This window comes from Pedobacter ginsengiterrae, from assembly GCF_039537385.1.
Lineage (GTDB): Bacteria > Bacteroidota > Bacteroidia > Sphingobacteriales > Sphingobacteriaceae > Pedobacter > Pedobacter ginsengiterrae.
This window is the reverse complement of sequence record NZ_BAABAK010000019.1, coordinates 1-57671: the sequence shown is the minus strand read 5'-3', so window position 1 is coordinate 57671 and position 57671 is coordinate 1. Positions and strand designations below refer to the sequence as shown.

Annotated in this window: 50 protein-coding genes and 1 tRNA gene (1 of these 51 running past the window's edge); 22 read left to right on the top strand and 29 right to left on the bottom strand. The window is 35.5% G+C overall.

Translation table 11 applies throughout. The annotated features are described in order from the left end of the window. Positions 1 to 416, top strand: partial view of a DUF5723 family protein gene (locus ABD692_RS17770; RefSeq protein ID WP_344769125.1) — the 3' portion only. 988 nt of this gene lie to the left of the window's left edge; the window shows 416 of its 1404 coding nt (coding positions 989-1404); the start codon falls outside the window, past its left edge; it ends in the stop codon at positions 414 to 416. 1 nt (position 417) lies between these two features. Here the strand turns inward: ABD692_RS17770 and tsaB are convergent, their stop codons facing one another. The 7 genes from tsaB to ABD692_RS17735 all read right to left on the bottom strand — a co-directional run bounded on the left by tsaB (position 418) and on the right by ABD692_RS17735 (position 4958). Then, complete coding sequence (tsaB, locus tag ABD692_RS17765) at positions 418 to 1104, bottom strand: tRNA (adenosine(37)-N6)-threonylcarbamoyltransferase complex dimerization subunit type 1 TsaB (protein ID WP_344769123.1); 687 nt, start codon at positions 1102 to 1104, stop codon at positions 418 to 420. Between the two features lie 72 nt (positions 1105 to 1176). Continuing rightward, a complete protein-coding gene (yidD, locus tag ABD692_RS17760; RefSeq protein WP_344769121.1) occupies positions 1177 to 1407 on the bottom strand; it encodes a membrane protein insertion efficiency factor YidD in 231 nt (76 codons plus the stop codon). Further along, positions 1391 to 1789: a ribonuclease P protein component gene (locus ABD692_RS17755; RefSeq protein WP_344769119.1), complete on the bottom strand. Its 399-nt coding sequence runs from the start codon at positions 1787 to 1789 to the stop codon at positions 1391 to 1393. The genes yidD and ABD692_RS17755 overlap by 17 nt, the downstream gene beginning before the upstream one ends. 66 nt (positions 1790 to 1855) lie before the next feature. After that, positions 1856 to 2014 (bottom strand): 50S ribosomal protein L34, encoded by a 159-nt coding sequence (gene rpmH / locus ABD692_RS17750; RefSeq protein WP_010601723.1) that lies wholly within the window; start codon positions 2012 to 2014, stop codon positions 1856 to 1858. A 231-nt stretch (positions 2015 to 2245) separates the two neighbouring features. Beyond that, entirely contained in the window at positions 2246 to 2980 is a 735-nt protein-coding gene (locus tag ABD692_RS17745) for a LytR/AlgR family response regulator transcription factor (protein WP_344769116.1), read from the bottom strand. Beyond that, the gene (locus ABD692_RS17740) at positions 2958 to 3905 is read right to left on the bottom strand and encodes a sensor histidine kinase (protein ID WP_316761287.1); all 948 of its coding nucleotides are present in this window, start codon (positions 3903 to 3905) and stop codon (positions 2958 to 2960) included. Before ABD692_RS17740 ends, ABD692_RS17745 begins: the two co-directional genes overlap by 23 nt. A 285-nt stretch (positions 3906 to 4190) precedes the next feature. Beyond that, the gene (locus ABD692_RS17735) at positions 4191 to 4958 is read right to left on the bottom strand and encodes a LiaF transmembrane domain-containing protein (RefSeq protein WP_316761285.1); all 768 of its coding nucleotides are present in this window, start codon (positions 4956 to 4958) and stop codon (positions 4191 to 4193) included. Positions 4959 to 5088: 130 nt separating this feature from the next. On the opposite strand from ABD692_RS17735, the gene ABD692_RS17730 reads away from it, so the two are divergent. Then, complete coding sequence (locus tag ABD692_RS17730; RefSeq protein ID WP_344769113.1) at positions 5089 to 5961, top strand: ChaN family lipoprotein; 873 nt, start codon at positions 5089 to 5091, stop codon at positions 5959 to 5961. 44 nt (positions 5962 to 6005) lie between these two features. On the opposite strand, the gene mscL is transcribed toward ABD692_RS17730, so the two are convergent. Further along, on the bottom strand, positions 6006 to 6395 hold the full coding sequence (gene mscL, locus ABD692_RS17725; protein ID WP_316761279.1) for a large-conductance mechanosensitive channel protein MscL: 390 nt from the start codon (positions 6393 to 6395) through the stop codon (positions 6006 to 6008). 155 nt (positions 6396 to 6550) lie between these two features. On the opposite strand from mscL, the gene rpoN reads away from it, so the two are divergent. Beyond that, positions 6551 to 8023 carry an RNA polymerase factor sigma-54 gene (rpoN, locus tag ABD692_RS17720; RefSeq protein WP_316761277.1) on the top strand — a complete coding sequence of 491 codons (1473 nt, stop codon included), beginning with the start codon at positions 6551 to 6553 and terminating at the stop codon, positions 8021 to 8023. Positions 8024 to 8090: 67 nt separating this feature from the next. Here the strand turns inward: rpoN and ABD692_RS17715 are convergent, their stop codons facing one another. Both ABD692_RS17715 and ABD692_RS17710 read right to left on the bottom strand, forming a co-directional pair. Continuing rightward, the gene (locus tag ABD692_RS17715; protein ID WP_344769110.1) at positions 8091 to 9104 is read right to left on the bottom strand and encodes a PorP/SprF family type IX secretion system membrane protein; all 1014 of its coding nucleotides are present in this window, start codon (positions 9102 to 9104) and stop codon (positions 8091 to 8093) included. A 4-nt stretch (positions 9105 to 9108) separates the two neighbouring features. Continuing rightward, entirely contained in the window at positions 9109 to 12651 is a 3543-nt protein-coding gene (locus ABD692_RS17710; protein WP_344769108.1) for a PKD domain-containing protein, read from the bottom strand. A 329-nt stretch (positions 12652 to 12980) separates the two neighbouring features. On the opposite strand from ABD692_RS17710, the gene ABD692_RS17705 reads away from it, so the two are divergent. Continuing rightward, positions 12981 to 13379: a hypothetical protein gene (locus ABD692_RS17705; RefSeq protein WP_316761268.1), complete on the top strand. Its 399-nt coding sequence runs from the start codon at positions 12981 to 12983 to the stop codon at positions 13377 to 13379. Here the strand turns inward: ABD692_RS17705 and ABD692_RS17700 are convergent. The 3 genes from ABD692_RS17700 to ABD692_RS17690 are packed head-to-tail and all read right to left on the bottom strand — an operon-like array spanning position 13376 to position 14670. Beyond that, the gene (locus ABD692_RS17700) at positions 13376 to 13564 is read right to left on the bottom strand and encodes a hypothetical protein (RefSeq protein WP_316761265.1); all 189 of its coding nucleotides are present in this window, start codon (positions 13562 to 13564) and stop codon (positions 13376 to 13378) included. The two genes, ABD692_RS17705 and ABD692_RS17700, sit on opposite strands and share 4 nt — an antisense overlap. Positions 13565 to 13614: 50 nt before the next feature. Beyond that, the gene (locus tag ABD692_RS17695; protein WP_316761262.1) at positions 13615 to 13755 is read right to left on the bottom strand and encodes a Sec-independent protein translocase subunit TatA/TatB; all 141 of its coding nucleotides are present in this window, start codon (positions 13753 to 13755) and stop codon (positions 13615 to 13617) included. A gap of 60 nt (positions 13756 to 13815) precedes the next feature. Next, positions 13816 to 14670 carry an HD domain-containing protein gene (locus ABD692_RS17690; RefSeq protein WP_344769105.1) on the bottom strand — a complete coding sequence of 285 codons (855 nt, stop codon included), beginning with the start codon at positions 14668 to 14670 and terminating at the stop codon, positions 13816 to 13818. Between the two features lie 222 nt (positions 14671 to 14892). Here ABD692_RS17690 and ABD692_RS17685 point away from each other — a divergent pair, with 222 nt between their 5' ends. Both ABD692_RS17685 and ABD692_RS17680 read left to right on the top strand, forming a co-directional pair. After that, a complete protein-coding gene (locus tag ABD692_RS17685; RefSeq protein ID WP_344769103.1) occupies positions 14893 to 15546 on the top strand; it encodes a TetR family transcriptional regulator C-terminal domain-containing protein in 654 nt (217 codons plus the stop codon). A gap of 6 nt (positions 15547 to 15552) precedes the next feature. Further along, positions 15553 to 16851 (top strand): ABC1 kinase family protein, encoded by a 1299-nt coding sequence (locus ABD692_RS17680; protein ID WP_344769101.1) that lies wholly within the window; start codon positions 15553 to 15555, stop codon positions 16849 to 16851. Here ABD692_RS17680 and ABD692_RS17675 read toward each other — a convergent pair whose 3' ends face one another. Continuing rightward, positions 16852 to 17211, bottom strand: coding sequence for a response regulator (locus ABD692_RS17675; protein ID WP_344769099.1), 360 nt, complete (start codon positions 17209 to 17211; stop codon positions 16852 to 16854). A gap of 246 nt (positions 17212 to 17457) precedes the next feature. Here ABD692_RS17675 and ABD692_RS17670 point away from each other — a divergent pair, with 246 nt between their 5' ends. Both ABD692_RS17670 and ABD692_RS17665 read left to right on the top strand, forming a co-directional pair. Then, positions 17458 to 18057, top strand: a complete 600-nt coding sequence (locus tag ABD692_RS17670; RefSeq protein ID WP_344769097.1) for a GIN domain-containing protein — start codon at positions 17458 to 17460, stop codon at positions 18055 to 18057. A 127-nt stretch (positions 18058 to 18184) separates the two neighbouring features. Beyond that, a complete protein-coding gene (locus ABD692_RS17665) occupies positions 18185 to 20137 on the top strand; it encodes an LTA synthase family protein (RefSeq protein ID WP_344769096.1) in 1953 nt (650 codons plus the stop codon). A gap of 43 nt (positions 20138 to 20180) precedes the next feature. On the opposite strand, the gene ABD692_RS17660 is transcribed toward ABD692_RS17665, so the two are convergent. The 5 genes from ABD692_RS17660 to ABD692_RS17640 all read right to left on the bottom strand — a co-directional run bounded on the left by ABD692_RS17660 (position 20181) and on the right by ABD692_RS17640 (position 30707). Continuing rightward, on the bottom strand, positions 20181 to 22574 hold the full coding sequence (locus ABD692_RS17660) for a GAF domain-containing protein (protein WP_344769094.1): 2394 nt from the start codon (positions 22572 to 22574) through the stop codon (positions 20181 to 20183). Positions 22575 to 22766: 192 nt separating this feature from the next. Then, positions 22767 to 26372, bottom strand: coding sequence for a BamA/TamA family outer membrane protein (locus ABD692_RS17655; protein ID WP_344769093.1), 3606 nt, complete (start codon positions 26370 to 26372; stop codon positions 22767 to 22769). A 141-nt stretch (positions 26373 to 26513) separates the two neighbouring features. After that, positions 26514 to 27425 (bottom strand): SdiA-regulated domain-containing protein, encoded by a 912-nt coding sequence (locus ABD692_RS17650; protein ID WP_344769091.1) that lies wholly within the window; start codon positions 27423 to 27425, stop codon positions 26514 to 26516. A gap of 10 nt (positions 27426 to 27435) precedes the next feature. Beyond that, the gene (gene ppk1, locus ABD692_RS17645) at positions 27436 to 29478 is read right to left on the bottom strand and encodes a polyphosphate kinase 1 (protein WP_344769089.1); all 2043 of its coding nucleotides are present in this window, start codon (positions 29476 to 29478) and stop codon (positions 27436 to 27438) included. Then, entirely contained in the window at positions 29478 to 30707 is a 1230-nt protein-coding gene (locus ABD692_RS17640; protein ID WP_344769087.1) for a Pycsar system effector family protein, read from the bottom strand. The genes ppk1 and ABD692_RS17640 overlap by 1 nt, the downstream gene beginning before the upstream one ends. Before the next feature lie 308 nt (positions 30708 to 31015). On the opposite strand from ABD692_RS17640, the gene ABD692_RS17635 reads away from it, so the two are divergent. Further along, positions 31016 to 31089 (top strand) — tRNA-Ile (locus tag ABD692_RS17635). Between the two features lie 447 nt (positions 31090 to 31536). On the opposite strand, the gene ABD692_RS17630 is transcribed toward ABD692_RS17635, so the two are convergent. The 4 genes from ABD692_RS17630 to ABD692_RS17615 form a co-directional block, all read right to left on the bottom strand. After that, a complete protein-coding gene (locus tag ABD692_RS17630; RefSeq protein ID WP_344769085.1) occupies positions 31537 to 31989 on the bottom strand; it encodes a QcrA and Rieske domain-containing protein in 453 nt (150 codons plus the stop codon). Positions 31990 to 32000: 11 nt separating this feature from the next. Further along, entirely contained in the window at positions 32001 to 32939 is a 939-nt protein-coding gene (locus ABD692_RS17625; RefSeq protein WP_344769083.1) for a DUF5777 family beta-barrel protein, read from the bottom strand. Between the two features lie 4 nt (positions 32940 to 32943). Continuing rightward, positions 32944 to 33504 carry a YceI family protein gene (locus ABD692_RS17620; RefSeq protein ID WP_344769081.1) on the bottom strand — a complete coding sequence of 187 codons (561 nt, stop codon included), beginning with the start codon at positions 33502 to 33504 and terminating at the stop codon, positions 32944 to 32946. A gap of 142 nt (positions 33505 to 33646) precedes the next feature. After that, positions 33647 to 34495: a hypothetical protein gene (locus tag ABD692_RS17615; RefSeq protein WP_344769079.1), complete on the bottom strand. Its 849-nt coding sequence runs from the start codon at positions 34493 to 34495 to the stop codon at positions 33647 to 33649. Between the two features lie 144 nt (positions 34496 to 34639). Between ABD692_RS17615 and ABD692_RS17610 the strand changes: the two genes are divergently transcribed. From ABD692_RS17610 to ABD692_RS17575, 8 genes are all read left to right on the top strand, one after another. Beyond that, the gene (locus tag ABD692_RS17610; RefSeq protein ID WP_344769077.1) at positions 34640 to 35278 is read left to right on the top strand and encodes an RNA polymerase sigma factor; all 639 of its coding nucleotides are present in this window, start codon (positions 34640 to 34642) and stop codon (positions 35276 to 35278) included. Further along, entirely contained in the window at positions 35278 to 36474 is a 1197-nt protein-coding gene (locus ABD692_RS17605) for a hypothetical protein (protein WP_344769075.1), read from the top strand. The genes ABD692_RS17610 and ABD692_RS17605 overlap by 1 nt, the downstream gene beginning before the upstream one ends. A gap of 258 nt (positions 36475 to 36732) precedes the next feature. Beyond that, positions 36733 to 38640 (top strand): ABC-F family ATP-binding cassette domain-containing protein, encoded by a 1908-nt coding sequence (locus ABD692_RS17600; RefSeq protein WP_344769391.1) that lies wholly within the window; start codon positions 36733 to 36735, stop codon positions 38638 to 38640. A 276-nt stretch (positions 38641 to 38916) separates the two neighbouring features. Then, positions 38917 to 40194 (top strand): type IX secretion system plug protein, encoded by a 1278-nt coding sequence (locus ABD692_RS17595; RefSeq protein WP_344769073.1) that lies wholly within the window; start codon positions 38917 to 38919, stop codon positions 40192 to 40194. A 117-nt stretch (positions 40195 to 40311) separates the two neighbouring features. Further along, positions 40312 to 41271: a formylglycine-generating enzyme family protein gene (locus ABD692_RS17590; RefSeq protein ID WP_344769071.1), complete on the top strand. Its 960-nt coding sequence runs from the start codon at positions 40312 to 40314 to the stop codon at positions 41269 to 41271. Positions 41272 to 41293: 22 nt separating this feature from the next. After that, on the top strand, positions 41294 to 42616 hold the full coding sequence (locus ABD692_RS17585) for a Gfo/Idh/MocA family protein (RefSeq protein WP_344769069.1): 1323 nt from the start codon (positions 41294 to 41296) through the stop codon (positions 42614 to 42616). Further along, positions 42616 to 43647 (top strand): FAD:protein FMN transferase, encoded by a 1032-nt coding sequence (locus tag ABD692_RS17580; RefSeq protein WP_344769067.1) that lies wholly within the window; start codon positions 42616 to 42618, stop codon positions 43645 to 43647. The genes ABD692_RS17585 and ABD692_RS17580 overlap by 1 nt, the downstream gene beginning before the upstream one ends. Beyond that, on the top strand, positions 43634 to 44563 hold the full coding sequence (locus ABD692_RS17575; protein ID WP_316761198.1) for a hydroxypyruvate isomerase family protein: 930 nt from the start codon (positions 43634 to 43636) through the stop codon (positions 44561 to 44563). Before ABD692_RS17580 ends, ABD692_RS17575 begins: the two co-directional genes overlap by 14 nt. A 145-nt stretch (positions 44564 to 44708) precedes the next feature. Here the strand turns inward: ABD692_RS17575 and ABD692_RS17570 are convergent, their stop codons facing one another. Further along, the gene (locus ABD692_RS17570; RefSeq protein WP_344769064.1) at positions 44709 to 46199 is read right to left on the bottom strand and encodes an alpha-amylase; all 1491 of its coding nucleotides are present in this window, start codon (positions 46197 to 46199) and stop codon (positions 44709 to 44711) included. A 270-nt stretch (positions 46200 to 46469) separates the two neighbouring features. Here ABD692_RS17570 and ABD692_RS17565 point away from each other — a divergent pair, with 270 nt between their 5' ends. Both ABD692_RS17565 and ABD692_RS17560 read left to right on the top strand, forming a co-directional pair. After that, a complete protein-coding gene (locus ABD692_RS17565; protein ID WP_316761193.1) occupies positions 46470 to 46991 on the top strand; it encodes an acyl-CoA thioesterase in 522 nt (173 codons plus the stop codon). Between the two features lie 69 nt (positions 46992 to 47060). Continuing rightward, complete coding sequence (locus ABD692_RS17560) at positions 47061 to 48251, top strand: cation:proton antiporter (RefSeq protein ID WP_344769062.1); 1191 nt, start codon at positions 47061 to 47063, stop codon at positions 48249 to 48251. 38 nt (positions 48252 to 48289) lie between these two features. On the opposite strand, the gene ABD692_RS17555 is transcribed toward ABD692_RS17560, so the two are convergent. The 3 genes from ABD692_RS17555 to ABD692_RS17545 form a co-directional block, all read right to left on the bottom strand. Then, the gene (locus ABD692_RS17555; RefSeq protein WP_344769060.1) at positions 48290 to 48703 is read right to left on the bottom strand and encodes an EVE domain-containing protein; all 414 of its coding nucleotides are present in this window, start codon (positions 48701 to 48703) and stop codon (positions 48290 to 48292) included. A gap of 399 nt (positions 48704 to 49102) precedes the next feature. Further along, positions 49103 to 50434, bottom strand: a complete 1332-nt coding sequence (locus tag ABD692_RS17550) for a DUF389 domain-containing protein (RefSeq protein WP_344769058.1) — start codon at positions 50432 to 50434, stop codon at positions 49103 to 49105. 4 nt (positions 50435 to 50438) lie between these two features. Continuing rightward, positions 50439 to 50693 (bottom strand): Na+/H+ antiporter NhaA, encoded by a 255-nt coding sequence (locus ABD692_RS17545; protein WP_344769056.1) that lies wholly within the window; start codon positions 50691 to 50693, stop codon positions 50439 to 50441. A 419-nt stretch (positions 50694 to 51112) separates the two neighbouring features. Here ABD692_RS17545 and ABD692_RS17540 point away from each other — a divergent pair, with 419 nt between their 5' ends. After that, complete coding sequence (locus tag ABD692_RS17540; RefSeq protein ID WP_344769054.1) at positions 51113 to 51640, top strand: DinB family protein; 528 nt, start codon at positions 51113 to 51115, stop codon at positions 51638 to 51640. Positions 51641 to 51696: 56 nt separating this feature from the next. Here the strand turns inward: ABD692_RS17540 and ABD692_RS17535 are convergent, their stop codons facing one another. After that, the gene (locus tag ABD692_RS17535; protein ID WP_344769052.1) at positions 51697 to 53439 is read right to left on the bottom strand and encodes an ABC transporter ATP-binding protein; all 1743 of its coding nucleotides are present in this window, start codon (positions 53437 to 53439) and stop codon (positions 51697 to 51699) included. 420 nt (positions 53440 to 53859) lie between these two features. On the opposite strand from ABD692_RS17535, the gene ABD692_RS17530 reads away from it, so the two are divergent. After that, on the top strand, positions 53860 to 54717 hold the full coding sequence (locus ABD692_RS17530; protein WP_344769050.1) for an AraC family transcriptional regulator: 858 nt from the start codon (positions 53860 to 53862) through the stop codon (positions 54715 to 54717). Between the two features lie 73 nt (positions 54718 to 54790). Continuing rightward, entirely contained in the window at positions 54791 to 55966 is a 1176-nt protein-coding gene (locus ABD692_RS17525; RefSeq protein WP_344769048.1) for an FAD-dependent oxidoreductase, read from the top strand. Between the two features lie 473 nt (positions 55967 to 56439). Here ABD692_RS17525 and ABD692_RS17520 read toward each other — a convergent pair whose 3' ends face one another. Further along, positions 56440 to 57516 carry a cellulase family glycosylhydrolase gene (locus ABD692_RS17520; protein ID WP_344769046.1) on the bottom strand — a complete coding sequence of 359 codons (1077 nt, stop codon included), beginning with the start codon at positions 57514 to 57516 and terminating at the stop codon, positions 56440 to 56442. Between the last annotated feature and the right edge of the window lie 155 nt (positions 57517 to 57671).

The window sequence follows — 57671 nt, the reverse complement described above, 5'->3', positions numbered from 1 at the left end:
AAACCTACGGCTTCTACCAACCAGCTTTGGCTGTTTCAAAAAATCTATTCTATAGAGGTGGCGATATTGCCTTTATCAACACATTCAAATACAATAATTTAGCTGGAAGTGTTACGCCCTTATACAATCTGAACAACGTATTTATGGTTGGCTTACAGGGTAAATATCAAACCCCTAACTTCGAACTTTTTATGGGTACCGATAACTTAATTTCATCAGCAAGCACTGCAAAATCAGTAATAAAAAATGATGCAACCTTAAATGGTTCTATTGGTGCATCTTTTTACATGGGGGTGGGCATTAAATTTGGAAACATTGTAAATCACCCTCAGTTTAGCGATGTAATGCCAGGTATCAACGACAATGAAGGAGGAAGTTTCTTTAAAAACTTATTTTCTATCTTTAAAAAGAAATAGTTTAAACCTTCTTTTTAGGCTGAGTTAAAACAAAATCCTTCAAGTAAAAAGGCTCAAAGTATGCCACATCTTCAAAATTAGCGTGCGTAAAGGCATTTAATGCTAGTGAAGACATATTGCCTGCAGAATTAAAATTCGAATCACTAAATAAAGCATTAGGATGGTTTAATACATCAGCACATTTAGCTGCTCCATCACCTAAAAAGGTAATTTTATAATTAGATAATAATTCTGAAAAACTTTGTTCGTCTATTATTTTTGCTGATGTTTCTTCCAGTACGTTCAGATTTCCATCTAAAACAGTTGTGTATACTTCCATCCTTCTCGCATCAATCATCGGGCATATTAAACCTTCATAATCTGGTTTTTCGAGAACAAATCCAGCAGCCATCATTTTTAAAGTTTCGATAGCAACTAATGGCTTATCTAAAGCGTAACATAAGCCTTTTGCAGTAGAAACGCCGATGCGCAAGCCTGTGTAAGAGCCAGGACCTTTACTAATTGCAATTGCATCTAAATCGCTCAGATTAAGTTCTGAATTCTGCATTACACTTTCAATAAACAAGGTTAAATTGCTTGCATGAAGATTCTGACCGCTCTCTTCTTTTATAGAAACAGTTCTACCATCAATCGATAAAGCAACTGAACAAACAGCCGTAGCAGTTTCTATTTGAAGTATTTTAGCCATAATGCAAAGATATTAAAGAAATGGAAAATGGTTAATGGAGATATGAAAGAATAAATCTAATTTGAAAATAATTTAAGGCACAGGATCATGGCCATGAGCACCCCATGGATGGCAACGACCAATTCTTTTTAAAGCCATCCACCCGCCCTTAAACGGGCCGTGTTTTCTTATTGCTTCTATTCCATATTGCGAACACGTTGGCGTAAATCTACAATTAGCGCCAAGCATTGGCGAAATAGCGTATTGATAAACTCTTATCAACCCTAAAAAAAACCAACCAAAAATTTTATTGATTAGCTTCATCAGGTTGAATTAAAGTTTGAAAACGCTTAAAAGTAGCAATCAGTTTTTTCTGAATAAACACAAACTCGTACTTATCTTTACCAACAAATTGTATAGAAAACAAAAGCAAACCTCTGTCAGTTGGTAATGGAGTATAGAAATTTTCTTCTTTATTCAGCCTGTAAGCCTCTCGAATTCTGCGTTTAAGCAAATTGCGATCGACCGCCCTTTTGTATCTCTTCTTTGGGACATTGATAACCACCTGAGCCTGAACCTCGGCTGGTTCATCAATAAAGAGATAAGAAACCCGAAATGGGTATAATAAAAAAGAAGAACCGTTTTTAAACAACAGGTCTAAATATTTCCTGCTGCATAACCGTTCTTCTTTTCTGAATGTGTACATATACTTTTGATTGATAATTGCAGATTTGATCTGCCAATTCCGAATTAACGGAAAAGCAATCAAAAATTATGCTTTATGCTTGCGTTCGTCAGAAACTGTTAATCTTTTTCTTCCTTTAGCACGACGTGATGCTAATACTCGTCTGCCGTTAGCTGTTGCCATTCTTTCGCGGAAGCCGTGTTTGTTTCTTCTCTTTCTTTGCGAAGGTTGGTATGTTCTTTTCATGACTGTATATTATCTTATTATAATTTCAAAATTAAGAGGTGCAAATATAAAGCGATTTCTCTACAATTGCAAGTCTGTTTAATTATTATTTTTCTATTCGAAAATCAAATGTAGTAATTCTTTTTAAAATGTAGCCCCGCCTACGCTTCAAGCCCGAAAAAATCGGGGCTTTCTCGCTAAAGTCGGGTTTAATAAAAACTGTTCCTGCTACTATTTAAAGTTGCATATTGCCTATAAACCCAAAGCGGCTTTTAATTTCACATAGCCCGTTTTACTCACAGGCAGCCAAATATCCGATTTAAGCAGCACGACATAACTATCTTTTTCTTTCAATTCTATTTTAGTTACCTGGGCTAAATTTATTATGTAAGAACGATGTATGCGTATAAACTGGCTAGCATCTAGCGTTTGTTCGAAATAAGCCATGGTTTTATTTTTATAAAACGCCCCATCAGTAGTACTTAATTTCACGTAGTCATCATCAGCTTCTAAATAATTAATATCGGCAACAGGGATAATCTTAATAACTCCATCTTTTTTAACTACTACCCTATTATTTTGTGCCGGACTTTTCGCCGCCGCATCCAAAACAGCTTCAGTATTTTCGCTTTGATTTAATCTCGCAGGTAATTTCTGAATAGCCAGATCGAAACGGGTTTTATCAATAGGTTTCAACAAATAATCAACAGCGTTTACCTCAAAGGCCTTTATTGCAAACTCATCAAAAGCAGTAGTAAAAATTACAGCTGGCTTGTCCTCAACCAATTCAAGCATTTCAAAACCACTTATTTTAGGCATTTGAATATCAAGAAAAATTAAATCTGGCTTATACTGTGTAATTGCTTTTAGGCCTTCAAAACCATCGCAGCACTCTGCAACAATTTCTATTTCTTTATGTTCAGAAAGATAATATTTTACAATATCTCTTGCTAAAGGCTCATCATCAATTAATATAGTCCTGATCATTTTTTTGAGGAATTTTTAGGGTTGTAATATATAAATTATTTGCCTCAATTTCTGTCTGCAATAAATGTGGATTTGCAAACAACAGATATAATCTTCGTTTAATAGCAGTTAAACCAAATCCAGTTCCACCCGTAGCTTTCATCTCTGGGTCGAAGGGGTTTTGCACTCGTAGGTTTAAAATATCTTGTTCAACCGTAACATCAATTTTAATGGTTATACCAGCCGATGTATTATAAAGGCCGAATTTTATTGCATTTTCTACAATTGGCTGCAGTAATGTACCAGGTAAACAAAGGTTTAAAGTTTCATCATCTACATTAACTTCAATTTTTAATCTATGGCTAAAACGTACTTTTTCAATATCTAAATAGAGTTGAATGTATTCCATTTCTTCCTCCACAGAAACCCATAATTCGTCATCACGTTTTAGTGTACCACGTAAAAAGGATGCTAATTTAGTAATCATTACGCCTGCTTCTTTTGGATTCACCATAGTTAAAGCAAAAACAGAATTTAAACTATTAAATAAGAAGTGTGGCTGTAGTTGATGTCTTAATTTATTCAGTTCAGCTTCTTTAGCCAAGCTTTGTGCAGTTAAAAGTCGGGTTTGAGTTTCAGATTGTTCTTCTAAGCGGTACCATAAAATGTTTGCCAAAGCACACCAACCCAAACACATGAAAGAGATTAGGCCCCGAAAGGCAAATGAGAAATTATAAAAATCCAGATAATTCTTGAAATCTGTAAACACATAACCCAAACTATACTTTGCTGCATAAATTATTACGAAGGTTAAAGCAAGTGTAACAACCAAAACATAAAGAATTCGTTCATTTTTAGGCTGATAGTAGCCCAGCATATTGCTGATACTCACACAGGCAATTGCCAGTAAAGCATTATTAATAACGCTATCTGTAAAAGATATCATCCACGAAAAATTTACCACATAATGAAGTCCTACTCCACATAGTATAGTCCACGCTATGGCAAATCCGAGGGATGTTTTTTGAATTTGCGGGACTGATAACGGTCTTGTTGTCAAAACTTATGAGTTTAGTTTAGGTAAAGTTTCTATTCGGTATTCTAAATTTTCAGATAAGCTTCAATCGATTTCATTTCCAAATCTTCGAACTTATCTCTAACCCATCTTCAGTTTCACATATTTGGCAATTACTTGTTGTACTACCTGAATTGCAGTTGACTCCAATTATTGCTAAAAGCTTTTAATTTCTATGCCTCCGAACATTACTGTTCCATCAATTATTAAAGTTTTCTGAACTTCTCCAGTCGGAATTAAATGACCTCTTTTATCTTCGATACTTCCAAATATCGGAGTTACATTCGCTTTGATAATCCAGTTTTGTGGAACTACTAATTTCACGCCTCCAAACACTGCAGTAACATCGAATGTGGCGCTATCATTAAAATCTGCCTGCGTTAAATTAACGTCAGCACCTCCAAAAACAACTGTTATATCTCCGCCCTTTAAATTTTTAGAATATATTATTTGGTTACTTCCGCCAAAAACGGCAGTTGCTTCAACAAAATCCTGGCTATTTGCGTTTTTATCTTGAACTGGATTTGTGCTTTCCGTACCAGAGCCAAAATTATCAGCAAGTCGATTTCTTCTTCTAAATCTTAAATCACCTTTTGGTTTAAAGATTAAATAGCCACCTAAAATTACCAAGCCTATTCCTAAGGCATATTTCGAAGCATCAAAATCTAACCCTGTTATATCGTCGATGGTAAAATAACTTCCAATTAAAACCATAATTAACCAACCAGCACCTTTAAAATTACGTCTGGCTCCAACAAAAAGGCCAATTACAATTAAAAGTGTGTGCCAGCTAAACACCCAATGCGGAACATCGAAGCCAACATTATCTAAAAGAAATGCGAGACCGATGAAAACAATTACCAAACCACTGATCATTCTGCCAGAACGGTTATTGGTTACATTATTATTATTTGAATTTTCCATTTGTGCAATTATTAATAACCAAAAATATCCATAATGTAGTACTACATATATATGTATACTCTAAAAAACAGCTAAAAGGCGGTGAGTTGCTAAATTTCATCGGTGAAAAATATTTTAGTATTTTGACAGCATGAAATTTTTAGCATTACTACTTTTCTCATTTATCTCTGCCAACCTGTATGCTCAGGATATCAAGAGCAATTATAAAATTTACGATGTAAAAAAACAGAAGCTTATTGCTGTCGATGATATAATCGCGGATATGGATAAAGCTGATGTTCTATTTTTTGGCGAAGAACATAATGACTCGATTGGACATTATTTAGAAGTAGAAATTTTCAAGAAATTAAGCGAAAAATATCCTCAAAAAACAGCCTTAACATTGGAAATGTTTCATACCGATATCCAACCTGTTGTTGTTGAATACCTGGCTGGTTTGATCTCAGAAAAGAATTTTATAAAAGAAGGAAGAGCCTGGCCAAACTATAAAGATTACAGACCTTTAGTTGAATATGCAAAAGAGCATAAAATTGATGTAATTGGAGCTAATGCCGCCACAAGATATAGTAATGCCGTTACTAAAAATGGCTTGGAAGCTTTGAAAAACTTTCCAAAAACCGCTCTATCATTTCTACCTCCTTTACCAATCGATACTGCTACTGGCAGATATAATGAGAAATTTACCGATTTATTGGGCGGACACAGTATGGGCGCCATGAAGGTTTATCAAACGCAAAACTTTTGGGATGCAACAATGGCCTGGTCTATAAATAAGTTTAGCAAGCTTCACAAAGGCTTTAAAATTCTCCAGTTAAACGGGCGCTTTCATAGCGATGAAAAACTTGGCACACTGGCTAAACTTCAAAAATACTCCCCTAAACTGCAAATTCTAAACATTTCATCCTTCTCTGATGAAAATTTTGATAATCCTGAATGGGATAAATTTAAAAATTTAGGCGATTACATTATCATCACCAATCCAAAAATTAAAAGAAGTTTTTAGCAAAAAAAAATCCGCTGGCAACAATAACCAGCGGATTTTTTATTTTATGCTTTAGTTTTAAGCAAATCTCTTATTTCTGTTAAAAGAATTTCTTCTTTTGTTGGTACTGGCGGAGCAGTAGGTGCAGCCGCTTCTTTCTTCTTCAAGTTGTTTGCAGCCTTAATAATTAAAAAAAGCACCAAAGCAACAATAATAAATGAGATTACCTGTGATAAAAAGTTTCCATACTTAATTGCTGTTCCAGCAATAGTAAGCTTACTTAAATCTTCCAAACCAGCAGCTTTTAATGCAGGGCCAAGTACAGCAGGCGTAATAATATCTTCAACTAAAGAGCTAACAATTTTACCAAATGCAGCTCCGATAATTACACCGACAGCTAAATCAAGTACATTTCCTTTAACTGCAAAATCTTTAAATTCTTTTATAAATCCCATGTTGTTTAATGTTTATTTGTAACGAAATTAATAAACAAAAGTCTAAAAACAAACCCAATTCGCATTATTTAAACCAAATTCTATGTTGCTTTGATATTAATTCTAAGAAATATCTGAGATGATTTGTTTATTTTTGCTCCAATTCTTTATATAATATGCTAAAGCAACACCTACAACAAAAATTATTACAAAAATTATCTCCTCAGCAAATACAATTTATAAAGTTGTTGCAGGTGCCAACCGTTGCTTTAGATACCCGAGTAAAAGAAGAACTTGAAGAAAATCCAGCGCTTGAAGATCCAAGCTTAATGACCGCAGAAGAGCCTAAGGGTGAATATGATGATTTAAACGATGGACCTGATGATTACGAAAAATCATCAGATGATAATAGCACAGATGAGTTTAATGTAGATGATTATCTGCAAGACGACAATACCAACGATTATAGTACAAATTATAATAATGGTGATGATGATGAGGAGAAAAAAGAAACTCCAATAGCTATTGAAAGTACTTTTTTCGAAAGCCTTCAGGAACAACTTGATTTAATTCCATTATCTGATCAAGATTTTATCGTTGGTAAACAAATTATTGGAAGTTTGGATGATGATGGTTATTTACGTCGTCCTTTAAGCTCTATGATTGATGATTTGGCATTTTCTCAAAATGTTATGGTTGAGGAGGAAGATGTTTTGGAAATGTTGAGGCTAATTCAAAGTTTTGATCCTCCAGGTATTGGCGCCAGAGATTTAAAAGAATGTTTATTAATTCAATTAAAAAGGAAAGATGCCAGCAACCCGATTATAGTTAAAGCTATGAACGTGGTTGAAAACTACCTTGATGAATTTACCCGCAAACACTACGATAAATTAGAGAAAAGCTTAGGGTTAGATAGCGAAGAGCTTAAAGAAGTTGTAAACGAAATTCTTCGCCTCAACCCAAAACCAGGCGATGCAAATCAGGTTACAACTAAACAAATGCAAATTATTCCTGATTTCCATATCAGCAATAACGATGGTATATTGATTTTGACACTAAACTCTAAAAATGCACCAGAGCTTAAGGTAAGTCGTTCTTACCAGGAAATGTTCGAACATTACGATAAAGCTTCGGCAAAAGATAAAAAACTTAAAGAAGCCGTTCAGTTTGTTAAGCAAAAGCTAGATTCTGCGAAATGGTTTATCGACGCCATTAAACAAAGACAACAAACTTTGCTTAAAACCATGAATGCAATTATGCATTATCAGTACGAATATTTTTTAACTGCTGATGAACGTAAAATGCGCCCAATGATTTTAAAAGACATTGCAGATAAAATCGATATGGATATTTCTACCGTATCAAGGGTAGCAAACTCTAAATATGTTCAAACTGAATTTGGTACGTTTTTATTAAAATCTTTCTTTTCTGAGGCGATTCAAACCGAGAATGGTGAAGAAGTTTCGAATAAAGAGGTTAAAAAAATCCTGGAAGATTGTATTGGAAATGAAGATAAGCGTAAGCCCCTTGCCGATGAAAAGCTTACAGAGATTTTAAAAGAACGCGGTTATAACATTGCCAGAAGAACGGTTGCAAAATATCGCGAGCAAATGAATATTCCAGTAGCAAGATTGAGAAAAGAGCTTTAACTAGTTTTTTGGTTTATAGTTGTTTAGCTTTCAATAAAACTAACGAACCGAGCATTGCCCAACCCAATTACCACATTTTAATATAAGAAGGTACTTTGTAGATATTGTTTAGCAATAAGCCTAATACAATTTCGTGGCTGCCGTTACTAACTGTATTCAAATCTGAAGTTGTAAAATCGTAAGAATATGTTAGGTTAACCATTTTGCCAATGTTAAAACCTGCCATTGCAGAAAAAGAATCATCTTTGCGGTAGCTTCCACCTAACCATATTTTATCTTTGAAGGCTATTTTCATGTTTAAATCTACCGATACTGGTGATGGCTGTACGTATTTTACCATAATTGAAGGAATTGCAGCAATCTGATCATCCAAAAAGAATTTATAACCAGCTGTAGCAAAGTAATGAGGAACCTCTTTTCCTGTATTATAAGCATCAGAATTGGTAAAACTTAATTTTTGCGATAAAACTTGCTGTGCCGATAAGCCTGCAAAAACCCTTGCCCCGTATAACCAAATTCCAACACTTAAATCTGGCCTTAACTGGTTTACTATAGTATTTGAAATTACAGGATCGACTTGTGTATCAGGAAAAGTGAGTGAATTTACATCGAGCTTAATACTCGAAATCCCTGCAGCTGCACCAACTGATAAATTAAAATCGTTACTTAGCTGCAAGTGGTAAGCGTATGTAACATTTGCATCAATTCTGGATAACGGACCAGCCTTATCCTGAACAACCGTTACACCCATGCCATGATGTGCAGGAGATGAAGTATAATTCTGCGTATAATTTCTATCCATTGGGTTTCCTGTTTGTTCTGGAAACGAGGTTAGTGCATTACTCCATAACTGGTTATCGCCTAAAGCCCAATGCGCAGAAACAAAAGACGTTTGAGGAGCATCATTTATTCCAGCCCATTGCTTTCTAAAGCCAGCTTTAAAATCAATATAGTTTTCGATACCAGATAAAGCAGGATTTAACAAATACTGATTAAAAATATACTGTGTATACTGTGGCTTTTGCTGCGAAAAAGCATTAAATGAGATAAATAGCGCAATTACTAAGATGTATCTTTTCAATTTTTTATCTGATTATGGTTAGCGGGCCAGTTACAGTTTTTCTACCGTTTCTTGGATTGATAATATAGTAATAAACTCCAACAGGTAATGGTTCATTTTTAAAATTCCCATCAAAAGGAACCTTATATCCGTTACTAAAGAATACCCTTGTACCATTGCGGTTAAAAACTTCAATTGTTGCATTTGGGTAACTCTCCAGGTATTTTACAGTCCAGAAGTCGTTAAACCCATCTCCGTTAGGTGTAAATGAATTTGGAGGCACCAATGCTTGCAAAACTTTTACTGTAATTAATGTTGTTACCGTACATCCTTCAGCCGTTGTTACGAGCAGCGAATAATCGGTATCCTTTTCTGGAAAAGCCACTGGATTTAGGATATTATCATGATCCAATCCCACTGAAGGACTCCATTTGTAAGTTAAGCCAGCGCCTTCTGCAACCGCAGGAATTGTCACCTGACCACCAGATAGAATATATAGCGATTGACCAGCATCAGCAGTAGGCGATTTATAAACATTAATAGTTTTACTTATTGATGTAGAGCAACCATTGGAAGCCAAAAAAGTATATGTGATTATATGCATACCAACATTTACGTTTTTAGGATTAAAATTACCTTCTGCATCAACTCCATCTCCAGCGTAAATACCACTTCCTAAAATTCCTGTTGTTTCTTTTGCCTGATTTATAACCACCGAACCATCATTCTGGCACGCAGATGGAATATCTGTAAATTCTAATATTGGTACTGGTTTAAGTGTTATATCTTTCTTAGTTTCTTCAAAACATGATTCTCCGGAATACGCCAATAACCGAATGGTATAATTTTTAGTTAAGTTTCCTCCGAAAACGGGATAGGTCAAAGGAATATCATCAGCAGTTGGGTACGTTATAGTTTCAAATACTTCTGGTGCATTTACATAATCTTTGTAAATAACAATCTTCGTAATTTTACCAAAAAATGCAACCGATGAATTATTTATTATAACATCCTGACTGCTGCACAGATTATCTATGTTTTGAATAGAAAAATCTGCCTTTTGAACAGCACCATTTACGACAAATTTCTGCGTTTTAGTTGTAACGCACCCATTAGCGTTTGTTATTTTTAAAGTAACGATATAATCGCCAAATTTTATGTACTTGTGCTTTCCATCTTTATCCGTAGAGGTATTCGGATTAATTGCCGTAGAACTTGCAGCATCTCCAAAATCCCATTCGTAAGTAAAAGCGCCCGAACCACCTGTTGCATCTATAGATTTATTAACAAATACTGCAAATACATCTGTTAAACAAACATCAGGCATAGAGAAATCGGCCACTGGCAAAATGGTAACGGTTACATTTTTTGTAAAAGCGGTACTAATGCAACCTTCGGCCGATGTTGTAATTAAGGAAATAACAAATGTGCCTTGGGCAGCATATTGATGAATAAATGGTATTCCATCCGTTTTATCAACTTTAGTTCCATCACCAAAATCCCAGGTCCATTTTACAATCTTATTAGCTGTTTTCAAGCTGCTAATAGTTGATTGATCTGTGATTAAATAATCGGTATTAGTACAAGTGTTACTTGTTGATGAAAATTTTGAAACTGGCAAGGGAAATATTTGAACTGTTTTTGTAACTACATTAGAGTAACAACCTGTACCCGCCTTAACCGACAAACTTACCGTATAGGAACCTTCGTTAGCATACCCATGTTTAGGATTTTGCTCAGTAGAGTTTGAACCATCTCCAAAATCCCACAGCCAGTTAGTTACTGCAAAATCAGTGGTATTTGATAAACTTTTATCAGTAAATGCAACATCAGATTTTGCGCAACCGGTTGAAGCAGTTTCGAAAGCAGCGGTGGGTAAATCATAAATATTAAAAATATAATTGGTTTCCAAATCACCACTTTGGCAGTTTGTTGCATTATTTGGAACATGAGCCACTACGTTTAAGTGATATTCTCCTGTAGTAGTGTAAGTTTTATTAATTGGATATTTATAAACGTATATAGTTTGCCCATTAACCGTTTTAATTTCGGGAATAGGGTTTAATGTAGTATCCGATCTTCCATTATCTAAAGTCCAGGTAATTTTGTCTGCTTGATATGGAAAATTGATTTTAAAATCAATCGCTTGACCAACACATCCATTAGGACTTTCTTCCTTTTTTACTTCATCTACCACGGTTAAATAGTTATTTGAAGAAAGATTTGTTCCAGCAGAATAAGCATAAGATTCTGCTTGTCCAAAACCATAAGCTGTGGCATTAAAGCCATCGTCAGCTGTTAATGTTAAACTCCTAAAAGTCGAATTATTTGTGGTACCAGTTATAGGAATCTGGTTATAAGAATATTGAGTATTACCAGGAATTGTAACCCAAGGAGTAGTTGGTGCAGCTCCATCTATTTTAAAGCTTGAAGCTTTCTTAGTTAACATTAATACGTTAATATATCTTTCTGTAATAGTTTGAAGAGTAGAAGAAAAAACGGTGACCATTTTTATATTGAATTCTACTGGATTTAACATCACCATTTCAGGATCGCCCGTAATATTTCCCCCAGAAACAGAAGAACATGCTTGGGTTAATGAGTATTGAGCTACACTGATTAATTTATCTGAATTGATAAACGTGGGTTCTGTTAATTGATCACTCTCGATAAACTGACCTTTGTTTACAGTATAAGTTTGCCCGTTGTAAGTAACTTTTGTATAATCTTCTTGGGCTAATATTCTTAAAATATACCTTCGATTTGGAAAAGGAACCACTCCGTAATTTTTACCCCAACTTACTGTTGGATATAATTGCTGATACAATGGGTCTTGAGATCCTGTACAATAAATACTTAATGCAGATGAACCAGAAAATGCAGCAAATCTTTTGCAAGATGAAGTTGTAATATTGGTTTCGACAAAAACACCAGTTAAATCAGCATTTCCATCCATATATTCGTAAGCATCACCAGCCTTTTTTAAAGTGATCGGTAAGCTAGTCCCATCCTTTCGATGTAGTATTAAATCTGTATTATCTTCAACAGCCACCAAAACCAAAAAATTATTCCCCTGACCAGATTGCGTATAGTTCATGGAATAATAATTTTGACCTAAGGTTTCAAACGGTAAAATTAACGAGGCGGCTGATCGTGCCCCAGCGTAAATATGTGTATAAACCGAAACTTTTGGTTTTCCATCGCTTACTTTTATGTGAATACCACGATTAGCTAACAGTTGGTTTGCTTCATCTGGTAAGCCAGTATTATATTGAGAAATGTAAGCCTCTGCCCAAGTAACCTTAAATTCTATGGCTGTATTTGCAGGAATAATTTTCGTTTCAGAATAATTGCGACAACTTACCGTAACCTCTGATATAGATTTAGATGTAACAAATACCGATAACTCAGCATGGCTAGAAAGTGATGTTCCCGAATTCCCACTAGCTACATGTGTAGGAAAGATCGACCAAAAATCTGTTCCTTCATTAGAAACATTTTGCCCAAAAACTTTATAAGGATGCAGAAAGCAAACAACAATAAAAACTAATAGAATAGCCCTTTTCATTGTTATTAACTTAATTCAGAAATAGTTTGCATTTTTAATAATATAGAAAGGCAATATACTACTAAAGAATATACAACAAAAGGCAACATCAAAAAATTAACACTTTTTTAAACAATAAATTTTATTTCGTGTAAAAATGTAAGGGGTTGGTGTAAAATTATTTTCGAAAATTAATAAAATTTTAATGTTTGGGTTATTACACAATATTCACAAAACGCTCTTCAAGCAGAACAACACCCCTATTATGCTGATGAATATTTAGTATAACCATCCCGATTTATTTTTGCTTACACCCTAAGTGTCTTAACACTTAAACTAAATGCGTATTTATGAATGCTTATAAAAATTTAATCGAGAAAATTTACCCAGCAAGATTTGGAGAGAAAACTGATGTTCAGTTTTACTTAGCAATGGAAACGGCTTACTTCAGAATGCAAAAACTAGAAACCACAAATGATTTTATACTATATAATTATAGGAATACATTCTTTTTTCTGAAAAGACATATTTGTAATGCAATTCAGGATGGAACAAGAAGGGTTATTTACGATTTAAACGAATCAGACAAGAAATGCCTAGATGCTTTTATTGAGAAACTAAACGGCTCATTTTATGATAAAATTGAATTAGATGAGATATTAGATAATGTAAATTCAATTTTATCCAATTATAATTTAACCAAAAATCCTGATGAATTTAAAGAGTATGGCTTTAGAGCTATAGCTTAGTTGCCGCTATCATCGGCCTCTTCTTTATCTTTATATTTTTCGGAAAAAGCTTTTGCTCTTGAATCTGCAGATACATCATTTTCATCTTCAGGTTCAAGATTTTCATCTAGCCGATCATTCCAATTATCTAAACCACTTTCGGCTTTAGTATCATTATTGGGGCGAATATTTTTGGGTAATTCCATTTTACTTATATCTTAGAATAAGAACATCATTACCAAATAATTGTTTTTATTTATTTTACAGGAGGTTCGTCTTTAGCGTCTTTAAATTCTTTAACGCTTCTACCTATCCCCTTCATTAATTCTGGTAATTTTTTACCACCAAAAATTAAAATAACAACAACTCCAATTAAAATAATTTCTATAATCGACATGAGATATTTTTTGACGTAATATACGTTAAAAGAATAATAGTGTTTTCAATATAAACAAAATTAAACCAGCAACGCATTTAATGTTCTAGCTTTTACTTTAGGAACTGCCCCATATCTCATAAATTCTGAAAAACCTTTCAACTGTTTAATAGCCTTAATGGCCTCGTAACCTTCAAAAGTGCTTCTAATTTTGTTCAACAACATCGTATCAGTTTTAAACATATCACTTTCTTCTAAAATTCCTTTCGTCAAAAAGGTTTTTATTAATTCAGCCATTTTGCCGTTCGCGTATAAATGTAATGGCAGTTTAAAAACCTCATCGTTTAATTTTTTAAAAGCTTCATTGATCCATAAAGCTTCAGTTTCGGCATTTACAGCAATCTGCCCATCTTTTAAAATTACAGCATTTAAAAATTCCTTTGCTCTTTGTCTTGATATGATTCCTGCGTAAACCCCATCACGTAATGTGTAATCCAAACGATCGGCACATAATGCAGGAAGCGGTTGTTCTAAAATATTAAATGTTCCAAAAACAATTTGATTAACACTATAACCATACTTTAGTAACACATCAGGAATTTCAGATTTATATAAAATTTCGGCAAATACCTTTTCGTGATAGTCTTCATCTGAATTTTCGAAAACATAATCTCCAACATGAGAAAACGCAGTGTGTGAAACATCGTGCAGTAAGCCTGCAATTTGTTCAAGTTCAGAACCACCAAGTTTCCTAATCAACATCATTACTCCAATTGCATGTTCCAATCTCGAATGGCAAATATCAGGATTTACCAAATAAATGGCACCACTTTGGTGTACACCCGCCAATCGCTTCAATGCATCAGTAGCTAAAATATCTTCAAATACTTGAGGCAACTCTGCTTTGCCATATAAAAAATCATTTACCTGTATCATTTCGCCTCCTTAATGCTATAAAAAATCAATAAACAATATTACTAAATAATTTAGCTTAAAGAAAATTTAAATATCCACAACTAATCAAATAAGCTAAATAAATTAGCTAACAATTAACTTTCAAATATTTTGAAAATGATTATTACAATACAATGATTAACAAAACTTACTTATAAAAAACAAGCATTTGATATAAACGTTATAATTGTAAAAAAGATGTATATGGCAACTGCTCAGCAAATACGTAAAGCTTATCTCGATTATGTTTTAACAAACAACGAGAAACCTAAATCAGTTTATAGTTTCGTTAAAAAACTTAAAATTACCGAGGCAGAATTTTATCAATTTTATGCTTCCTTCGAAAGTATAGAAAAAAATATTTGGTTCGAATTAACTTTTGAAACCATTACCAAAATTAAGGAACAAGAAGTCTGGTTTCAATATTCATCAAGAGAAAAAATACTTTCATTTTTCTATAGCTATGTAGAAAACCTTAAGAATGAGCGCAGTTTTATTATTTATAGCTTAAAAAACTTTAAAGGCAAGTTTTCTACACCAAATGTACTTGCAGGCGTAAAGCCAATTTTCGAAAATTTTGCTGAAGAAATTATTAATGATGGTTTGGAAAGCGGAGAACTTGCAGAGCGTAAATTTTTGAGCAAAAGATATAAGGATGCTTTATGGATTCAATTTGCATTTATACTAAATTTTTGGGTTAATGATGATAGCGATGGCTTTGAAAAAACAGATGAAGCTATAGAAAAAGGCATTAATGTTACTTTCGATTTGTTCCAACATTCTCCTATCGATAATTTGTTTGAATACGGAAAGTTTTTAAGCAGAAATGGTAAGTTTAAAGAAAGCATGGGTTTATAAAACTAAATGAAAGAGCAAAAAAGTATTCCAGTTACAAAGGCAGAACGTTCGGCAAAATTTGTTAAAACAGGTTTTCAAATTGGCGGCAATTACATAAAACATTATTCAAAAAAATTGTTCAATCCAGATTTGGATCGGGAACAGTTAAACGAAGATAATGCCACGGATATTTATAAATCGTTAAGCGAACTTAAAGGAAGTGCATTAAAAATTGCACAGATGTTAAGTATGGATAAAAATATTCTACCAAAATCTTACGTAGATAAATTTACGCAATCGCAATACAACGCTCCACCACTTTCAGGACCGCTTATTGTAAGAACATTTACCAAAAGCTTCGGTAAAACGCCAGAAAACATCTACGATAGTTTTAACCTTAGCTCTACAAATGCGGCTTCAATTGGCCAGGTTCATCAAGCTACTTTAAATGGTAAAAAATTAGCCGTTAAAATACAATATCCTGGCGTTGGCGATAGTATTTCTTCTGATTTAAAACTTGTAAAACCTTTTGCATTCCGCCTGCTTGGCATGTCGGAAAGAGAATTAAATATTTATATTAAAGAAGTAGAAGAAAGATTACTCGAAGAAACCGATTACGAATTAGAAGTTAAACGCTCCATAGAATTTTCAGAAGCTTGCAAAAACCTTGATAATGTTGTTTTCCCGACTTATTATCCAGAACTATCAGGAAAAAGAATTATTTCTATGGATTGGATTGAAGGTTTACACCTGAAAGAGTTTTTAAAAACGAATCCATCACAAGAATTAAGAAATAAAATAGGACAAGCTTTATGGGATTTTTATAATTTCCAACAGCACGAATTAAGGGCTGTACACGCCGATCCTCATCCAGGAAATTTTATGATTACACCTGATGAAAAGCTAGGCGTTATCGATTTTGGTTGCATTAAAGAAATGCCTGAAGATTTCTACAATCCGTTTTTCTCTTTAATTTCTACAGATGTTATTCAGGATAAAGCCAAAACAATTGATGCTTTTAGAAAACTAGATATGATTCATACTGATGATACGCCTACTCAAATTGAGTTCTATTATAAATCGTATAAAGAAATGATCGAACTTTTCGCTAAGCCTTATATTAATGCGTCGTTTGATTTTAGCAAAAATGAATTTTTCGAGAAATTATATGAGTATGGTGAAAAAATAGCTAAAATGCCCGAATTTAAACAAGCAAGAGGAGTTAAACATTTTATTTATGTAAATCGTACAAACTTTGGTTTATATACAATTTTACACGATTTGAAAGCAACTGTTAAAACGGATACATTTAAGCCTTCTCTCTAATTATTCTGCATTTTTTTTCACAACATCAACCATATGTTCAATATCGAATGGTTTTTGAATAAAATCATCAGCTTTGCTTTCTTCTGCAATTTGAGGTAACTCGTTTGATGTTGAAGTTAAAATCGCCGATATATCTTCCGTTTCTGGATTAGATTTTAGCTCTTTAATTATTTTCGAGCCTTTTTTAGTCCCTTTAATGTGATCATCTATAACCACAACGTCAGGTTCTATTTCATCAATTTTTTCTATTGGCTCGGTTGTTAAAGAAGATGTCACTTCAAATCCTTCATCATCCAACACCTGATCCATAATTTCCAAAATATCCTTGTTATCCTGAACAAGAACAACCTTTTTCTTCATATCAACTAATCGACTAATTTCTTCTAAAGATAAGAAAAAGAACAATAATGAAGTAAATACTATTATTCTTTAAAAAATCCTGCACCAGTTCGTCAGGTTTAAAATCCCGTTCGTCGATTAGTTACATACGCTTGTATAAAAACACGAATTACCCTGCAACGTTTTTTAGTTCTCGGCGTCTTATCTACAAAACCACCACAAAAAACATAAATAACTAATTAACAAATAATTATAAACAAAAGCATTATGAAAACCTCAATCAAAACCTTAATCGCAACATCATTAACTGCTATCGTTTTAACTACTTCGATTTTCGCAGCAAGCGCAAAAAATACTGAAAAGAAACCAACAACAACTTCGGTCCCTGCTTCATTTAAAAGAGTATCAGTTAAAGGAAATGTAGAAGTTACCTTTGTACAAAGACAAAATGATGGTATAAATTATACCGATGATAACACTGGAAAAGCAAAAATTACTCAAGAAGGTGATATTTTACGCATCAGTTCTACTGATAAAGAAGTATGTAAATTAATTGTTTACGTAAATGATATTTACCGTATTGAAGCCTCAGAAAATGCTGTTGTAAGAAGTAGTGGTAAGTTGAAAGCTAGATTTTTACAAATATTTTTAAAAGGTAATGCACATGCAGATATTAATTCTGTAACCGAGGGTTTGTACACCGTTATAGATGATAATGCCGAATTAAAATTAAGTGGCGCAACTGATAACCACACTTTAACAATGGGTAAAACGCCTAAGTTAACAATTGATAGATTTGCAGCTTTGAAAACAAATATAAGTGCAAAAGAAGCAAATGAAAATGAAATAGCTGCATTAATAAAATAATCAACTCAGCATATAGATTAAAAGCGATGGATTTCTTCATCGCTTTTTTTATGTTAAAAAATGGATAAAACTCAAACTTCAGTCTTTCTTCAGAATTATAAAGTATTTTGCAAAAATTCCTAATCAAATGACCAAATTATTTAAAGGTAGATTTGCTATTCTATTTGCATTTCTTACTTATTTTCTATCCTTTTCATTTCTAATCAGAACAATTCTTTTAATAGAATCGCTAAGTAAACACATTGACTTTAAAGTATTAGAAATTGTAAGGATTTATATTACAGGTCTATTTTTTGATATTGGATCAGGATTATTGATTACCATTTTTTATGCGCTATATCTTCTTATCATTCCAAATAAATTTTATACAAAAAAATGGAACATAATATTTAATTGGGTAACCTTGTTTCTATTTGTACTAATAACTTTGTTTTCCTTTTTTGCTGAATTAACCTTTTGGCAGGAATTTGAAAGCCGTTTCAATTTTATAGCCGTAGATTATTTAATTTACACTTACGAGGTTGTTCAAAATATAAACGAATCTTATCCATTACCTCTTTTAATTACTGGCATGCTCCTACTTGCTGTAGTAATTATGTATTTGTTTTATAAACTAAATATCTTCAAAAACAGCCTTAATGCTAACACACCGTTTAACAAAAGAATAATCATTTCATCAACACTAATTATATCTACTATTATATTTAGTTTGTTTGTTAAAAATAGCTGGGCAGAAAATGGTAACAACCGATATGCTAACGAATTAAGTAAAGCTGGAACTTATTCATTTTTTGCTGCCTTTAAAAACAACGAATTAAACTATACCGATTTCTATAAGTTAATTAGCAGTAAAGAAGCATTTACTTTAGTAAGAAACGAATTAAAAGAAACTGGAGTTGCTTTCTCTAAAGATGAATTATCAATAAAAAGAGAGATAACAAATGATTCCAGCCAAGCTTATAAACCAAATCTGATAATGATTACGGTGGAAAGTTTAAGCGCTGATTTTATGCAAAAATACGGGAATAAAGAGCATATAACGCCCGAATTAGATAGTCTTGCAAATCACAGCGTTTTCTTTAGCGATATGTACGCAACTGGAACAAGAACTGTTCGTGGTATGGAAGCTTTAACACTTTGCATTCCGCCAACGCCAGGAAGTAGTATAGTTAGAAGAATGGATAATGAGCATCTTTTTACAGTTGGCCATGTTTTTAAAGAAAAAGGCTATACCAATACTTTCTTTTACGGTGGCGATGGCTATTTTGATAACATGAATCACTTTTTCGGCAATAACGGATACAATATTGTAGATAGGGGCAGAAAATTACTAGATGAAACCTACGATGGCTCGAGAACCATAATTAAAGATAATGAGGTTACTTTCGAAAATGCGTGGGGAATCTGCGATGAAGATATTTTTAATGTGGTTTTAAAAGATGCCGATGAAAAGTTTAAGGCAAACAAATTGTTTAATAATTTCATCATGACCACTTCGAACCACAGGCCATACACCTTCCCCGATCATAAAATCAATTTACCTTCGGGAACGAGAGCAGCTGCAGTAAGATATACCGATTATGCAATTGGTAATTTTATAAAGAAAATTAAAGCAAAACCTTGGTTTAAAAATACAGTTATTATTATTGTGGCAGACCATTGTGCAAGTAGCGCAGGTAAAAACGAAATAGATGTTTCTAAATATCAAATTCCCTGTATGATTCTGAATCTTAAAAATACAGTTGATATGAATATTGATAAAATGACTTCTCAAATTGATCTCTACCCAACATTATGGAGTTTATTAGGATGGAAATATACCAGCAGTTTTTACGGTAAGAATGTACTGGATAAAGATTATAAGCCAAGGGTTGTTTTAGGTACTTATCAAAAACTGGTTTACATGAGTGGCGATAGTCTTGTGATTTTAAGTCCGCATAGAAAAGTTGACACCTACATTTACAATAAAGCTAAAAACGAACAAACAAAAGCAAGTTTTCCTAAAGCGTTAACCGATCAGGCTATTGCAAATTACCAAACCGCTTTCGATATTTTCAAAGACGGAAAATTAAGGTATTAGATTTTATAGTCTGTAAGGTTTAAAGACTTTACAGACTATAAAATTAATTTAAGTTCATGCTTAAATCCTGAGCTTTAGCTTGTGCTAACTCTTTCTTTTTGGTTTTACTGAGATATTTAACGCCAACTCTTAGTGCTTTCAAACCAGAAACACCTTGTAGTTCTTCTAAATCCAACTGCTCCAAATCATCATTTAAATAACCTTGATCTTGCAAATATTTGATGTACTCAATATATTCTTTAGCTTCATCGGCATTAAAATAAACCATTGCAATCTTATTAGGCTGCGTTAAACGTTCGGTAGTTCCTTTTATAAGTACTTTATCAATTCGTTTTTTTACTACCTCATATCTAATATTATAAGCACCTTCAACATCAAAACGACGCTCATCATTTCTAAAGCTAATATCTATCGAATTTGAATGAATAAATACCAGTTGAGTGGTTTCTAAAGGCCTTGGCATTTCGCCGATTAAACTTTTAGATAAACGAGCAATTTCGACCATTGACGTTAACTGCCACAAACGAATATTCTTTAAATACAATAAATCGAAGGGCTTATTCGGTGCAATATCCTGACCAATGTAAATATCATATTCAACACCATCGGTTCTAAATTTGGCGAAATAGCATGGATATGAAGTTTGAAGATTTTGTTGTGCAGTTTCTAAATACTGACTTACCTCCATATTGATTAGTTGCATCGAAACTTCCAGTTTCCTCCTATTTTCGTAAGCTAAACCTGTTTCTGGTAATATTTCTGCAAAATAATCATCAACAATTTCTGCTGCCTCTGGATGATTTACTTTTATAACAGAGAAGAAAGGATAAACCTCGGCTGCTAAAAATTCGTTTAACAGCATTTCTTCATTACTCGAAGCAACATTGCTTATTCGAACAATCCAGTCGTTACAGTTAAAAATTAATTTATCAATAAGCTCCAGGTAAACGAATTTTCTTAAACCTTTTAAAGTTTTAATAATGTTCAATAAATGAACATGCATATCTTCTTTTAAAGCCTGATTACGCTCAACCGTAGAATTACGAATATCAATTGCACCAAATAATGGATACATATTTTTAAACGTAATGGTATCAATTTGCTTATGCTTTTTGTTCTCTTTATTCTGTTGGATAAAATGCCATACAGCTTCATTAAATTTCCACTGCACCGACGGTTGTAAAGCGGTAAACTTATCCATCAAAACAGCATCCATTTTGGCATTAAATTCTTCTATACTGTATTGAAATAACTGTCCAATAAGTGGCATAGCAGGACGTAATCTTGATAAGATTTTATCATCGACAATTATTTCCTGGTTTGAATAAACTTCTAAAACCCCTGCCAGCTGTGTATTATAGTAAATTGGCAGTACCGAATAAGAACAAACGCCAGCTGCTTTTAAAACCCTCAAAAAAGGATCTTTAGCCATTTGGTCTTCATTAATCGAACTCACAAAAATCGGACGAGGATCTTCTTTGTATTTATCAACCAACGAATAAAAAACTTCTTCTTCTAAGTTTGATGCTTTTGCCGAATTGATAAGCATGCTTTGCGAAAAGTCTTGATTATCAAAAACCAGTTTATTATTAACGGTTAAAAATGGCATTAAACCAAACTCTATATTACCATTTCTGCTTAATGTTTTTAAAGCCTGAATAACATGGTTGTAAGCCTCTGTTTGATAATTATGATCAACTAAAGCATTTCTAATGCCATCAATTGCATGTTGCAAAGTAACATCAGTTATAGAAATTACACTAAAACCTTCGAAGGTGAAATTCTTTAAAGATAACTCTTTAAATAAATACTCCATTTCGGTACCTTCCTGAAAGTGTTTTGCTAATTCTTCAAAATTAAGCTCAGGTAAATCACCCTTATGTTGAATATCAATAAACTGTGTGTCGTTTTGGATATTATAATAAGAGGTTAAATTATTTTCAGGATTAACATGAGCGTAAATAATCTCATTCTTTAATACGGAAGTGAAATTGTAAAATCTATCCAGTATTAAATTATAAATAAATTTGATTTGTTTTTTTTCAGAAGGTTCATTATCCTGACTAACTTTTGATTTAGGATCATGATCTTTGAAAAATTGATAAAATGCATTGGTACTGAAGAAAATCTCATCAGGAACTGGGGTGCTTAAGGCCCAGAACATTTCATTCTCATTTGCCATTAAAGGTGTAAGAATGGTGAATATTAATTCTAATGTTTCTTTATGCTTTGCTAATTCTTGTGTGGTTATATTGCCGAGCAGATCATTTTCTTTCTCGATTTTTTCCAATAAGAATCTATAAAACTCCGATTTAACAGTTTTTTCGGTTTTCAATCTGTTTTTCAGATAATTGACCAAGGGTCTGAAAGACAAGTTTGATTTTACCTGACAACCAATACATTCATTTTTATGAATCTTTATTACATTGGTATTCATGAGTATATGTTTATTATAGACGTAAAATTTAATGGTAACTAAAAAATATAATTTATTAGCTACAAAAGTACAAACAGTAAATATGATAAATAGTCTGCTAAACGTAATACTATTTTTACAATCATTATATTAAAATACGCTCAAAAACTCATTTTAGTTTTAAAAAGCTCAACTTTCTTACTCCTCTTTATTCTAATATCTAAAATTTAACGATACGTAAGGGTACCATCCATCAGTAGAATGGCCCATTACAAAACGAACAACTGTTAAAGATGCTGGCGCAAAATAAACGCCACCACCAACACCGTGATGCCACGCGTTTGAAGAATCGTTATTGCTCCAAACACGACCAACATCGTAAAAACCAAGTAAACCAACTTGCCCAGGAAGCACATAGCTAACCAAATCGCCTAGCTTTGCCCTTAATTCTAAATTGTTATAAAAACTATGATCGCCTGCAAACCTGAACTGACGGTAACCAAGTAAATTACCCTGACCTCCAAGAAATTGCGATTGATAGAAAGCTGGTTTACCAAGCGTTACACCTCCACCAAAACGATCGGCCAGTATAAATGCTTTTCTACCATCTAAGTTTTTGTACAAGGCAATACTTGCCGTAAACTGACCGAATGAGTTTGAATATTTATTTATCCCTTTATAACCCGTAAGTTTAAAATCAACATAGCTACCTAAAGTTGGCAACAAGTCGTTATCGCGGGTATTATTAACAAAGTTTACAAAAGCACCAGCATACATCTTTTCATTGCGGATGGTTAAGCTATCATAAGAATGTAATTGCGCCGTTTGAGTAATAAAACGACCGTCATTATCTTCCTGATTATATTTATAATACTGAATTGAAGGACCAATACTCAAAGTAGATTTAGGTCTGCGCCATCTTAAAGCCGCATCTACCTGATACAAATTGAATCTAGCTCTATAATACCTAATGTCGTCACCATGCTCATCGAAAGCGGTTTCATTGCCTACTCCAAAGAAATTTTGAGTGTTATTGGGTGCAAAAGCATCAGCCTTGATTGTAAAATCTGCCTTTCCTAAAGCCTTAAGCCATTCGCCCTTATAATTAAATCTAAATGCTTTTGAAGAAAACGAATGCAAGAATGAAACAGTCTGCGAATTACCGTAAGGTTGTTTTCTAAAACCAGGATTGGTTTGCTTATAAATTAAGCCAAGTAATATCCCATCGTCGTTATTATAGCCTGCATTTAACAGCCACGAACTTCTGCGATACATATCTTTTGGAATATAGCTAAAGTTTGAGGTATCGTTAGAAATAATTTTCCTGATTTTATTAGCGTCTTCTCCATTGTAAGTTGCTTTATCAGTTCTACCGTAAAGCTTTACCAAGCCGTTACTATTTGCAAAATCGTAAACCTTTTCACCTTTACCACCGATTATTCTGATTTTAATATTCGAATTTTTGTTATCCAATATTAAGCTATCGTTACCATTGTGCATATAAACCCTAAGCTCCTTGGTTACTTTCGGATCGAAAGTTCGGTTAAAAAGTGTTTCTTTAATATTCCCTTCCTTCGAAATTTTATTGATTTTAACTTTTAAACCCTTATCCGATGCATCTGTTATCTGAATTAACTCATTTTTATTGGTTACCTCAATATCTACAATACGATTAAAGAAATGATAATAATCATTCATCAACTTTGGTAATTCTTCAATTCTCGAGCGCATTTGAGCAAGCAAGGCATCATGATGTAAAGAATAACTGGGCTCAGGAAGTTTACGTAATGCCTTTTCAAAAACATCATCATTATACTTAGAACAAAAATCTGCTACAATCTTATCCCATTCTTCTTCCCCAATATTTGCTGTCCAACGACTGCTAATCTCTCTTCCCTCCCACAAAAACCAATTAATATCCTTAATTTTTCGTTCGTAACCTTGCATCATCGGCAATAATGAAGACGACTGTGTGTAGCGTTGTAAGGCACCATCTGATCGGAAAAACACTTGATCCCGATCTCTTGGTACTGGTGTATAGTGCGAACCTCCATCCTTTTTAGTTTCTTTCCAACGCCATTGATCTTCATGCCTGTCCCAATCGCCAAGTAAAACATCCAATGCTCTTGCCTTAACCCAGGCAGGTCCATCTAAAGTATTGTCGTTATCATCGGTTAATTTTTTATCCATCTTCGGAGAACTGTCCGACTCGCCCACGGGCTCACGCTCCTCCAAAAGGCATAAAGTATTAGCAAAGGCAGATTCATATTCACCCAAATTATCATCAGGAGAAACCCAGCCAATTATCGGATTACTATGTGCAATTCCTGCGGCTTTAGCCAATTCGGGTACAACAAGAGCCGAAAACGGATGCTGTGCACTCATATTATCTTTAATAATATCTTTTGCAAAAGTTTCTCTTAAGGCGGCAGGCAATAAAACCTCTGGAAATTTCTCTACACTTCGTAAAGCGTATTCTTTGCCGTTTTTATCTTCTAACCTTAACGATCTCGATTGATTACCACCACCACGCTGAGTTGCTTTTAATCCGCCAGCAATTTCAGAAATTCTAAGCACTGGAACTTTTGTTTTTTCGGCATACTCCTTACGGTAATTTTCGCCAAAAACATATCTGTGGAAACGTCCAACACTATCGTATTCTGGTTTTACACTCACCATAATGCTATCTGCAGTAATAACCTTATCACGAGCCTTAATTTTTTGGCTTATAGTTTCAAACTTCTTGGTATAACTGTAAACCCGTTTAACACCTGTATCGGCATAAACATAATATTCGTAACGCATATCGTTATTCATTAACTGATCCGCAACTACGTAACCTTGCTCCATTTCGTGAAACAAAGAGGTTTTACCCTTTTTATTTGGCGATATCTTAGAGCCCGAGCCACTAATAATCTGTAACTGCTTACCTTTGATAAGCTGTAAACCATGTTCATGACCAGCCACGTATGTAACGTTTGGATAATCGCCAAAAACACCATTAACCGACTTAATCATATCTTTATAGGCAGGATGATTTAAATCTTCGGGGCTTAATAAAGTAGAACGTAAAAACGGATAAACAGAACCCAAAACAGGCATGGGGATGTATAAATTCTTATTTAACGAGGTTAACGGAAAAAAGTGGTTCCTTAAATTGAAATAACCACCATGTGGCCCATAACTTTGAAAAGGATGATGAGAAGCTAACAGAATAATCTTATTCTTATTTTTCTCTAGCAAATCTTCCATTTTCACTAATACCTCATCCTTAGTACGGCATTCGCATTCTCCGTTTGGATTCGATTTATTGTAGGGAAATAACCACCATTCGCTATCATATGCAATTATGGTTAATTTATCGGTAAGGTTTATTACAACAGGATCAGGACAACCATTTTCAGGAATAAGCTTTAACAAAGGATCGTTTTGTGCTTTTAAATAATCATCCTGAGCTTTTATTTTGGCCAAACCTTTCGGACCTGATTTATCCCAGTCGTGGTTGCCTGGAACAAAATATACAGCAGCTCCTTTTTCACGCATAGGTGCGAACTGAGATTGCAATATCTTTTTAGTTTCTTCCTCTTCGAGGCTGCCTGGTAATCCCATTCCTGTTGGATAAATATTATCACCAAGGTAAACTACAGTAGTTTTTTTAGGAATAATTTGCTTTGCTGCATTTTTTAAATCCTGCATTTGCCCTGGATTCATTTCTCCCGCATCGCCAAACAAAATGACACGATACTTTACATCATTTTGAGCAAAAGCTGCAAAACTTATCAGTGTAAAAAAAATTGATAGCGTAAAATTTTTAGTCATAGTGTTGGTTTAAAACGGTTTCCAAACTGAAATTGTTAAAAGGTATTATATATTCAAAAGTCGTATTGAGTTCGTAAAAAACTTAAAAAATTCCCTACTAACTCAACACGATAAAATTTACGTTTAATAAAACGTTAATCATTAATTTTTAAGTTTAAACTGCAAAATATTACCTGCAGCTAAAGTCCCACCTTCGTTTGATATGTAAAGGTTGTTATCCTTATCAAAAGCGATTCCCTCTGGTTGATTAAAATTACCACCTTTTAGCGGATATGCTGCTTTAATTTTGAAATTTTCATCAGCAACAACCAATAATTTATTAACTGAAGACAGAATGTACCACTCATTTGTGCGTTGATTTTTGGCTAAAGCAGAAGGCTTAAATTTCACTTTTTTCTCTCCACTTAATGCTTCAATTTCTTTAAAAGCCAGATTAAAAGTACCTGCTGGTTTTAATGTGTTATCAGCCGCAAAATCGAATGCATAAATACTTGTTGCTTTATTCTGTTCATCAGCTTTGCTGCCTTTTGTTAATATATAAACTTTGCCAGCTTTTTCGTCGGCGGCCAGTCCTTCATATTCAGCTTTCGGTACCATACCTTTTAGTTTAACCACATTAAGAGCTTCAGCTTTATTTAGTTCCGACATTGGAAACATATGCAATTCGCCATTACTTTTAAGAACGATAATCTGTTCCTTGATTATTGTTAAATCTTCATAATCTCCTTTACCGCCAAACTTGGTAAATTTAGATTCTTTGTCATTTAAGCCAAGATAAAACAAATCTCCATCCTCATCTTGGATTGCAAAAACTTGTTTTGGATTCCCATTATGAAACACAATTCCAGAAATTTCGAACAGATTATGAGGCATATTGTACTTTACTGGATTTTCTAAATCGTAGGGTAAACTTGTTTTTTCGACCGCTGCCCCTTTGTCTGTTTCTGTTTCAGATTTTGCTTCATCATGTTTTTCGTTAACACATGAAATGAAGAAAAACGCCATAACTAGAATTATAAGTGCAGAAGATATTTGTTTTTTTAAGTTTCTCATCGGATAAAAATTAAGATTGATTTTTTAAAAATTCGTATATAGCGTGCTGTGATGCAATAAGTGTTCCATCCTTTTCAACAGGAACATTATTCATATTTTCATCAATACGCACAGCTTGTAGGTTATCGCGTAATTGAATATTAATTATCTCCAAAATCTCTGTCTTTATTTTCTCATCATAAATTGGAAAGCAAACCTCTATCCTTCTATAAATATTTCGGTTCATCCAATCGGCAGAACCTAAGTACACATCCTGCTTACCCAAATTATGAAATATAAAAACACGGCCGTGTTCTAAATATCGATCCACAATTCTGATAATTTTAATATTTTTACTCATTCCATCAACACCAGTAATTAAGCGACAAATACTACGCACAAGCATGGTAATTTTTACGCCTGCCTGCGATGCTTGATAAAGTTTATCTATTAAAATTTTCTCTTCGAGATTATTAAGTTTAATTGTAATTGAAGCTTCTCGCCCTGCCTTTGCATACTCAATTTCGCGATCGATAAGCGCCAGAAATTTGGTTTGTAAATTAAATTGAGCAACCAGGATATGTTCAAACTTTATTAAATCGGGCGATGATGGTTTTACTCTTTTAGCCAGAAAAATAAATAATAACTCTATTTCTCGCAAAATGGCTTTGTTAGCTGTCATTAAAATATGATCGGTATAAAAAGCCGCCGTACTTTCGTTAAAGTTCCCAGTTGCAAGTAAACCAGTATAGGTTGTTCTATCGCCAATTTTTCTTTTTACCAAAGCAACTTTAGCATGAACTTTTAAGGCGGTAACACTATAAACAATTTCCACCCCTTTTTCCTTCATTTTCTTGGCCCACTTAATATTGTTTGCCTCGTCGAACCTTGCCTTTAACTCTACTAAAACAAACACTTTTTTACCATTTTTTGCAGCGCTGATTAATGCATTAATAATTTTAGAATCGCTGGCGACACGGTAAATTGTCAGGTAAATTTCCTTAACATCTGGATCAATTGCCGCCTCATTAAAAAATCTTAATACACTATCGTAACTTTGATAAGGTGTATGAATAATGATATCATTTTTCTCGATGGCTTGCGTTAAGGTGCCATTAACAACATCAGTATTACATATTTTTGGCCACGATTGATTGGACAGCCCTGGTTTATTGACAGGGAAACTCATCAAATCTTTAAGATTATGGTATTGTCCACCTTCGACCATATTGGCCTTTTTAAGACTAAAAAGTTTTTTCAATAGAGCTAAAACGTTTTCTGGAATGCCTGGTTGATGAAGAAATCTTGTAGCCAGGCCCGAATCGCGTTTTAAAAGCTGTGCTTCTAACTGATCTGATAAATTTCCAGAATATTCATCCTTTAAATCAATTTCTGCATCACGGGTAATTTTAAAACTAAAGCAGCCTGTAATTTCCTCATTCTTAAAAACAGAATCGAGATTAAAACGCACAATATCATCCAGAAAAACTATAAATACTTTGTCTTCGTGCTCAATTTTATAAAACCTGGGTAACTCGTTCGAAGGAATATTCAGAATAACCGTTTTTTCGATTTTATCTTGCTTTAAAGTAATTAGGAAATAAAGCTCATTATTCGACGGAAAGAAATCTGTGTTTTCTTCAACATAAACAGGTTGCATAAAAGCCAAAACCTGACTTAAAAAATATCTGTTTATCTGTTGTTTAATTTCATCAGGAAAAACATCACCATAAAGCAAGTGGATGTTATTTTCTTTTAAATGCGGAATAATATGTTGTTTTAAAGCCTTTCCATAACGCTGCTGCTGATCGGAAATTAAATTGTTTGCGCTGTTTAATAAATCCGCTTCAATATGAATATCGTTATCTGTTTTACCGCTCAGTTTCTCAAGAGCCAAAAGAACAGGCATCCTTACCCGATAAAACTCATCCAGATTGGAAGAAAATATAGATAAAAATTTAATGCGTTCTAAAAGCGGAACAGCTTCCCTTTCGGCTTCCATTAAAATGCGCTCGTTAAATTTAAGCCAGCTTAAATCTCTGTTAAACAGCCTGGTTTCTACTAATTCTTCCATTAAAGTTTACCGTAAGCTGCATAAGCAACAACAAATGCTAAAACCGCAGCAATAAGACCGAACATAAAGATATTATAAGCCAACCTAATTAATTTATACTTTCGACCTAAAACCACACCTTGTGAGTACACATCAGTAATTAAGGTGCCGTATAAAAAGTCTTTATCGTTCATTACCTTTAGCATACCATCTGTATATGCTGGTAACGACATTTTATAAAAATTGCCAAAAAACAACAGATTTACCTTTTTGTTATCCATATCTTCTGGCGTAAAAATTCCTTGCGGGATGGATGGACGAGTTGATAAAATTGATACCACCACACAGGTTAAACTAACCATCAATAAAATAAAAGTCGGGATGATTAAATTTCCATGATCTTCCAGTCTTCTTAAAAGTAAACTCACAATTAAGGATAGCATGATGGAATTAACAGTTATCAATATATGCGCCTTATTATCAGCCATATCGCTTAATCGCTGGTTATTTGCCGAAGTAATCCTAAACATGGTTTCAATTCCCTTATCAGGTTTATCGTCTTTACCTTTTTTGTCTTTTTTACGTTTAGTATTTTCTACCTCCTGCGATAAATTAGTATGTAAAGCGGGCTTAACAAAGTTAATCTGCTCATCATTTTTCGATAACTTACTTTTTATCTTTTCAATATTTTTCGATTTTTGATCGTTAAGCAATAGCTGAGCATAATCGGTATGGTAATGCTGAGATTCTAAAAACTGAATATCATTAATCCGCCAATCGTTTTTACTGATGTCTTTATTGTAAATTAACTCAGCCTCTTTGTGCATTAATTTGCCTTTTTCCCTAAAATCGGTAGTTCCAAGATGAAAAAGATCTGCATCACAGAGGATGTTTTCTAATAAATTTTTGGGCTTTTGAGGAATTTTGGTACTTAAAATGGCGTTGGAAACTTTTTCCCTGATGGTTTCGTCAACACCGAGGCTTTTTAAATAATCACTAGCCATTTCAGCACCCTTTATTTCGTGATGGAATACATCTACAAAATAACCTGTATCGTGAAACCAGGCTGCAACAGTTACCACAAAGAAATCTTCGTTATTTAATTGATAATGATTGGCTATTTCTTGTGCGGCTTTTACAACATCATTAGTATGCTGAAAGTTGTGGTAAACCAGCCTTGAATCGTGATGAGTGTTAAAATAATCGTTAACATGCTTTTCTACATCAATTTGTAGTTGCTTATAATCCATGGGGGTGTTGCTAAAATATAAATCTAATTTGGAAATATTTTCCAGATAAAAAACAAGCTGATTGCGTTTATTGTTATAAAATTACATTAATTTTCATAAAATGATTCACGCTAGCGATAACTAATTAAATTCTGTTTATTCATTATTAATGTTATTTATAATGTACGAATTGGGTTTTTGTTTTTAAAAATCGTCAAATAACTGAAAATGAATTGGAAACAATTTATTTGAAATTTTAATGAAAAACTTTTTCCGAATTTGAATGCAATTTTGTAACATTGCACTCGCAAAAAACAAATGTTTTTTCAGGGCCTATAGCTCAGTTGGTTAGAGTAGAAGACTCATAATCTTTTGGTCGCTGGTTCGAGCCCAGCTGGGCCCACAACCCTTCAGTGAAAACTGGAGGGTTTTTTTATGCGCTAAATGCTGGTTATAGATCAACTAAAGGTTATACGTAATTCTGATTTTAGTTTTTTAAGATGGCTAGGCTTTACAAATGCACCTATTTCAATGCCTGTAATTCCTTTAAGACAATACAGCTTATCTTCTTTTCCTTTTTCATCACAGTTAAATACAATAGCTTTTATTGGATTAGTTTTTTTATTTCAGCTGATGATAAAAATATTGTCAATCAGGCAAAAAAATAACTTTCTGTTTTTAATCATCAAATGCTCCCGCTTGGAAATCAATTATAATAAAAGAGCCACATTGCTGTAGCTCCTTATAGTGTAAAGTGCGAGATTGAGCTCAACCCACTTAAATTTCGGATCGGTGTTAATCAAATAATCGCCTAAGGCATTTTTAATAATTTTTGGCGATTATTACTCAATTAAGCCGTTGCAGTAAGTGTAGTTCCAGAAATGGTTAATGGATAAACTTTCAATGCACTCGTTGTTCCGCCGTCATTTGGTTGTGCTAAAATGCTTCCTGTAGTTGTGTATCTCGAACTATGCAAGCTGCATTGAATGTAATTGTTAGCTTGTATAAAACCTAGCGAGCCGCCTTGATGTGGGCATGTAGCTTGCGTAGCTGCAAAGGAAGTGGTTGCATTTCCGCTCGCAGTACGAATAAATAAAATTCCACTGAGTACTAAAGAAGAACCAATTGCAAGCAACTGACTATTTAAATCAACACTTACAGTAGAACCTGGCGGTGTTGTGCCGCCACCTGGGTTTGTCGGTCCTGGTGCATCACTTTTTTTTCCGCAAGATGAGAAACAACTACCTGTACAAGCCAGCGCTACGCCTAGCCCCAAAGATTTAAGAAATTCATTACGTTCCATAATTTGTTTTGTTAGTAAATTTTAGATTGAATATTTTTATCCTTCGATTTAAATAATGTGAAGTTTCTGGAAATGGTAAAGCCAAAGCGAACCCCGCCTTTACGCCACGATTTTTGGGTATCGGGAACAAAGCTGTTCTCCGAAATATATTCCGAATTCATGAAATTAAGAGAGAAAACATGCCCGCCAGTTTCAATTTCCAGTCCAACTCCCAAAGGGTTATAAAACTGTTGAGCTAAATTAGTTGGTCGATTTAAACCGTTTACCAACGTATAATCTGCAATAAATGATAGGCGTTTCGTTAGTTTTAAACGCCCTGCAAAACCTATACTAAAAAGATTTTCAGGATCCCTGGCTTCTGTTGTGTTTTTTCTAAGGAGAACAGCTGGCGCCACTTGTAATGAAATTCGTTGTGTAATTTTTCTTGAAATGATGGGTTGAAGAAAGTAGGAAAAACGATTGCCATAATTAGAGAATTCATTTGTTGTAAAGGGCGCTCTGGCTATCCAGCCCATTTGTGCTAACAGGGTAACATTTAATGGAAAGCTATGGCTACTGCCTCCATTTTGCTCAAATAATTTATACTTAAGAAAGCCATTATAAAGTTCATCATGCTTACTTCGCCCAATACTCACCGTTAATTTATCGGTAATACCGTAATCGAAGCCGATAAACAAATCGGTGGCAACATCTAAACCATAAAGCGTGTGTGCACTTCCAAATTCACCTCCAATATCTCCAAAATGATGACGAATACGCATATCCAGATCATGCTTTTTTTGAGTTTCGGTAGAATGTGATAACACAATCCTTGTAGATTTAAAGGCTGGGTTCTGAATTTTGAATGCGTTGCTATCAGTTACCGATTTTAATAATGAATCTGCTGATTGCGCATAAATGTTTGTTGCTAAAAGACAAACAAAGCTTATTAAAGTAAAAGTTCGTAACATATATTTAGGGTTTAGGATTTAGGTTTCCGCTTACTTTTACACTGATGATCTTGGCGATTTTAGTAAAAACTAAAGTTGGTATTTTGATATTATGATCAACGCAGGCTACATCGAAGGCAGATGAAATGGTTGCAGAGCCATCTTTAATTAGAATCTTCGCTAAAATAGTTCGCGGTTTGCTTACACCATGTACAGTAAGTGTGCCTTTTGCTGTTACCGCATATTCAGCATTTTTAGTCCAATCGATATTGGGAGATATCGTCCCTTTAAATGCTGCCACAGGATATTGATCACTTTCCATGTAGTTTTCATTAAAATGCTCCTGCATAAGTTTCTTTTCAAACTCAAAGCTTTTGATGGGCACCTGAAATGCAAATTCACCACTTTTCGAAATCAAAACAGCAGAAGTTTTATCGCTCGAGGCTTTAATATCTTCGATTGGTGTTGAAGAAAAAAACGAGGTTTTAACATTCGCCGAAACAAAATTCTGGGCATTGGCCGCTATGCATCGCATTAAAAAAAACACGACCAATAAGATTGCCATTACTGTATTTTTAGCTTTCATGTTTAAGAAATTAGTTTAGTTAGTTAAATGATATAGGATTAGATTTTTCATAGCTATCCGCTTTTGTTATACGCAACGCTGAATAATGAGGTCGATCAGCAATGCCGATCGACCAAACCACACTTACCTAACCCCCATATTTTTAAGGCAATGGAGCGATTAAAGATGTTGGAGTTAGTACAGGCCAAAATCCTGGCACAGCTCCAATACTTACACCCTTATTATCTCCCCGCTTTGCATCCTGAGAAAAATAATAAAGTGGCCAGCCTTTATAAGTCATTTGTTTCTTGCCAAACACATCAATAACGCTGATCAAATCTTTTGTAATTACCGATGGTAAAACCTTAGTATCGATTTCGTAAACTGGCCAAATGCTATTATTACTCAAATCTGCTTTAGTAAATGTGTTTTTATTGTTTTTATCAGGGGAAAATGAATAAAGAGTTCTGCCAGCAGCATCAGTAAAATACTTTGTATTGCCAGTTCCTTCTACATACAAAGAAGTGTACGATTTGCCATTTGAACCAATTAACTGGGCATTAGCAAGCATCAAAGAATAATCGGGTTTGGCTACAAACCAAATGCCGCCTACCCCATCACCCTTCGTATCACCCGATGCGACATCACTCGCATAATAATAGAGTGGATAACCTTTGTAAGTGCTCTGCTTTTTACCATCGGCCCGAGTAATTTCACTCACTTGCGACTTATCTAAATTCAAATCGGTACTTGCATCTGCCGAATAATACAAGGGCCAAACCGCTTCGCATCCTCCCGTGCAATTTGCGGTTCCGTTAACATCGTTTGCAAAAAAGTAAAGTGTTTTCCCTTCTTTATCCGTAAGTAATGATCCGAACTGAGCATTGGTAAAAAGTTGAATTCCTTTCTTTTCGACAAGAGGCTCATCAATTACTGATTTTTTACACGAAGTAATTAATATCATGGCCAGGCAAGTCGTAACAATCAGATATTTTTTTAGGTAGCTTATCATAAGATTTTGTTTTAGGTTTTAGTATCTTTATTTGTCATCATTACGCACCTTAAATGAAAATGGTTGCTCCCTATTGCGAAGTTTTTTCTCTATTAAAAAAATATTATTATGCAGGCAACCTTTCGCCTGTGGCTATCGTAATGTATGCTGAAAGGAGAATCTGTGACCACTAATCGCGATAGTGAACATCTTATAAAAGAGTATATCGAAGGCTGCCGTAGAAATGATAGAAATAGTCAAAAAGCACTATATAAACATTTCTATAGCTTTGCTATGGGTATTTGTTTGCGTTATGCAAATAATAGGTTGGATGCTGCAGGGATATTAAACGATAGCTTTTTTAAAGCATTTAAAAACATTTCGAAATACGAATCATCCAAAGCATTTCTGCCTTGGCTTGGCAGAATTGTGACTAATACCGCCATTGATTTTTACCGAAGTAACCTGAAGTTTGCAGGCCATATGGATATCGATGATATTGAAGGCCCCGCACAAGTTACAATGGTTTATGAAAAACTCGCTTACGAAGACTTAATAAATCTGGTACAGAATTTAAGTCCAGCTTACCGAACGGTTTTTAACCTTTTTGCCATAGATGGAAATAGTCACGAAGAAATCTCCGAATTACTAAATATTTCTATAGGAACATCAAAATCAAATCTTTTTAAGGCCAGATTAAAATTACAGGAAATGATAAAAGCCTTGGAAGAAAAAAGTTATAAAATTCTGCCTGCAGACGATCATAAAAATTTTGTTCAGGTTAGATTAAACACAAATATGTAATGAAAGCGCATAATGATATAGATAAGTTATTTAAGGATGGTTTAGGGAAACCCGATATTCCTTTTAATGAACTTGACTGGGAGGAGTTAGATAAACAATTGCATCCTAAGCCAAAACGCAGAATAGTGCCGTTTTTTTGGTGGTCAACCGCAGCTGGAATTGCAGCTACGTTAATAGTTATTTTTCTATTGCCAGGTAAAAATAATAGATTATCTGTGCCTGCTATCGTTAAACAAAAAAGCAAATACAATCAAAAAAGCACACCTGTAAATACTGATTCTAAAGCTGAAAAAAGTAATGAATTGCCTAAACCAATTGTAATAACGGATGATAAAATCAGTTTAAGCGCACAGACTAAAAAAACTGATTATAAACGTACTACCAAAAGTATTAATATGCTTCCAAAGGAAAATCTAATCCAAAGTATTGCCCAGAATAATATATTACCTGTTTTACTCAAATCAAGTATTGAATTTGAAGATCGTAAAAGTTCAATTACTTTTTCAAAACAAGCTATCAATACAAATTTAGCTTTACAAAAAGCGAATAACAGCGTTATCAAAACCACTAAAACCAAACCTGGATTTGTATTGGCAATTATTGCAGCTCCAGATTTAACAGGTATTCAAAAATCGGGAAGAAGCAGTTTAAGTGGCGGTATCGGTATTGAAGCAACCTTAATGCTTACCAAAAGACTAAGTATTACTACGGGTGCAGCTTATGCCAAAAAAATATATGATTCTGATTTTAGCTTATATAACCCGAAATCTAATTATGTATTTAAAAACCAACCCTTAAATATCCATGCCAATTGCGATGTACTGGATATACCATTAAATGTAAACTATAAAATTTTAGGAAATAACCGAAACGCTCTGATATTAACCACAGGATTATCGACTTATTTAATGCTCAAGGAAGATTATTACTATTCTTATGAAACTCCAAACTCAAAATGGCCACAATCATACGAAGTCAAAAATGAGAACCAACATTATTTAGGCATTGCAAACATCGGGGTAACTTTTCAGCGTAAAATAAATAGCAGACTGAGCTTGGGTATTACGCCATTTGCTAAAATTCCATTAACAAATATTGGCTACGGAAATTCTAGGTTGTCATCAACAGGTGTTGCAGTTTCTGTAAATATGACTAATCTATTTTCGAAGAAAGAAAACACATCAATGCCAAAATAATAAAATTTAAAACATCCCGAATGGTGATTATGAAGGACTATTTATTCAGTGATTGGCTCAGATGAACTACAATTCGGAAACTCTACTTGATTTCAGTTTCATCAAGCAATAATATTTGTAGTGCGTTAATCTGTACAATATAATTCACCCCTGCATTCCTTTTGTAATCCTCCTCGGATAAGTAAAGAAACTAACCTTCCAGTCTATTTGAATTTCGAGCAGAAAAAAGCCCTTAAAATGCGTACTTTTGCAGCCGAAATGATTTCAATAAATAATTTAACATTCCTGATTGGCTCGAGAGCCTTATACGATGAGGCAAACTGGCACATTAAACCTGGAGATAGAGCAGGTTTAATTGGCGCCAATGGAACAGGAAAATCCACACTATTAAAAATAATTGTAGGCGAATACGCACCAAGTTCGGGTACGGTTTCCATGTCTAAAGACTTGAAAATTGGTTACTTAAACCAGGATTTACTTTCCTACGATTCGCACCATAGCATTTTGCATGTAGCAATGGAGGCTTTTGAACGCCAAAATCAACTACATGATGAAATAGAAGAACTGCTTAAAAAAATCGAAACGGATTATAGTGAAGAGGTTTTATATAAACTGAGTGATAAACAGCAAGAATTTGAGGCTTTGGATGGTTACAACATCGAATACAGAGCGAATGAAATTTTAGCAGGTTTAGGTTTCAGCACTGCAGATCAACACCGCCCTTTAAATACTTTTTCGGGAGGTTGGCGAATGCGTGTAATGCTGGCAAAAATCCTTTTACAAGATCCTGATATTTTATTACTTGATGAGCCGACCAACCACATGGATTTACCTTCGATTAAATGGTTGGAAAACTATTTGGCGAGTTTTGAAGGTGCCATTGTAATTGTATCTCACGATAGGTATTTCTTAGATAAAATTGTTAACCGTACAGTTGAATCCCGTAAAGGTAAATTAACGGTTTACGCAGGTAACTACAGTTTTTATGTAGAAGAAAAAGCTTTACGTGGCGAAATCCAAAAAGGTGAATTTAAAAACCAGCAAGCTAAAATTAAACAGGAAGAACGTTTAATCGAGCGATTTAAGGCTAAAGCATCTAAAGCAAAAATGGCGCAATCACGTATGAAAGCTTTAGATAAAATGGAGCGAATCGACGATGTTGATGATGATAACCCGACGGTAAACTTCAGTTTTAAATTTACTAAGCCATCTGGCCGTCACGTTGTTCGTATTGAGCACGCAACTAAACATTATCCGAATGTTCACATTTTGGAAGATGCCGAAGCGGTAATCGAAAAAGGCGATAAAATTGCTTTAATTGGAGCCAATGGTAAAGGTAAATCTACTTTGTTAAGAATGATTGCTGGTACCGAAAAATTTGATGGTTTCTGCGAAACGGGTCATAATGTAACCACCACTTTCTTTGCACAGCACCAGTTAGAATCGTTGCATCTGGAGAATTCTATTTTAGAAGAATTACAGGCTTTTGCACCTAAACATAGCGATACCGAACTTCGTAGTATTTTAGGTTGTTTCCTGTTCACGGGCGATGATGTTTTCAAGAAAATTAAAGTGCTTTCTGGTGGCGAAAAATCTCGTGTGGCTTTAGCGAAATCGTTAACTACCGATTCAAACTTCCTGATTCTGGATGAGCCGACCAACCACTTGGATATTCAATCGGTTAACATTTTGATTCAGGCTTTAGAGCAGTTTGAAGGTACATTTATTGCAGTATCTCACGATAGGTATTTCTTGGATAATGTAGCCAACAAAATCTGGTTTATCGAAGGCGAAAAAATTAAACAATATCCTGGTACTTACGAAGAATATGAGGAATGGAATAGCAAACGTGAGATTCCGATTGCAAAGCCCATCCCGATAAAAATACCAGAAAAAGCAAAAGAACAACCGAAAGTTGTTGCGCCTAATACAGCCAGTCAGTTAAAAAAGCTGAATGATGAATTAAAAAAGGTAGAAACTTTAATCTCTGATTTGGAAACCTCGGTTAAAAATATCGAAACAGAATTGGCCGATGAAAATGTTTACTCGAAGGCCGATAAATTAGCTGAAGCAAATAAACGTTATTTAGCCGCAAAACAAGATTTAGATAACAGCCAGACTAAATGGGAAACTTTAGCTGCTGAAATTATGGAATTGGAAGGTTAACAAATCACTTTATGGAGAAGCCGATTTTTCTCGGCTCTGGCAATATTAGAATATTGGAGCCGCAGATTTTTTCTGCGGCTTTTTTATGATTTATTTTTTGTCAATGAAATACGTAATGTATACAAAGGAATAATATCCCGTGTAATCTACGTTTCCGTTGCACTATTTGAGTTCATTCTTGGCTACAAAAGCACGGAAGATGCAGAAATTTATCTCTGATAATAAGCACTCAAAGGCAAATCTTTTAAAATTGCTTAATACTATGTACTTTTAGTCATGCAAAAACTAATCGCTGTATTACTATTCATCTTCCCTATCCTAACCTTTGACCAAAACGATAAAGCCTTTACCAACGAAAACAAAGTTTATCTCCCAAATATCAAAACTGTTTTATGTTTTAACAGTAATAAAGAGCAAAGTATTCCCGTAATTATGCTCAACTCAACAGAAACCATTACCTTTTCTTTTGATGATTTATTGGCTGGAACTAAGAATTACTGGTACACGGTAGAGCATTGTACTTCGGATTGGCAAACCTCAAAAATTACAAGTATCGATTACCTGGATGGCTTTAGTGATGATAGAATAATTAATTACCATTATTCATCGAACACAGCCAGAAAATATACCCACTATGAGCTAAACCTGCCTAACACGCAGGTTAAACCAAAAATTGGCGGCAACTATATTCTTAAGGTTTATTTAAACGGAGATAAAAACCAACCCGTAATATCGCAACGTTTTTATGTACTGGATAGTCAGATCGCTATTACCGCAGAAATTACAAATTCTTTACAGGTTGCTGATCGAAATTCTAAGCAGAAAATAAATTTCACCTTAAATCACAGCATGCCAATACCAAATCCTTATCAGGATTTGAAAGCTGTTGTAATGCAAAATTTCAATTCAAATACAGTGCAGCTCAATACTCGTCCTTCATTTGTTCGCCCAAATCAATTGGTTTATAATGATATCAATACAAATGATTTTTGGGGAGATAATGAATTCAGAAAATTCGATACCAGAAGTTTACGTTTTAAGGGCGATAATGTAAAGGATATTTATCGGGATAATGAATCTGTTAATGTGATGCTTTTTCAGGATATTTCAAGAAACACTGGAACCTTCGCCAACCAACTTGACGAAAATGGGAACTTCTTTATCCGCAATACCGATGGCCGCGATGATAAAACTGAAGCAGAGTATATGGGTGTGCTCTTTATGTTAAATTCTGTTCTTCCTACCGCCGATGGCGATGCTTACGTAGTGGGACGCTTTAATAACTACACACTTGGCAAAGAAAATAAATTGGTTTACGATGCCAATCGAAAACAATTTTACGGCAATATTTTACTGAAACAGGGATTATATGATTATGAATATGCCTGGCTCGATAAAACATCAAAAAATACAGAAACAAAACCCTTTGAAGGCTCTTTCTTTCAAACAGAGAATACTTATCAGATTTTTGTTTATTACCATAAACCTGGAGCAAGATGGGATACCTTGGTTGGTTTTACTAATCTATCAAATCGGATAACTGATAAAAGATAATCCTGAAACCTAATCTTTTTGTTACAAAATCTTTCTTCCTTTTAAAACATACTTATTAAATTAGTAATACGATTTAGCGATATAAAAAAGCTACCAAATCTGCACTAACCAATATCTATGTTAAAAAAAATAACTGCACTTGCTTTTTTATGCTTGCCGCTAAGCTATGTACAAGCCCAAACAAAATCTTACACTCAAAATATAGAAGGAACTTCTTTAAAATTCGAAATGTTGGCCATTCCTTCAGGAACTTTCGATATGGGAAGCAATACTGGCGCTAACGACGAAAAACCAGTGCATAAGGTTAAGGTTGATGCCTTTTACATGGGCAAACACGAAGTTACCTGGAACTTGTTTGAACCTTTCCTTTATCGCGATTACGAACTTAAAGCCAGTAACGGAAAAATACCAGCAAATGTAGATGCCGTAACCAGGCCAACAAAACCATATCTCGATATGACCTTTGGAATGGGTAAAGACAATCAGCCCGCCATTGCAATGACCCAATACAACGCCATACAATTTTGTAAGTGGCTTTATGCTCGTACAGGTGTTTTTTATCGCTTGCCTACCGAAGCCGAATGGGAATATTCCTGTAGAGCTGGTAGTAAATCTAAATATTCCTTTGGTGATGATGAAAGCAAGTTAAAAGAATATGCCTGGTATAAGGAAAATAGCGAAAATAAAACACATCAGGTAGGCCAGAAAAAACCAAATGCATGGGGTTTATATGATATGCATGGTAATGTCGCCGAATGGACTTACGACCAGTACTTAGAAGATTTTTACACCAGGCAAAAAGATAAAATTGCTCAAAACCCTGTCGCAGTTCCCGATAAACTCTACCCAAATAGTGTAAGAGGCGGTTCTTACGATGAAACTGGCGATAAACTTACTGCTTCAGTTCGTTTAGCTTCAAATCCATCATGGAAACAGTTAGACCCTCAAATTCCAAAAAGCAACTGGTGGTTTCCTGAAGCGCCTTTTGTTGGATTAAGATTGGTTCGTCCTGCTACGCCTCCATCGAAAGAAGAAATTGAAGCTTACTACAACAAAAAGCCCATATCAGATTATTAACCTAAACCAAATAAAACCATATATGAAAAAGTCTATACTCACCCTGCAGCAACGCAGGGAATTTTTAAAAACCTCGGCACTTCTTGCTGGCGGGACAATGTTAAGCACTATTCCATTGGTAGGCGCCTATGCATCGGGCTCTGATACCATAAAAATTGCTTTAATTGGTTGCGGCGATCGTGGTACAGGTGCGGCATTTCAGGCTTTAAGCACAAAATACAACATAAAATTAGTTGCAATGGCTGATGCTTTTCAAGATAGAATCGATAAAAGCTACGAAGCACTTTCAAGTAAATTTTCTACCAAAATGGATGTGCCTAAAGAACGTCAGTTCGTAGGCTTCGATGCTTATAAACAAGCAATTCCGCTTGCAGATGTAGTTTTATTGGTTACGCCTCCAGGTTTCAGACCTATACATTTTGAAGAAGCTGTTAAACAGAATAAACAGATTTTTATGGAGAAACCTGTTGCTGTTGATGCGCCTGGAATTAGAAAAGTATTGGCTGCTGCAGAAGAAGCTAAAAAGAAAAAATTAAACGTTGTTGTAGGTTTGCAACGAAGATATCAAACCAACTATCGCGAAGCGATGAAACGCATTAACGATGGTGCCATCGGCGATATTATGTCGGGTCAGGTATATTGGAACAGCGGTGGCGTTTGGGTAAATCCTCGTAAAACTGGTCAAACAGAAATGGAATATCAAATGCGAAACTGGTATTATTTTAACTGGTTATGTGGCGATCATATCGTAGAGCAACACGTTCACAACATCGATATTTCCAACTGGATTAAAAATGCACATCCAGTTTCTGTTCAGGGCACAGGCAGCAGAGCCTGGAGAACGGGGAAAGATTATGGCGAGATTTACGATAATCACTCTATCGAACTCACTTATGCTGATGGTGCAGTAATCCACAGTCAATGCCGTCACTTCGAGGGCATAAGTAACCGTGTTGACGAATCGTTTATGGGTACAAAAGGCAAAATTTATTTATCTGGCAGCAACCAGGCCGTTATGAAAGATTACAGCGGCAAAGAACTATACAATCACAATACAAAAGGAAATGCAAATCCTTATCAAACCGAACATGATGAACTTTTTGAAGCCATTTCTAAAGGTGAATATAAGTTTAACAATGTAGAATACGCTGCAACCAGTACCTTTACTTCTATTATTGGCCGCTATGCAACCTATTCTGGTGAAACCATAAAATGGGATGAAGCTTTAGCAGCAGATAATAGCTTATTCCCCGAAAAACTTGCCTGGGATGCAATGCCTAAATTATTGCCCGATGCAAACGGCTTATATCCATACGCAATGCCTGGAAAAACTAAGGTGATATAATGCGCTTACTCCTATTTTTTATTTGTCTGCTCACTTTAACATCGTTTTCCATTTCGAAAGAAATCAGGAAATATGAGTTAGCAGGACAAGCACAGGGCACGGATTACACCATAACATACTTTGCAACCGATAGTTTGGTTAGCAAAACAGACATCGATAATCTATTAAATAAAATAGATTTATCGATGTCTCTTTACAAGAAAAATTCATTAATTAACCAGTTTAACAATGCGAATAAATCAATCAAAACCGATAAGTTTATTCGTGATGTTTTAAAACGAAGTTTTGAAATAAATACCGATACAAAAGGATTATTCGATATTACGGTTGCACCTTTAGTTCAGGCATGGGGTTTCGGGCCAAAAGAAACCCGAAAAGAGCCAGATAGCACAACAATTAGAAGCATATTGAAATGTGTTGGCATGCAAAATCTTTTTTTTAAAAGCGATATGCTTCTTAAATCAAAATCTTGCATAAATATCGATTTAAACGGTATCGCACAAGGTTACAGTGTAGATTTAATTGCCAGATATTTAGAGCAAAAGGGCTTAAAACAATATGTTGCCGAACTCGGTGGCGAAATCAGAGTATCTGGACCAAAGCCAAATGGCGAATCGATAAAAATTGGTATCGAGGGACCAGGAGACAACGGTACACCAACCATCAGACACATTGCAGCAATAAACAGTGGTGCAATAACAACGTCAGGTAATTATCGTAAATTTCACCAAAGTGGCCTAAAAACCATATCACATTTAATCAATCCGAAAACGGGTTATCCATTAAACAACGAAATGATCAGTGTTACTGTTTATGCTAATGATGCCATTACTGCCGATGGATATGATAATAGTTTAATGTCGATGCATATTAACGAAGCCATTAATTTTGTTGAAAAACGAAAAAACCTGGAAGCATATTTTGTTTATAAGAATCAACAAGGGAAAATTGTTGATACCTTGACCTCAGGTTTCAAAAAATTAATTATTCCCGAAAATCAGTTTAAAAACCAAACAGATGAAAAGAAGTGAATTCATTAAAAGTACTTTGCTAACTGCAGGTGCAATAACTACATCAGGCGGCTTATCAAGCGCACTGGCTTCAGAAAACAACAATCTCTTAGCAGGTGATAAAACTTTCAACATGGATTATGCCCCTCATCAGGGTATGTTCGAAAACCATGGCGGTAAAAGCTTTTTAGATCAGATTCAGTTTATGTATGATAAAGGCTTTCGCTCGATCGAAGATAACGGCTACTTAAACAGGCCAGTAGATGAACAAGAAAAAATTGGAAGTTTACTTACGAAACTCGGAATGAGAATGGGCGTTTTTGTTGTAGATGGTGGCGATAATTGGAAAACTTCACTTACAACAGGTAAAAAGGAATTTAAAGATAAATTTATCGAAACCTGCAAAAAATCAGTTGAAGCTGCAAAACGCTGTAACGCAAAATGGCTGACCGTTGTACCTGGCTTTTACGAACGTAAATTACCTTATGGAAACCAGTTTGCCAACGTTATTGATGCCATGCGTGCAGGAGCTGAAATTTTAGAACCACACGGACTAATTATGGTATTAGAAACCTTAAGTGATACACCCGAACTTTTCTTACAGAAAACAAACGAAACTTATGCTGTCTGTAAAGCCGTTCAAAGTCCATCGTGTAAAATACTTTACGATATTTACCACATGCAACGTACTGAAGGCGATTTAATTAAAACGATGGAACGTTGCTGGGATGAAATTGCATATATCCAAATTGGTGATAACCCAGGCAGAAAAGAACCAGGAACAGGCGAAATAAACTATAAAAATCTTTTTAAATGGTTACACACCAAAGGTTACAAAGGCGTAATGGGTATGGAACATGGAAATTCGCAAAGCGGAAAAGATGGCGAACTTGCCGTAATTAAAGCATATCGAGAAGCGGATAACTTTTTAACTTAGAGAGAGGTGTCAAATTTTAAAATCTGTTATGCTGAGCTTGTGGAAAGCCTATTTTGGCACTTCGACAAGCTCAGCATAATAAAATGAATTTGTAAATTATGCTCGAACAGCCTCATTTTCCGATCTAACTATAGAAAAAAATCAACTACTCCCCTTTCAACACCCAAACCGAAACACTCCCAGCATTACAATGAAACTCAGCCCAGCCATTCTCATCAATAACAAGTTCCCCTTCTCTATTACCTAATGCATCAATAAAGGTTTTGCCAGCAAATTTCTTACCTATTTCCATTTCCTTATATCCTTCTTCACCAGTACTCATTAAAACCGCTAAACCACTATTTTCATGCTCATCATCCCCTTCGCGTGTCCACCCCACACAATTACCATGATCAAAGTGCTCACGTTGTAAACCATAAGCAAGGCTGGCTCTAATTTTACTCATTGTTATAACATCAGGAATTATTGCCAAATCGATGTGTACATCTTCTCCAGCTTCATTCTTATCATCATAAATTCCACCATAAATATCGGGGAAGAATAAACAAGGAATTCCCTGCTCACGCAAAAGAATCATCGCGTAAGCAAGTGGTCTAAACCAAAACTCAACATACGATTCTAAAGCCTGCAAAGGTTGAGAATCATGATTATCGACAAAAGTTACAGCCAGTTCAGGATTTATCTGTACCAGCGTTTTATCGAAAATGGTTCTCATATCAAACTCACTATCATCCTGGCTTGCCAGATAAAAATTATGGTGCAACAAGGAATCAAAAATCTGTGTTCTTCCATCGGTAATTTGAATATATTCAAGCTGCCCCTCAATATCTACCACATTCCAATCCTCGGCCACCACAAAAAATTTGCGGTTATATTTCGTATTTAAATGATCAAGCCACTCAATAATAAAATCTGGATTAATATGTTTAACGGCATCCAACCGAAAACCATCAACTTTTGTGGTTTCAACTACCCACTCTCCCCAGTATTTCAACTCATCAATTACAGCCTTATTTCTATAATCAATATCGTTAAACATCAAATAATCGTAATTGCCAAGTTCGGTAGATGGTACCTTCTCAAAACCTTCACCCAAATAATTTTGAATAGAATAGATAGCAGTTTGCTTTAAATCTTCAGCCCAATCTACCCCACTAAAACACATGTGATCCCAAATAAATTCAGAATATTTCCCCTGTCTTCCAGGAAAAGTAAACTTCGTCCAGGCTTCAATTTCGAATACATCACTGGTAAATTCTTCCCTATTATCTGGATTTACAGTTCTAACCTTAATCTTTTCCAATTCATCACCACCAGCCTTGTGGTTAAAAACAATATCAGCAAGCGCACTAATTCCATTATCATGCAAGGCATCAATAGCATTAATGTACTCATCTTTATGGCCATACCTGGTGTTAACTGCACCTTTCTGGTCAAATTCGCCTAAATCAAACAAATCGTAAACGGCATAACCAACATCGTAAGCAGCATTGTTCGATTTATAAGCTGGCGGTAACCAAGCCATTGTAACCCCAATTTCCTTTAAATGAGCAGCCTCTGCCGCTACTTTAGTCCACAAATTTTGTTCTTCGTTATAATACCAATGGAAAAATTGGATGATGGTTTGATTCTGCATTAATTTATTTTTTATGCTAAGATAACATGATACCCATGCAATTGTTTTTTCAAAATGTAAGCCTTGAGTAAATAGATTTTAAAAAATATTAGCAAATTTAAGCCACATAATATTCGGTAACATCAGCCCCGCTTTCGCTTATAGTCCTCGCTTCGCTGTGGGCTACTCCGCTCAATCGGGTTTATTTAGCATAAGCCTGTGCTTTAAGCCTTTCTAAATCTTAATTTAATACCATTATAACCCACATTTTATTTACTTTTGCGCTCTATTATGAGTTTGAAAAAGAAATTTGCCAGAGAGAGTTTTACGATAATGAACGAATTGGTATTACCAAATGATACCAACACATTAAATAATTTGATGGGAGGTCGTTTACTCCACTGGATGGATATTGCAGCAGCAATTTCAGCTCAAAAACACTGTAACCGCATTGTTGTTACCGCATCAGTTGATAATGTTTCATTTAAACACCCTATAAAACTTGGCGACGTAATCACAATCGAAGCTAAAGTAACTCGTGCTTTTAATACCTCGGTAGAAGTACGTTTAGATGTTTGGGCCGAAAATATTCCAAGTGGTGCCCGCCAAAAAAGTAACGAAGCTTATTACACTTTCGTAGCCGTCGATCAAAGCGCACGCACCATTCCTGTACCTGAATTAGTTCCCGAAACAGAAGAAGAAACCGAGCTTTTTGATGGTGCACTGCGCCGCAGGCAGTTACGTTTAGTTTTAGGTGGCAAAATGAGTCCAGATGATGCAAGCGAGCTTAAAGCCTTGTTCTTTAAACCGTAACTTTTACATAAAACTTCTTGTTGCTTAATATGTTTGTTTTATTTTAGCGGCTTACCATACGCTGTAAATATGACAACATATACCATACTTATTATTTTAAGCGGATTAGTAATATTCTCCTATCTGTTTGATTTAGTGGCCAGTAAAACTAAAATACCATCGGTATTACTTTTACTGCTGCTTGGGATAGGCCTTCGTTTTTTGGTTGATTACCTAAAAATTCAAACCTTCAACTTTTTATCCATATTACCGACACTGGGTACGGTTGGTTTAATTTTAATAGTTTTCGAAGGCTCTTTAGAACTTAAATACGAACGCGAGAAGAACAAAGTTATCAAGACGGCATTTCTGTCAGCGTTAACCATTTTGCTCGGAACCATAACGATAATTACCCTAATTATATATCAGATTACGCACAAGGATTTATATACCTGTATAGCAAATGCCATACCTTTTAGTGTAATCAGTTCTGCAATTGCCATTCCATCGGCCGCAGCTTTAGGCAAACAGGATAGAGAATTTGTAATTTACGAATCCTCCTTTTCTGATATTCTGGCTATTATTATTTTCAATTTTGCCATTGCGAATCATTCTATTACCACATCAGCATTTATCGGTTTGGGTTTAAGCACTTTTCTTATTATTCTGCTTTCGGCTATTGCCTGTGTGGTTTTGCTTTATATAATGGGGCGGTTAGTACATCACATTAAGTTCTTCTTAATTATTTCCATATTGATTTTAGTTTACGCAATCGGCCAGTCTTACCACCTATCCTCTTTAGTTTTAATTTTAAGCACTGGTTTATTTTTAAACAATGCAGATACGATTCAGAATGCCTGGTTTAGAGGCGTATTTATATACAAGAACTTAACAGCCGATTTGTCTCAGCTTTATCAATTATCAGCAGAAAGTGCTTTTATTTTAAGAACCTTTTTCTTTGTTATTTTTGGCTTTACCATGAATTTAAATGAGCTGAACGACAAGCCTGTTCTAGCCAATGGCTTTTTTATATTAGTTACCATCTACGCCATGCGTTTTGTTTTCCTTAGATTCTTTAAAAATGGTACAATTACACCTATTCTGTACATTGCACCGCGTGGATTAATTAGTATATTACTTTACTTTAATCTACCTGCATCGCTTAAAATACCCGAAGTTGGTCCATCATTCCTATTCCTGGTCGTATTAGGAACTAGTATTATAATGACTTTAGGAATAACCCTCACCGAAAGTAAAAAAGAGGAAATACCATTAATTTAAATGATTTGAAATTTTCAAATAAGTAGAAATGAGAGCAATTAGCTCCCCATTTCTAAAATCTTATCAAACTCTTCGGCTTTTAAAGACATAACCGATAAACGGCCCTGGCGAACCAATGAAATATCTTTAAGGCTTTCTTCTGCTTTTATTTGCTCTAGAGATACAGGGTTTTTAAGCGATTCTACTGGTGCTAAATCTACAACTACCCAGTTTTTATCATCTGTAGTAGGGTCTTGATAAGATTCTTTAACAACCTTAGCCACACCAACCACATTCTTACCTTCGTTACTGTGGTAAAAAAGAACTAAATCTCCTTCACGCATATCACGGAGATTGTTACGGGCCTGATAATTACGAACACCATCCCAAAAAGTACGACCGTCTTCATTAAATTTCTCCCAGCTATATTTAAAAGGTTCCGATTTGACTAGCCAATATTTTGTTTTTTCCATGTTTAAAGTAGTTTAAAAGGGGGGTTTTTATTCGATCGTTGACAAAACCGTTGACAAAAACGCTAACAATCCCGTTCACATCTCCCCAAGGCGTACGATTTAAACCTTAGAAATTTATAGGAATATGAAAGCAAGTAATGCCAAACCACAGTCCGAAAATCATTTCATAAAGGAATGGAATGGAACCGAGTTCAATCTGTCGATCCCGGCAAAAATAACACATTCCAACAAACCTTTTATATATTTTTATTGGCCGAATTCAGACAATTATGCCACCATAGAAAGGGCAAGGAAAGGTGGCATCGGCGGGGTAAAAGATACACGGATCTCTATTAAGAAAAAGGCGGTCGTTGTCAAGTGAAAAGGAGTAATTTTCATCGAGATTAAATGGTTTATCCTTTATTCTAAAACAACCTTAAGCTTATCGGTACTAAGCCTTGCCTTAAGCCATTTTGCCATCTTATTTTTATCCGAATCCGACATCGTCGCATTAAAAGTTGCTGTAAACTGAAGAGCGGTATCTCTTTTAAGGGTATCAGTATTAATGATAACTGTATTGGCTAAGCTATAACTCTTTATAGCTGGAAATAAACTCCTGAGTTCTTCACGTATGTCGGGAATGCTTTTCTCATTCTTGTTCGAAGACACAACCTTTTTAGCGAGCGAATCGCGGTTGAATACATCCTCCATAATACTGGCTTTGATCTGTGAAAAGTCGACATTTGCCCTGGCATCCAGTCCCTGGCGAATAATGAGTTCTGTACCTTTAAGTTTATAGGTGGATAATTTAGAACGGATGCTGTCAACAGTTGATTTTGGCAGTTCCGAACCAATTAAAAGTAAATCAATTTCCTTTGAATTCCTGGAATACTTAAAACTTTTATTTACTACCTGGGTATTGCTGAAATTAAACTCCTCCCGAATAAATCGCTGTGCGCTGTTTTCAAAGATACTTTTTTGTACTATTCCATAAGCGAGATAAATGCTCGGCAGAACGGTTACCAAAACGGTGATAAGAATATATCTCGACACCTTTTTCTCCGTATTTCTGTCCTCAAAATACTTTTTATTGAATTTCAGAAAACGGACGATCAGGTAGGTGGAAATGCAAATGAACAAGCTGTTAATGAAAAAGAGATAAATTGCCCCAGCGAAGAAAAGCAGGTTGCCCGAGGCAAGCCCAAATCCAGCGGTACAAAGCGGCGGCATCAGAGCTGTTGCGATGGCTACCCCAGGGATGACATTGCTTTTTTCTTTTCTTGTCACCGCTATTGCTCCAGCCAGGCCACCAACAAAGGCGATGAATACATCCCATATAGAAGGCGTTGTCCTGGCCAGCAGTTCACTCTGCGCATCATGCAATGGCGTGATGTAAAAGTAAAGTGTTGAGGTAGCGATACTGATAAGTGTCGCAATCAGCAGGTTTCTTCCGCCCTGTCTTACCAGTGCAAGGTCGTTGGTTCCAATACCCAACCCAATCCCGATGATTGGCCCCATGAGCGGGGAGATGAGCATTGCCCCTATAATTACGGCAGTCGAGTTCACATTCAGACCTATCGATGCGATAAATATCGCAAAAATAAGCGTCCATAAGCTTGGACCGACAAAAACCGTATTGGCCTTTATTGCCGTAACTACCTCTTCTTCATTGGCCTTATCGAGGTGCAGGTTGAACCTGCGCTGAAAAAATAATCTAATATAAGCGCCCAGTCCTGATTCGTGTTCTTTCATAAAACTATTTTTTTAATCCAATTTGATTCTTTGCAGTTCCTCTTAATACCAAGGTTCCCAATATGCCAGCCAGCACAGAGGCAATCAGTACCCCATACTTAGCCTGTTCAACATATTGTGGATTTGAAAAGGCAAGGCCGCTAATAAAAAGCGACATGGTAAAGCCTATTCCGGCAAGCAGCGCAACCCCAATCATGTGTTTAAAACGACTGACAGGGGCTATTATTTTTTCTATTGGGCTTTTCGGTAAAGGATTCATTACATGAACTTTTTATAATATTACAAATTGCTAAAATACCGTTTTAGTCTGATTATAGTATCTTAAAGGATTTAACTTATCAATTGTTAGTTTCATTCAATCGGTCTAAATCTTTGCTGTCGATATTTCCACGATAAATTTCTTTAAGATTAAAATTAATAAACAACTTTATTTTGACCGACTTTGACTCCGATGTAAAGAATCGAAACTTAAAAAGCTTCAGCGAAGGTTTCATACAAATGGAATCACTGGGTGTCGAAATTGACTGTGCCAATAATGAAAAGATTTAATCAGGCATTTTGTTAGTGTTCCAGGGACATTATATTAAACTGTCTCAAACACCCCTTCAAAATGTCCTTTTATAACCGCGTAAATGTTATACATCCAGCTTAGATTTGATTAACAACCAGAACAAAAATATGAAAACCAACATACTCACCACTACCCTATTTCTGATCACATGCATAATGGGCGCAAAAGCCCAGATCACCTCCGCCGAGATCGTAAAGGAATGGCAAAGATCGAAAGCCTATACCAAAGAATATTTAGAGGCTATGCCAGAAGCCGGCTATAGCCTAAAACCAACTCCTGAGATGCGTACATTCGCCCAGCAGATGCTACATCTAGCTGACGCAAACTATGGTCTTGGCGCATTGGCCATTGGAACCAAAGCCCCATCTGCCCCGGGCGAACTTGAAAAGTCCTCAGACCATTCCAAGGCAAATGTCATCAAGATCGTTATGGCCAGTTATGACTTTGTAATCAGTGGAGCCGGAAAGATGACTACTGCCCAATTGAATGAAAAGATAAAACTTTTTGACAAGTTCGAGATGAACAGGCAGACTGCGCTTGAAAAGGTAATGGAACATCAGGCCCACCACAGGGGACAGACCACCGTGTACCTTAGGCTGGCAAAAGTAACCCCTCCACAAGAACAATTGTTCTAGCAAAATCTATGAAATTACTGCTTACTTCCGCTGGGATCAGTAACCAACCTGAATATTTATCTCCGTTCCCCAATTTGTTGCCGCCACATCGAATAATACAATCCACGTCTAGCAAGAAGAGATTCGTGCGAACCTACCTCAGATATCTTCCCCTTTTCGAGTACATATATAGTGTCCGCATGCATAATGGTCGAAAGCCTATGTGCAATCAAAATGGTCATTTGCTCCCGTCTATCAGATATATTACGGATCGTCTTGGAAATCTCCTCTTCAGTAATGGAATCAAGTGCAGAAGTTGCCTCGTCAAATATCAAAAGCCGGGGATTTCTGAGCAATGCCCTTGCTATGGAAATCCGCTGTTTTTCACCACCTGAAAGCTTCATCCCGTTCTCTCCCAAAACCGTATTAATGCCATTCGCGGCTTTAGCAATCAGGTTTGTGGCAGATGCTTTCTGGAGTGCCGTAATAATGTCCTCATCACTAGCGGCTGGATTTACAAATAACATATTATCTTTGATAGATCCGGCATAAAGCTGGGTTTCCTGAGTGACAAAGCCGATTTGTCGACGAAGCGGATTATAGCGTACTTTTCTGGATGAAATTCCATTAAACGAAATCTCACCTTCGTTTGGAGCATATAGCCCCACCAACAATTTAACTAAGGTTGATTTTCCCGAACCAGATGGACCGACAAATGCCGCAGTTTGCCCATTACTAATAGAGAAGGATAGATCATCTATCGCATTATATGAGGCTGTTTTGTGGCGAAAAACTACTTTGCTAAATTCTAAGGTTTCCAAGCTGGCCACCTCGACAGAATTCTCTGGACGGGTTTCGACGGGCTTTTTCATTAGCGTATCGAAAGTGTTAAGTGAGGTATCTGCCTCCCTGTACAGAATGATCATATTGCCCAGATCCTGCAAGGGCGTAAATATAGCGCTTGATATAAACTGCATGGCTATCAGCTCACCAGTACTGAGAATATTCCTGAATATCAGCCACAACAAAATAAAGAGCACCGATTGCTTAAGCAAAATCAAAAGTCCCCCCTGCAAAAAAGAGAGCGTGCTCACTTTTTTGGCCTTCAGCATTTCCAGATCAAAAATCCGTTTAGTCTGCTCATTGAGCCTTCGGATTTCCGCAAAGGTGAGGCCAAGACTTTTAACCAGTTCAATATTACGTAGGCTTTCGGTAATAATTCCTGCCTGATTATCGGCCTGTCTGTTAATTGACCTTTGAATAAACTTTATTTTCTTGGATACCAGGCCAGTAAGCGATCCCAAGACAAGCACACCGATAAAGAAAACCGGTACCAGTAGCCAATTTTTGTTGATGCTGTACCATAAAAGAAAAGCGATCCCAACAAGGGAGGAGAAGAGAATATTGATAAAAGCGTTAATAAAACGCTCCGCATCAGTTTTTACTTTTTGAAGCACAGAAAGCGTTGCTCCACTCCTATTTTCCTCAAACTCCTGAAAGGTCAACCTTAGGGTCTGTTTCAATCCGTCGTTGAAAATGTTCATGCCAAAGCTGGCAACGGCTCTGCGGGTAAGAAATTCCTGAACCGATTTGCACATTCTGGAGAGTAAGGCAATTCCCAAGGCAATCAACAGCCAATATATAACCTGCGAAACGAGCGCTCGCTGACTCAGCCCATATTTATTAGTAGAATAATCGTCTATAATCTTTCCAAAAATAACAGGATCGAGCAAACTTAAAAGCTGCGCAGTTGCGGCGAGGACAAGGGATAAAATAATCAACCATTTATGCGGGAGAAGATATTTAACAAGTATTTTCATGTTTTAAAAAAAACTATTTCTTAATCAACGCCTAAAACGCTTAATGGTTTGGGTCCTTTTTTAAGATAAAGCCATTACCTCTTTAAACTTTGTCAGACCAATATCGACTCCGCCTCTAATCTTTTGATAAAAAAAATGGATCGTCGAGTGGTGTCAGGAGATTGCTGCTAGCAATTGTAAAAAATACGATTTCGGATTTGAATGTGGATGGCTTCACACTCACATCTTGATTCTGTATCATTAACCCATCTATATTTTCCAAAAACTAAATTTATACATTTACAGATATGATGATAAATACAATATATTTAAGGAACGACACGTTAAGCATTGTTTTTGTAGGATAGGGATTCAGTAAAATCCTAAATCTTGTATTCATAAGCTATAATCCGTTCCTTAGCTATCTTTATAATTTATACGATGCGTAAGAAAGTCGATCATATCCCTGTTAACACGCTGCCTGAAGAAAGCAGCCGAGGAATCATGTTGTTGCGGGAAACATTTAACGGATCACCCAATTCCGAACAAGTAGAACGGTCTCACCGGGATGGCGGCTATACGTTCATTATCCAGGAAAAAGGAAGAACCATCATCGAAATTGATTTCCAGACTCATTATATCCAGGCGCCTGCTATTACTTTTATTCATCCTCATCAGGTGCACAGGGTTTTGGCATTCGAAGATGCTATGATTACTACATGGATAATAACAGAAGAAAACCTCCTCCAGGAGTATTTAAGGCTGCTGGAAAGTATTGCGCCCGTGAACGTATTGCCAGTTAATCTGGAAAAAATTGCTGTCCTCACGGAAACTGCAACATTATGCATGACACTGTCTGAAAAGAAAACTGAAGTACTTTACCATTCTATTTTAAAGGAAAGTATTAATACGTTGGTTGCATTGATCCTCTCACAATACCTCGCATTATCTAAATCAGCTGAGCATCATACCCGATCTGAGGATATTACAAAGGAGTTTAAAACCTTATTGGAAAATCATTATAATTCAACTAAAAATCCATCTGAATATGCCTCCCGATTAAATATATCGCCTTCATATTTGAATGAATGCGTTAAGGCAACTACCGGAAAGTCCGTTTCCTCCCACATTCATCAGCGCGTGATATTGGAAGCTAAGCGCTTGCTTTATCATTCAGGAAAATCTGTAAAAGAGATATCTGGTGAATTAGGCTACGATGATTATTCCTATTTTACACGGCTGTTCACTAAGGTGGTTGGCATAGCACCAATTACTTTTCGCGACAAAAACCGCGAATAGTCCTACATTTCCAGGCTCTTGTCATTGTATGCAGTTAATTTCGAGCGTTTCTTTGTGATTATAAAAATACACAATGGAAAAGATACAAATACCAGAGCTATTGGTTCATAAAAATATTGCTATAATAGGTGGTGGCCCAGGTGGCCTTACACTTGCCAGGCTTTTGCAGCTTAAAGGAATACAAGTTAAAGTTTATGAACGAGACCACAGCCAGGCAGCACGTGTGCAAGGCGCAATTGTTGACTTGCATTTTGAATCTGGCCTGAAAGCAATGGAAGCGACTGGGCTGATGGAGGCTTTCAAAGCGAACTACATGCCGGATGCAGATAAATATCGCATACTAGATCCGCAGGGAAATATTTTGTTAGATGAAGGGAACCAGTCAGGCAAGTCACAATTTGGTAATCCACAATTCAGGCCTGAGATAGACAGAGGTGCACTGAGAGATCTGTTGATAGACGGGTTGCTGCCGCATACCATAGTATGGGACAGCCAATTCGTCAGTATGAAAGAAGTGGACAAAAGGTGGGAAATGCAATTTAAGAATGGAATTACCGCTGTGGCAGATATAGTTATCGGATCAGACGGTTACCGCTCCCTGATTCGCCCTTATCTTACTGACGTTAAAGCAATATATTCGGGTGCTACAATTATCCAGGGCGAAATAGAACAACCAGAAACAGCTTGCCCGGAATTTTACCAGTTAGTTAATCAGGCGAACCTGATGGCGATGGGGAACGGAGCTACCTTAGCTGTACAACCGCGTGGCGATGGCGGCTTGACGTTTTATGCTGCCTCAATGTACCCGGAAAACTGGATAAAGGATAGTGGGATTGATTTTAATAATACAAAAAAAGTTCAAGACTACCTTATCGATCATTACAACAATTGGAACCCTGTTTTTTTCAGCTTATTTGAAGCTTGCCAACACTTTGTTCCCCGGCCACTGAATTATTTTCCTCTGGAAAATAGGTGGGAGACCAAAGCTAACATTACGCTTATTGGTGATGCCGCACACCTGATGCCACCCAATGGTGAGGGTGTTAATTTGGCTATGCTTGATGCCTTAAACCTATCAACTTGTTTGACTAATACAGACTTTACAAACCTTAATGACGCCATTGCAGCTTATGAAATGATCATGTTTGAAAGGGCAGCGCCATTGTGTAAAGAAACCATTGAAGGTATAAGTGACTTTGCAGCGCCGACGGAAGAATCCATACAGGACTTAATTAAAATGCTTAGCTAAAATTTCAAAAGTTTGATTTTCAGAATCATCTTTGCCCAAAGTGGATAAACCGCAAGTGGATGCCCCCCATCTCGCCTAAACTAAAATTTTTATTAAATCATTAATTATCTTGCAATTATAAATTTGGGATATGGGGTCCAATAGATTGGATTATCCAGCTAATTGGAAATTCCGAAAAATAGATATGAAAACCTCAGCAAACAGTATAAAAGCAATTGGCAAAAAATTTTGAGTGACAAAACCGTTGAAGAAATTGACATAAGTCAATCCCGCCGCAAAAAGTTGGCAAAGTTATGACTTGACAAACCAATGATTCATCTGAAGTAATTTAAGCCACCAATTAAGGTTTTAACTCGGCTTTGGAAAACGTTAAATAGAGTATTTAATGAGAAACTATTAATCTCAATAGATTTATGCACACTTACAGCCTCTTACCATCTTAATACCTGCTTTACCTGATAGAATACCGACACTTATTTACCATTGAGCTTTTTAATCAAATCCGTTTCATCTTTACGATATGGCGTTCCATCCTGATTAAAAATTTCATGAAACCATTCTATTGGCTCACTACCATCTGCCAATGGCGTATCCCAGGCATATTTTGTATTGGTTTTACCCGCAACAAAGCCCCAGTTTATCGCACCAACATTTTCCTTTTTAAGTAAGGGCATAATGTTCGAGAAACGACTATTACGGGTGCGGGCCATGTATTCTGTACAAATCAGCGGCCTACCACTCGCTTTTAGCAAATCAATTGTACGCTGATGCCAATCAGGTGCTTCATAATTATGATAGGTAACAATATCTGAATTGGCAAGTTGCAATTTGTTCAGTTTTTCGAAACCCCAACTCCATAAACCGATGCTAATAGGCTGGCTTGGATTAACGGCTCTGGCCCATTCTATTGTTTTAGTTAACAATGGAATAGAACTTTCTAATTTCCCGCTATTGCCTGGTTCATTATACAAATCCCAGAGAAGCACTCTTTTATCATTTGCAAAACGTGTTAATACCGCTTTTACGTAAACTTCAAGTTCAGGAAAATTAGCTTCTTCTTTGAAAGCAGGATCACCAGGATCCTGCAGCCAACCCGAGTTATGAATACCTGTTTTGGGTGCTGGCTGCTTCCCTATTTCTGATGTTTTATTCCAGCAATCATCAAAGAATACAAACATTGGCTTAATTTGATGTTTATCTGCAATAGCCAAAAACTGATCTACCCTTTTCAAAAATCCTTGAGGATCTTGTTTATAAGCCTTACTATATAAAAAGACCCGTAAAGTGTTAAAGCCAATGTCATTTGCCCAACCCAATTCCTTATCAATTAAATCAGGGCTAAAAGTATCTGCCTGCCACATTTCCAACTGGTTAATTGCGTTTGCAGGAATATAATTTGCGCCTGTTAGCCAACGATTATTTTTATACCATTCATTCGCTTTTTCTACAGACCAAACCTGACCTGGTAATTTTTTATCTTTTTGAGCAAAAACACTGCTTACCAATAGACTAAGGCAAAATGCTGTCGTTAAAAATTTCTTAATATTCATAAGATTTATTTTATGGATAGGGTAATATAGCAATATCGTAAAGTAATAATAATCGTGCTAATACCCAAAAAAAATGGCCACCTTTCGGGAGGGCACTGAAAAAGTCCCTTTAAGATTGGGTTAGAAAAAAGGAGTAGAAGTTAATAATTTCTGCT

Excerpts from the sequence above, each read along its gene's own strand:
- tsaB (WP_344769123.1), bottom strand. The coding sequence starts at position 1,104 with ATGGCTAAAATACTTCAAATAGAAACTGCTACGGCTGTTTGTTCAGTT.
- yidD (WP_344769121.1), bottom strand. The coding sequence starts at position 1,407 with ATGAAGCTAATCAATAAAATTTTTGGTTGGTTTTTTTTAGGGTTGATA.
- ABD692_RS17755 (WP_344769119.1), bottom strand. The coding sequence starts at position 1,789 with ATGTACACATTCAGAAAAGAAGAACGGTTATGCAGCAGGAAATATTTA.
- rpmH (WP_010601723.1), bottom strand. The coding sequence starts at position 2,014 with ATGAAAAGAACATACCAACCTTCGCAAAGAAAGAGAAGAAACAAACAC.
- ABD692_RS17745 (WP_344769116.1), bottom strand. The coding sequence starts at position 2,980 with ATGATCAGGACTATATTAATTGATGATGAGCCTTTAGCAAGAGATATT.
- ABD692_RS17740 (WP_316761287.1), bottom strand. The coding sequence starts at position 3,905 with ATGATATCTTTTACAGATAGCGTTATTAATAATGCTTTACTGGCAATT.
- ABD692_RS17735 (WP_316761285.1), bottom strand. The coding sequence starts at position 4,958 with ATGGAAAATTCAAATAATAATAATGTAACCAATAACCGTTCTGGCAGA.
- ABD692_RS17730 (WP_344769113.1), top strand. The coding sequence starts at position 5,089 with ATGAAATTTTTAGCATTACTACTTTTCTCATTTATCTCTGCCAACCTG.
- mscL (WP_316761279.1), bottom strand. The coding sequence starts at position 6,395 with ATGGGATTTATAAAAGAATTTAAAGATTTTGCAGTTAAAGGAAATGTA.
- rpoN (WP_316761277.1), top strand. The coding sequence starts at position 6,551 with ATGCTAAAGCAACACCTACAACAAAAATTATTACAAAAATTATCTCCT.
- ABD692_RS17710 (WP_344769108.1), bottom strand. The coding sequence starts at position 12,651 with ATGAAAAGGGCTATTCTATTAGTTTTTATTGTTGTTTGCTTTCTGCAT.
- ABD692_RS17705 (WP_316761268.1), top strand. The coding sequence starts at position 12,981 with ATGAATGCTTATAAAAATTTAATCGAGAAAATTTACCCAGCAAGATTT.
- ABD692_RS17700 (WP_316761265.1), bottom strand. The coding sequence starts at position 13,564 with ATGGAATTACCCAAAAATATTCGCCCCAATAATGATACTAAAGCCGAA.
- ABD692_RS17695 (WP_316761262.1), bottom strand. The coding sequence starts at position 13,755 with ATGTCGATTATAGAAATTATTTTAATTGGAGTTGTTGTTATTTTAATT.
- ABD692_RS17690 (WP_344769105.1), bottom strand. The coding sequence starts at position 14,670 with ATGATACAGGTAAATGATTTTTTATATGGCAAAGCAGAGTTGCCTCAA.
- ABD692_RS17685 (WP_344769103.1), top strand. The coding sequence starts at position 14,893 with ATGGCAACTGCTCAGCAAATACGTAAAGCTTATCTCGATTATGTTTTA.
- ABD692_RS17680 (WP_344769101.1), top strand. The coding sequence starts at position 15,553 with ATGAAAGAGCAAAAAAGTATTCCAGTTACAAAGGCAGAACGTTCGGCA.
- ABD692_RS17675 (WP_344769099.1), bottom strand. The coding sequence starts at position 17,211 with ATGAAGAAAAAGGTTGTTCTTGTTCAGGATAACAAGGATATTTTGGAA.
- ABD692_RS17670 (WP_344769097.1), top strand. The coding sequence starts at position 17,458 with ATGAAAACCTCAATCAAAACCTTAATCGCAACATCATTAACTGCTATC.
- ABD692_RS17665 (WP_344769096.1), top strand. The coding sequence starts at position 18,185 with ATGACCAAATTATTTAAAGGTAGATTTGCTATTCTATTTGCATTTCTT.
- ABD692_RS17660 (WP_344769094.1), bottom strand. The coding sequence starts at position 22,574 with ATGAATACCAATGTAATAAAGATTCATAAAAATGAATGTATTGGTTGT.
- ABD692_RS17655 (WP_344769093.1), bottom strand. The coding sequence starts at position 26,372 with ATGACTAAAAATTTTACGCTATCAATTTTTTTTACACTGATAAGTTTT.
- ABD692_RS17650 (WP_344769091.1), bottom strand. The coding sequence starts at position 27,425 with ATGAGAAACTTAAAAAAACAAATATCTTCTGCACTTATAATTCTAGTT.
- ppk1 (WP_344769089.1), bottom strand. The coding sequence starts at position 29,478 with ATGGAAGAATTAGTAGAAACCAGGCTGTTTAACAGAGATTTAAGCTGG.
- ABD692_RS17640 (WP_344769087.1), bottom strand. The coding sequence starts at position 30,707 with ATGGATTATAAGCAACTACAAATTGATGTAGAAAAGCATGTTAACGAT.
- ABD692_RS17630 (WP_344769085.1), bottom strand. The coding sequence starts at position 31,989 with ATGGAACGTAATGAATTTCTTAAATCTTTGGGGCTAGGCGTAGCGCTG.
- ABD692_RS17625 (WP_344769083.1), bottom strand. The coding sequence starts at position 32,939 with ATGTTACGAACTTTTACTTTAATAAGCTTTGTTTGTCTTTTAGCAACA.
- ABD692_RS17620 (WP_344769081.1), bottom strand. The coding sequence starts at position 33,504 with ATGAAAGCTAAAAATACAGTAATGGCAATCTTATTGGTCGTGTTTTTT.
- ABD692_RS17615 (WP_344769079.1), bottom strand. The coding sequence starts at position 34,495 with ATGATAAGCTACCTAAAAAAATATCTGATTGTTACGACTTGCCTGGCC.
- ABD692_RS17610 (WP_344769077.1), top strand. The coding sequence starts at position 34,640 with ATGCTGAAAGGAGAATCTGTGACCACTAATCGCGATAGTGAACATCTT.
- ABD692_RS17605 (WP_344769075.1), top strand. The coding sequence starts at position 35,278 with ATGAAAGCGCATAATGATATAGATAAGTTATTTAAGGATGGTTTAGGG.
- ABD692_RS17600 (WP_344769391.1), top strand. The coding sequence starts at position 36,733 with ATGATTTCAATAAATAATTTAACATTCCTGATTGGCTCGAGAGCCTTA.
- ABD692_RS17595 (WP_344769073.1), top strand. The coding sequence starts at position 38,917 with ATGCAAAAACTAATCGCTGTATTACTATTCATCTTCCCTATCCTAACC.
- ABD692_RS17590 (WP_344769071.1), top strand. The coding sequence starts at position 40,312 with ATGTTAAAAAAAATAACTGCACTTGCTTTTTTATGCTTGCCGCTAAGC.
- ABD692_RS17585 (WP_344769069.1), top strand. The coding sequence starts at position 41,294 with ATGAAAAAGTCTATACTCACCCTGCAGCAACGCAGGGAATTTTTAAAA.
- ABD692_RS17580 (WP_344769067.1), top strand. The coding sequence starts at position 42,616 with ATGCGCTTACTCCTATTTTTTATTTGTCTGCTCACTTTAACATCGTTT.
- ABD692_RS17575 (WP_316761198.1), top strand. The coding sequence starts at position 43,634 with ATGAAAAGAAGTGAATTCATTAAAAGTACTTTGCTAACTGCAGGTGCA.
- ABD692_RS17570 (WP_344769064.1), bottom strand. The coding sequence starts at position 46,199 with ATGCAGAATCAAACCATCATCCAATTTTTCCATTGGTATTATAACGAA.
- ABD692_RS17565 (WP_316761193.1), top strand. The coding sequence starts at position 46,470 with ATGAGTTTGAAAAAGAAATTTGCCAGAGAGAGTTTTACGATAATGAAC.
- ABD692_RS17560 (WP_344769062.1), top strand. The coding sequence starts at position 47,061 with ATGACAACATATACCATACTTATTATTTTAAGCGGATTAGTAATATTC.
- ABD692_RS17555 (WP_344769060.1), bottom strand. The coding sequence starts at position 48,703 with ATGGAAAAAACAAAATATTGGCTAGTCAAATCGGAACCTTTTAAATAT.
- ABD692_RS17550 (WP_344769058.1), bottom strand. The coding sequence starts at position 50,434 with ATGAAAGAACACGAATCAGGACTGGGCGCTTATATTAGATTATTTTTT.
- ABD692_RS17545 (WP_344769056.1), bottom strand. The coding sequence starts at position 50,693 with ATGAATCCTTTACCGAAAAGCCCAATAGAAAAAATAATAGCCCCTGTC.
- ABD692_RS17540 (WP_344769054.1), top strand. The coding sequence starts at position 51,113 with ATGAAAACCAACATACTCACCACTACCCTATTTCTGATCACATGCATA.
- ABD692_RS17535 (WP_344769052.1), bottom strand. The coding sequence starts at position 53,439 with ATGAAAATACTTGTTAAATATCTTCTCCCGCATAAATGGTTGATTATT.
- ABD692_RS17530 (WP_344769050.1), top strand. The coding sequence starts at position 53,860 with ATGCGTAAGAAAGTCGATCATATCCCTGTTAACACGCTGCCTGAAGAA.
- ABD692_RS17525 (WP_344769048.1), top strand. The coding sequence starts at position 54,791 with ATGGAAAAGATACAAATACCAGAGCTATTGGTTCATAAAAATATTGCT.
- ABD692_RS17520 (WP_344769046.1), bottom strand. The coding sequence starts at position 57,516 with ATGAATATTAAGAAATTTTTAACGACAGCATTTTGCCTTAGTCTATTG.